The sequence below is a fragment of the Paradesulfitobacterium ferrireducens genome, assembly GCF_017310645.1.
GTDB classification, from domain to species: Bacteria; Bacillota; Desulfitobacteriia; order Desulfitobacteriales; family Desulfitobacteriaceae; genus Paradesulfitobacterium; species Paradesulfitobacterium ferrireducens.
Window position 1 is genome coordinate 115,343 of sequence record NZ_JAFLRH010000002.1, and the last position, 57,671, is coordinate 173,013.

Sequence of the window (57,671 nt, forward strand, 5' to 3'; positions counted from 1 at the left end):
ACCATGACCCTGCAGTATTTGCAAAGCAAAGGGTATCCTGTAGAAAATAAAATGGGCCTTGGGGAGCTGGCGGTAATCCGGCCTGCGCTTGAATCCAAGCAGATTGATTTGTATTGGGAGTACACCGGTACCGGTATCTTGGCACTCATGAAAGCCAACCCGATTTTTGATGAGAAAGAGGCTTATCAGACGATCAAAGATTGGGATGCCAAAAACGGGATTGCCTGGCTTGACTATGCTCCTCTAAATGATACCTATTCCATTGTGACCCCGAAAGAAGTAGCAGACAAATATAACTTAAAAACCACCTCTGACTATGTCAATTTAGTGAAGAGCGGTACTCATCTCAAGTTTGTCAGCTTTGTGGAATGGGATGAAAGAGCAGACGGGCTTCCCGCTTTTGAAAAGACCTATGACTTCAAAATGCCGAAAGAAGACATTGTCGATGTAGCTATGGGCTTAAACTACGATACCCTGAAAAATAAAAAGGGTGACCTGGCGTTAGCTTTTACCACGGAACCACGTATCATCACGGACAACCTGGTCGTTCTCCAAGATGATAAAAAAGCCTTCCCTGTATACAATGCTGCTCCGGTTGTAAGGCAGGAAATCGTTGATGCTTATCCTGATTTGGCCAAAGACCTGAAAGCTTTGAGCTCCGTACTGGATACACCTACGATTACTGACCTCAACAAACAAGTCGATGTGGACAAAAAGTCCATCGAAGAAGTATCCACTGCGTTCTTAAAGAGCAAAGGGCTCATTAAGTAGCCCCCTTAGTCAAGGGTAGGTGGTCTACAGACCCGCATCCTTCGCCGCGAAAGCAACCCTCTGTGGTTTGCGGCTACGGCGTTAGTCTGCACCGCAGACTAACGTACCAGGCGGCGGAACTATTTGCTTGTCGACTCAGCTACCGCGTCAAACCTTCGGGTAATACCTGAAGTGAACCGTGACGCGGCTTAACGCATCGTCGACGGCGCTCACGACGCTCCTCTGCTCTGCGGTTCACTAAGTCTGTAGCCCACCTCCTCTCTAGAAATAAGTTGGGTAAATTTTAATAAAGATATTAGCCGTTGCGCCCGCCTGGACCTTAGTCTGCGGGCGCGGCGGCTCACACACTTGCCTCGTCTCATAAAGAAAGGAAGGCTTTTTTTATGTCCAAAATTGAGCGTTTTATCGAGTTATTTAAGGTGCCGGAATTTGTCGGTCCTTATTTATCTTATTTTGTAACGGAACGTGAGATCGATCTGATCATAGTTATGGATGGTGCGGGACTGAATGCCAAAGAAGCTGCAGCCAAGCTGGGCATTGAGCTTAGTCAGGCTGAGGAGCTGCTCGAAGATAGCTATCACAAGCACGTGCTGAACCGGGAAGAACATAATGGAGAGGTGCGCTACACTGCGGGCGACTTCTATGACAAGCTGGATTACCAGTGCAAATTCGGAGAAAATTATCACGAACTGGACAAAAGCGTGCGGGACGCTTTGGACCGGTGGTGTTATGACGTATATAAAGAAGGGATGAAGCCCTATCTCGCTCAACTAAAGCGCGGGGAAAAGGTGGAGCGGGCACCGGAGACCTACGAGCTGCTCGGGAATTTGGATGAGTTTATAGATTCCGCGCGCGAGATTCGCCTAGTTCCCTGCAACTGCCGCCGTTTAGCTGAAAACTGTGAACGCCCGACCGAAACTTGCCTGGCTTTTGATGATGCGATCACAGACAGAAACAACGGCCGGGAAGTGAGCAAGGAAGAAGCCAAGGAGATCGTGAAGATGGCGCATAAAGCCGGGCTCATGCACCAGGTAAACAGCGATTGGCGGGAAAAGGGTCCCTCCTGGATATGCAACTGCTGTTCCTGTTGCTGCTATCCCCTGCGTTTGGCCCAGGAAGAAGGGAGCAAAGGGGTATTTCCGGTAGTTAATTACGCAGCGGAGCGTGATACGGAGAAGTGCACGCACTGTGGGATTTGCGCGCGCACTTGCCACTTTAGTGCTTTTTACCGCACGGAAGACGAAATCTTGGTTAAGGGCAAAGCCATACTCCGGGTGGGATTTGACCCGGAGAAATGCTACGGGTGCGGTCTGTGTGCGGATAAATGTCCCACTCACGCGATCACGATGCAAATTTTAAGTGCAAAAGATTAATGCAACGCCAAAAAAATATGCGCCAAAGAAATCTTGCGCTGAACTTGGGATAAACTACGGGAAGCATATTTATTTGGCATATTGGCCGGAACAGCAGTTCAGCCGGGCTTTCAGCCTGCAACTTACAGGTGCAAAAATCAGGCTTCTATACTTCTCTAACTATGGCACGAAAATTGCAAATAATATTGCAACACAAGCTCAACTTCCTTCCAAATCTCTTTCATTCGATACGATCCATATATTAAAGCATGAGGAGGTCACAGGAGTAGATGACTAGATTTCGTTCCAATCAGACAGAACAAGCGACACCTTTGCTGCGCTGGGTGACAGACAGCCAATTAGAAGAAATACACTTGGCGACCCTGGAAGTTTTAGAACGGACAGGGGTTCAGGTGGATCACGCGGAAGCGCTCAAGCTCCTAAAAGATGCAGGTTGTATCGTTAACGGCAACCGGGCCCGAATCCCGGGCTGGCTGGTGGAAGAAGCAATCCGGATGGCTCCGCGCAAAATCGTGGTGGCCAACCGTAAGAAAGAGCGCGTGATGCCGTTAGAGAGCAACCGCACCTATTTTGGCACGGGCTCTGACCTGCCTTTTACCATTGATCTTGAGACCGGGGAATACCGCCGTTCCACTAAAAAAGATGTGGAGCTGGCAGCCCGGGTTATGGATTACCTGCCCAACTATGATTTTGTCATGAGTTATGCCATCGCTTCCGATCAAACCGCCAAAGTCAGCGATTTGCATCAGCTGCAGGCGATGGTTGCCAATACCGTGAAGCCGATGATCGTCACGGCCCACGATGAGCGCAATATGCGGGCTCAGCTCGAAATGGCCGCTCTCGTGGCCGGTGGGAGAGAGGAACTGAGAAAGAATCCGTTCCTGATTTTATATTCGGAGCCGATCTCGCCTCTGGTCCACACCAATGACGGTGTCGGCAAGATGTTTGCCTGCTTTGAATACGGAGTGCCGGTGGTTTATACCCCGGGGGTCCTGGCAGGCGCCACCACCCCGGTGACCAAAGCGGGAACGATTGTGCTTATGAATGCGGAAGCCTTGGCCGGGGTCGTCATGGCTCAATTGAAGCAAAAAGGCGCTCCGATTATCATTGGGGGTGGTGCGACTCCGATGGATATGAAAACCACCACCACGTTGTACGGTTCCCCGGAAACCATGATGAACTACGCGATTATGACCCAGCTGTCGCAATACTACGGGATTCCCAACTTCACGGAAGCCGGATGTGTCAATGCCCCGGTTCCGGATGCCCAAGCCGGGATGGAAGCGGGAACCGGGATTTTGATGGCCCAATTAATGGGGGCCAACCTGGTGCACGATGTGGGCTATCTCGAGGGCGGCAAAACCGGATCGTTGACCTTCCTCACCATGTGCAATGATTTTATGGATGCTGCCCGCTATATGGGTGCAGGCACCAAGATCAACCATGACACCCTGGCGGTGGACGTCATAGACGAAGTGGGACCCGGCGGCAACTATGTCACCCATCCTCATACCTTTAATTATTTCCGTTCGGAAATATGGACTCCGGCAACCTTTAACCGCCTCTTCTGGCAAAACTGGGAGGCCCAGGGCTCAAAAACTACGGAAGACAAAGCCAAAGAACTGGCCAAGGAGATCGTGGCCAAGCATACTCCGGAACCCCTTCCGGAAAGTGTGCTCAAAGGGCTGGATCAGATCATCGCCGAGACGGAAAAGAATTAAGGCACTGGGAGAGGGGGGTTACTGATGGCAGTAGGAAGTTTGCACCATAACGGCTTGTTTTTCCGGACGCTGACGGAGGAACAGGTACAGGATATTCACCGGGCCAGCTGCGAGATTTTGGAGCAGACCGGGATGGTCATTCACCATGAAGAAGCGGTAGAACTCTTACGCAGCGCGGGAGCGCATGTGGAAGCAGGCAACCGGGTCTATTTTCCGACCCACCTGGTGGAAAAGGCCGTGGCTTCGGCACCTTCGCGAGTAACGATATACAACCGCCAAGGGAAGCCGGCCATGTATTTAGAGGGCTCCAAAGTCTATTTCGGCACCGGGTCAGATACCCTGAATTATCTTGACCCCGTGACCGGGGAACGGCGGAGCTGGCGTCAGGAAGATGTGGCCCAGGCGGTGCGGGTGGTGGACTACCTGCCGCAGATCGATTTCGTGATGTCCATGGGGCTCTTGTCCGATGTGGACAGACGCATGATTAACCGGGAACAATATGCGCTTATGCTCCAAAACAGCGTCAAACCGCAAGTGGTAATCGCGGAAGACGGGGATACTTTAAAAGACATTATTGAGATGGCCGCAGCAGCCAGGGGCGGAAAAGATAAGCTAAAGCAAAAGCCCTTGTTTATGCTCTATACAGAGCCGACATCCCCCCTGCAGCAGCCGCGGGAATCCACTGACAAGCTCCTGATTGCGGCCGAGCACGGAGTGCCGACCAACTTCGCCTGCGGCGGGGTGGCGGGGGCCTCAGTGCCGACGACCGTTGGGGGAGCTTTGGTGCAGGCCAATGCGGAAGCTTTGAGCGGCCTGGTGATTCACCAGTTGAAAGCTCCGGGAGCCCCGTTTATTTACGGCTATGGCAATTCGCCCATGGACATGCGCACCATGCAGGCGGTCTACGGCACCCCGGAAGCGGTCATGTTCCAAGGCGGGCTGGTTAACCTGGCCCAGTATTATCAGCTTCCTTCCTGGGGCTATGCGGGTTGCAGCAATTCCAAAGTGACGGACGAGCAGGCTGTGATGGAAGCCACCATGTTTACCTTGATGGGTGCGCTTCAGGGCTGCAATATGATGCATGACGTTTATTATATGGAGTTCGGCTTAACCGGCTCGCTTGAATTCTTGCTCATTAATAACGAAGTGATCGGCCGGGCGCGGAGGATGCTGGACGGAATCGCCACCGACCGTGAGTCCCTGGCTGTGGACGCGATTAAACGGGTCGGCCCGGGCGGGAATTTCCTGGGAGATGAGCATACGGCCAAACATTTCAAAGAGAATTGGCTGCCGGAGCTCTCCGACTTTAACAGCTATGAGAACTGGGCCGCTTTGGGCAGCAAGACCATGGCGGAGCGGGCCCGGGAAAAAGTAATAGCGATCATGCAAAGTCATCAGCCGGAGCCTGTTTCAGCGGAAGTCCAAAGCCGGATTGCCGAAATACTGGCCCAGGCGCGGGTACACGTCGGTGCCAAGGAGTAAGTGGGGGGAGCAGCATGTCGGAAGTAAGAAAAACCCTCGTGAACCAAGAAGCGGCAGGAAAAGCGCCCGCTCCGAAGAAAAAAATTGTCTGCCTTGACGGCAGCAGCCTGACCATTGAGGATGTGGTTGCGGTCGCCCGCCATGGAGCGAAGGTCGAGCTGAGCTCCCAGGGTGCGATCAACATGGAAATTTCCTATCAAATGGTCCGGACCCTGCTTGAAGAGAAAAAGGTCGTATACGGAATTACCACCGGCTTCGGCAAGTTCAGCAATGTCGTGATTAATAAAGACCAGACGGAGCAGCTCCAGAAAAACCTGATTATGAGCCATGCGACCGGGGTTGGCAATCCTTTGCCCACGGAAGTCGTGCGCGGGATTATGCTCCTGAGGGCGAATGCGCTCACCAAAGGGTACTCGGGCATCCGCCCGGAAGTGGTAGAAGTCCTGATTTCAATGCTCAATAAAGGAGTGCACCCGATCGTCCCGGAAAAGGGTTCGGTTGGCTCCAGCGGGGACCTGGCCCCCCTCTCGCACGTGGTTCTGGTAATGCTGGGCTTGGGGGAAGCGGAGTACCAAGGTGTGAGAATGCCGGGCAAAGCCGCCCTGGACAAAGCCGGAATTCCGGCCGTTCAGCTTCAAGCCAAAGAAGGGCTGGCCCTCATCAACGGCACCCAGGTCATGACCGCGATTGCCTCACTCGCTACCAATGACGCACTCCGGCTGGCAGAGACCGCCGACATTGTCGGGGCCATGAGTGTGGAAGCCTTGGAAGGAATCGCGGATGCGTTTGACGAGAAGATTCAAAAGGTGCGTCCGCACCGGGGGCAAAGCGAAAGCGCGGCCCATTTGCGCAAGTTGGTCGCCGGGAGTCAAATTTTAGCTGAGGCCAAGCACGGGCGGGTGCAGGACGGGTACTCCCTGAGATGCATTCCGCAAGTGCACGGGGCTTCCCGCGACGCCATCCGCTATGTGCAGGGCGTGGTGGAAGTCGAGATCAACTCCGTCACCGACAACCCGCTCTTGTTTCCGTCGGAAGGGGAAGTTATCTCCGGCGGGAATTTCCACGGCCAGCCCCTGGCTTTGGCCATGGATTTTCTCGGGATTGCTTTGGCCGAGCTGGCCAACATCTCCGAGCGCCGGATTGAGCGCTTGGTCAATCCCCAGTTAAGCTGCGGCTTGCCGGCCTTCTTAACCGAGAAAGGCGGGCTGAATTCCGGGTATATGATTGCCCAGTATACGGCGGCGTCCTTGGTCTCGGAAAACAAAGTCTTAGCCCATCCGGCCAGTGTGGATTCCATTCCTACTTCGGGCAACCAGGAAGATCATGTGAGCATGGGGACGATCGCTGCCCGCAAGGCCCGTACGATTCTGGAGAATGCCCAGTATGTACTGGCAATTGAACTTCTATGTGCCGCCCAGGGAATTGACCTGCGCGGCAGCACGCCGGGCGCAGGCACGCAGGAAGCCTATCAGGCCGTGAGACAGGTGGTACCCAAGCTTAAAGAAGACCGGGTAGCCTATCAGGATATTGAAACGGCAGTCAAGGTCATCCGCGAAAATCTATTGCTGGCTGCGGTAGGAGAAAGTGCCTAAATGCCGAATAATCTTTAAGTTATGTCTAAATATAGCTTTAAAATGTTGAAAACGATTTTGAAGAAGAAATAGGAGGTAAATACAATGGCTGAATTCAACAAAATGTCCGAAATGGTGATAGCCGGAGACTTTGCAGGAGTTAAAGCCCTGACCCAGAAGATGATTGATGATCAAGTGGATCCGATCAGCATTATCAATGACGGCTTAATGCCTGGCATGAACGTAGTGGGCGTACGTTTCAAAGCCGGGGATATGTTCGTGCCCGAGGTTATGATGTCCGCGAAGGCCATGGCTGCAGGGATTGAACTGGTGAAGCCCCTGATTGCCGAGAGCAACATGCCTACTGCCGGTAAAGTCCTGGTTGGAACGGTGAAAGGGGATCTGCATGACATCGGCAAAAAACTGGTGAACATGATGCTGGAAAGCGCCGGCTTCCAAATCATTGACCTCGGAGTTGACATTGCTCCGGCCAAATTCGTAGAAGCGGTGAAAGAGCATAAGCCGGATGTCGTCGGGATGTCCGCATTGCTTACCACCACCATGCTTTCCATGAAAGATACCATTGACGCGCTCAAGGAAGAGGGGCTGCGCGACCGGGTCAAAGTTATCATCGGGGGCGCCCCTGTAACCCAAAGCTTCGCTGAACAAATCGGCGCCGACGGCTATGCGCCGGATGCGGCTGCGGCCACCGACCTGTGCAAACAGCTTACCGCCAACTAAGGTTCAGGCAAGTTCAGATGAAGATGAGATTGGTTTGAACTACACAAGTTATATGAGCTGCATGGGAATACGACATGCAGCTTGTACACTTTGAACTGGAGGTATTTCGAATGCTTATTATCGGAGAACTGATTAATACCAGCCGCAAGGCCATTCGAGAAGCCGTTGAGAATAAAGACGGAGAATACATTAAGCAGATCGCGAAAGCCCAATTTGAAGCCGGAGCGAACTACATTGATGTCAACTGCGGCACCCGGGTCTATGATGAAGTGGAAATTATGGAATGGCTGGTTAACCTGGTGCAGGAAGCGGTGGAAGCTCCGCTTTGCATCGACAGCCCCAACCCTCTGGCCATTGAAAAAGGCTTGTCACTTGCTAAATACGGGCAGCCCATGATCAACTCCATTACGGCGGAAAAAGAGCGCTATGAACAAATCCTTCCGCTCGTGCAAAAATATAAAGCCAAAGTGGTGGCTCTGTGCATGGACGACACCGGCATGCCGGAGACTGCAGATGACCGCATGCGCGTAGTCAGAACCCTGCATCAGAATTTAACGGCGGCCGGAGTGCCGGAAGATGATATTTACTTTGATCCTTTGGTGAAACCGGTCAGTACCGGGGACAATGCCGGTTTGGAAGTCTTGGAGACTGTTGATCTGATCACGAAACAATATCCCAACGTGCACAAGGTGTGCGGTCTGAGCAACATCTCGTACGGCCTGCCTAACCGCAAGGTCTTAAATCAATTGTTCATGGTGCAAACCATGACCATGGGCATGGACAGCTACATTCTCGATCCGCTGGACAAAACCATGATGGGTTTTGTCTATGGATCCCAGGCGCTCTTGGGCAAAGACCCCTACTGCATGAACTATTTGACCGTCCACCGTAACGGGCTGTACGCCTAAGCTAAAAAAGATTAGCTCACAGTAGCCCTGCGCGGCCGCTGTGAGCTTATTTGAAGGGAAATGGGGGATAAAAAATGATCAGCAACATAGACATTGCCCAGGCGATGACCGTTAAGCTTGATCCGGTTTTGCCCGAATACCCTAAATTCGTCCAAGGGATTCGGCGGGCACCGGACCGCGGGTTTAAGCTGACACCGGAACAGACGAAAACAGCCTTAAAGAATGCCCTGCGCTATGTGCCCGAGGAGCTGCATGCTGCCTTGGCACCGGAATTTTTAGAAGAGTTGCGCACTACCGGCCGCATTTACGCATACCGTTTTCGGCCCCAGGGGCGGATCTACGGCAAGCCGGTTGATGAATATAAGGGGAACTGTATTGAGGGCAAAGCTTTTCAGGTGATGATTGACAATAACCTGGATTTTGAAGTGGCCTTGTATCCGTATGAACTTGTCACTTACGGAGAAACGGGCAGTGTCTGCCAAAACTGGCTCCAGTATCGTTTGATCAAAAAGTATCTGGAGATCATGACCAATGAGCAGACGTTGGTGCTGGAATCCGGTCATCCCCTGGGCCTATTCCCGTCTAAGCCGGAAGCCCCGCGCGTGATTATTACCAATGCCATCATGGTCGGGATGTTTGACAATCAGGAAGACTGGGAAACGGCGGAACAGATGGGAGTAGCCAACTACGGCCAGATGACCGCCGGGGGCTGGATGTATATCGGGCCGCAGGGAATAGTGCACGGTACGTTTAACACCCTGCTCAACGCCGGACGCCTGAAGCTTGGAATTCCTCAGGATGGGGATTTGAAAGGACGTCTTTTTATTTCTTCCGGATTGGGCGGCATGAGCGGTGCCCAGCCTAAGGCCATCGAAATCGCCAACGGGGTCGGGATTGTGGCGGAAGTCGATGAATCCCGCATCAAGACCAGGCATGACCAGGGCTGGGTCAAAGCGGTCTCGTCCGATTTAAGCGAGGTTTTCCGGATGGCTAGGGAATATATGGACAGGAAAGAGGCCATGTCCATTGCTTACCATGGTAATGTGGTTGATCTCTTGGAATATGCGGTCAAGAACAAGATCCATATTGATTTGCTCTCCGATCAGACCTCTTGCCATGCGGCTTATGAAGGCGGGTACTGCCCGCAGGGGGTAAGCTTTGAAGAGCGCACCCGGCTTTTGGCCCGGGACCGCCAGAAGTATCGCGAGCTGGTCGATCAAAGCCTGAAGCGCCATTTTGAGCTGATAAAAATTCTGGTTGAGCGCGGCACCTATTTCTTTGACTATGGCAACTCTTTCATGAAGGCGATTTTTGATGCCGGAGTCAAGGAAATATCCAAAAACGGGGTGGATGAAAAAGACGGCTTTATCTTCCCGTCCTATGTCGAAGACATTATGGGACCGGAGCTGTTCGACTACGGATACGGCCCCTTCCGCTGGGTCTGCTTAAGCGGCAAGTATGATGATCTGCTCAAGACGGACCAAGCGGCCATGGCCTGTATCGATCCCAACCGCCGGGGCCAGGACCGGGACAACTATGTCTGGATTCAGGATGCGGATAAAAATAAGCTGGTGGTCGGCACCCAGGCGCGTATTCTGTATCAGGATGCTGAGGGCCGGGTGAAGATTGCCCTTAAATTTAATGAAATGGTGCGCAGCGGTGAAATCGGGCCGGTGATGCTGGGCCGCGACCATCACGATGTGAGTGGTACGGACTCTCCTTTCCGTGAAACCGCCAACATCAAAGACGGAAGCAATGTCATGGCTGACATGGCCATCCAGTCCTTCGCCGGGGATGCGGCCAGGGGTATGAGTTTGGTGGCCTTGCATAACGGCGGCGGGGTCGGTATCGGGAAAGCGATCAACGGCGGTTTCGGTTTGGTGCTCGACGGCAGCGAACGGGTGGACAATATTATAAAATCAGCTTTACTTTGGGATGTGATGGGCGGAGTTGCCCGCCGTTCCTGGGCTCGCAATCAGCATTCGATCGAAACCAGCATGGAATTTAACGAGCGTTACCAAGGTAAAGGGCATATTACCCTGCCTTATATTCCGCAGGAAGAGCTGGTAGAGAGATTGGTTGCGGATATGTTTAAGAAGATGGGATGGTGATTGAATGGCTAAAGTAGTGGAGTGTATTCCTAATATCAGTGAGGGCCGGCGGCTGGATGTGGTGGAGGAGATCGTCGGGGAAGTGCGGAAAGTCCCGGGGGTTACTTTGCTGGATTATTCGAGCAATGCGGATCACAACCGGACGGTGATTACCTTTATCGGGGAGCCGGAGGGGGTCTTGGAAGCGGCCTGGCGCTTGATCGTGAAGGCTGCGGACAAGATTGATCTGGAGCAGCATCAGGGTGAGCACCCGCGCATGGGGGCGACGGATGTCTGCCCCTTTGTCCCGGTGCGGGAAGTGACCATGGAAGAGTGTGCGGAGTTGGCACGCAAGCTGGGTGAACGGGTGGGGGAAGAACTCAAGATCCCGGTTTATCTTTACGAGCGGGCAGCCACCCGGCCGGAACGGCGCAATCTGGCCGAAGTGCGCCGGGGACAGTACGAAGGGATTAAAGAAAGTATTAAGACCCCGGAACGGAAACCGGATTATGGTCCGAGCATCATGGGGAAAGCCGGGGCCATTGCCATTGGAGCCCGCCCGCCTTTGGTGGCGTTTAACGTGAATCTGGGAACAACGAACATGGAGATTGCCAAGGCAATTGCCAAAGGGATTCGCGGCAGTTCCGGCGGTTTCGTCAATATTAAGGCGCTGGGTGTAGAACTGGCTGAGCAGGGCATGGTTCAGATTTCCATGAACATGGTGGATACCCAGGCAACTCCCCTGTACCGGGCGATGGAGTATATTAAGGCTGAAGCGGCCCATTACGGAGTGCCGGTGGTGGGGAGCGAAATCGTCGGGCTGCTCCCGCTCGACAGTATGCTGGATGTGGCTTCATATTACTTGAAGCTCGGGAAAGATTTTTCCTATGATCAGATCCTGGAGAAGAGGGTATTTGGGTTTTAAGCAAATCAGATCGGCGGCCTGCAGAATCGTTCACCATGACGCCGGAGCTACTCGTTTGTCAGCTTCGCTAACGCATCCGAAACCTCTGGGTATTACTGCATGTGAACCGTCGGTGCGTTTAACGCTACGCTGACTTCACTCGCTTAACGCTCCTCTGTCAAAATGTTTCACTATTTCTGCAGTCCGCAGATTATGGGGGTAGATTTATGCCTTATGCGGATTTATTTATACATTCGGCAAGTTATTTGGCGACGGTGAGGGGGCATTCTGGAGCTCCGGCCCGTGGGACTGAGATGGCTGAGGTCGGGATGATCGAAGACGGAGCCCTGGCGATTGTGGGCGATAAGATTGCGGCCGTGGGGACAACCGCTGAGCTGGAACAGGCCGGATGGGTGGGGCCCGGGACGGTTCGTCTGAACGCGTCGGGGAAGCTGGTCGCCCCCGGATTTGTCGACCCCCACACCCATGTGCTCTACGGCGGCTCCCGGGAAAATGAGCTCCCTTTGAAACTGGCGGGAGTGCCTTATTTGGAAATTCTCAAGCAGGGCGGCGGCATCCTTTCCACCGTAAGAGCCACGGCAGCTGCCGATGATGAAGCACTCAAAGAGCAGACGAAAAAACGGCTGCAGACCATGCTTAGCTTAGGTACGACCACCGCCGAAGTCAAGAGCGGATACGGTTTAACTCCGGACCAAGAACTCAGGGCTTTAAGGCTGATTGCGGAACTGAATGAGGAATCAGTCCTTGACTTAGTCCCGACTTTTATGGGGGCGCACGCGGTCCCCTCCGGCATGAGCGAAGAAGATTTTACCGAACTGGTGATCAGGCAAATGCTGCCCCAGGTCGCAGAACAGGGAATCGCTGAGTTTTGTGACGTGTTCTGCGAGCCGGGAGTGTTCAGCTTGGAGACAAGCGAGCGGATTCTGACCCGGGCCAAGGAACTAGGACTTAAGCCCAAAATCCATGCCGATGAGCTGGAAGCGGCCGGAGGGGCCGAACTGGCGGCCAGGCTAAGGGCTGTCAGCGCAGACCACCTGCTGCAGGCTTCCGACAGGGGGATCGAGGAAATGGCTGAAGCCGGAGTGATTGCCGTTCTGCTGCCAGCCACTTCTTTTAACTTGGCCAAAAATACCTATGCCCGAGCTCGGGAGATGGTCGCTGCCGGAGTGCCGGTCGCTTTAGCTACGGATTCAAACCCCGGTTCATCTCCGACGGAATCCATGCCTTTGGTGCTGACCCTGGGCTGCCTCTACTTGAAGCTGTCTCCGGCTGAGGCCTTGACCGCAGCGACCATTAATGCGGCCCATGCCCTGGGGCGGGCTGAGCGGATCGGAAGCCTGGAAGCCGGGAAGCAGGCGGATATCCTCATGCTCGACGCTCCAAATTTGAACTATCTGCCCTACCATTTCGGCAATAATCCTGTGGCCACTGTGGTGAAGAAGGGGAAAGTGGTGTATTCGGCAGAATACAGGAGTCAGTAGTCAGACTCCCATGCCGCTATGCGGCACCACTGATAGATGAAAATAGCCAAGGTGCATTACCCGCATCCTTCGCCGCGAAGAGATTCTCTGGTGTTGTGCGGCTTCGGCGATTATCATCCTCGGGCGGTGAGTATTCTCTGTGGAATCGCCCTCGGCATGAATCTCCACCGGAGATTCATGTCACCGGAGATAATCGTACCACGCGCCGGATGCTCGAACAGCGTGAAGCTGTTCGCCGAAGGATGAGAAAATCTCTTTGGTTTATTCCTTCAGCTTTTTACTTCTAAGAATCTTTGGAGGCCGCTCGCAGTCAAACAAAACATATTCTTCTATTAAAGATGTAGGCGAATAGTTAAGTGAACTATTCGCCGGAAAAGACTGACCCAAAGAATACTCAAAGACTGAGCTGGAAATTCGAAGCGAATAATGGACTTTTCAGGGGATACTAGTTAGGCCGGTTTAAGTTAAAGGTTAAGTTAAGCTCATATAGGCACCTTAAAAGATTTATATTTAAGAAGAAGTAACGAAAGTACGGATTGCCGGAGTGGGGTCCGTGCTTTTTTATTACTTATGATCACCTCTTAATGTGTAAATAAAAGATATAATCGGGCAATCCTCGCCGGAAATTTTGCTTTATTTATGGGACCGACCGCAAAATATTTTGCGATTCTAGTCAAAAGTTGCAGGAACTTACCCCTAAAAACTCGAATTTATATGCATATAGACTTATTCTAGATTTTTAGATTCTAATCTAAACATTTTTCGGGCTTTAATTTTAATTATTGTTTTCACGTTGTTCATTCAACTGAAAGGACCATGAAAAATGAAATTCAGACGCAGTATTGCTCCGAAATATACTCAGAAGCGAGCTGTTCTTACCTTCGACCGTTTTCTCCATTTAAAGGCTGGTTCGGGTGCGGCCAAACGCTACCTTGAAGACATAGATAGTCAGCCCAAAGTGTTGGGAATTCCAGTGTCCACGATCCCGGCCTATACGGACCCGAAAATTATTGCCTGGAAAGGGCAGCTTCTTATTCTCCATGCTCATCCACTTCCGGCTGATCAAGGCGGATACAGGGTAAGTATCCGGCCTGTGAGCGAGGAGGAAACCTTGCGTAAAAAGGTCAAGATTTACGAAACCATTCTCAACTCGATTCACGAAGGAGTACTGGTGACTGATCCAGCCGGATATGTCGCCTTCTATAATCAGGAGCTGGCGAGTTTGGAAGGCCTGGACCCGGAATATGCCGTCGGTAAACACATTACTGAGCTTTACCGGGAATCGCCGGAAACCAGTGAGCATTTACGGGTTTCCCAGACAGCCGAGCCGATTGCGGAAAATTATCAAAGGTATTTTACCAGTACCGGGCAAGAGGTGCACTCCGTAGCGACGACCGTGCCGATTTTGGATGGGGACGAGCTGCTGGGGGTTTATTCCGTGTGCCGGGATTTTACCCATATGAAAGAAATTCTGACGCGCACGCTTAAACTTCAAGACCCTCAGGCAGAAGAGAAAGACTTGAAGCTGCTGGCCCAAGAGCAGGCAGTCACTAAGAAAAGAGCGGGAAGCAGCCGTTCCGGACAAGGAGCCTATTATACCTTTGGTGATATTATCGGGAAAAGCAAAGCGATTCAGAATGTGATTGAAGCGGCCAAGCGGGCAATGGCCAGCTCGGCCAACATTTTGATTTACGGGGAAACAGGAACCGGGAAAGAATTGCTGGTACAGAGCATCCATAACGGCAGCCCCCGCAGTTCACAGCCCTTTGTCGCTTTAAACTGTGCCGCCATTCCGGAAAATTTGCTGGAAACCATGCTTTTTGGAGCGGTAAAAGGTGCGTATACGGGAGCGGTGCCGACCACCGGTCTTTTTGAGTACGTGGGCGAAGGCACACTTTATCTGGATGAGATTAACTCCATGAGCATCGGACTTCAGGCCAAGCTTTTGCGCGCTCTCCAAGAAAGAAGCTTTCGCAAGGTCGGCAGTGTGACGGAAATTCCTCTGCGCTGCCGCATCATCAGCTCGATCAATGTCGACCCGCTTACTTGTTTGCAGGAGCAGATGCTAAGAGAAGATTTGTTTTACCGGTTGTCCGTAATCTCAATTTACTTGCCGCCTTTGCGCGAACGCAAGCAGGATATTTTGATGCTTGCGGAATATTTTCTGAAAAAGCATGCTGAGGATTACGGAGTCAAGAAGCTGGATCCGGAACTGATTCAGGCTTTCCAAGAATACCGGTGGTCCGGCAATATCAGGGAGCTGGAAAACGCGGTCGAAAGTATGGTTTGCATGTCCGGTGATGATAAAGTGCTAACCCGGGAGCATCTTCCAATGTATTTGCGTCAAAATCTGGAGTTAGCTCTGGGCCAGAAGAAGGGTAATGAAGAAGGCAGCCTTCAGCTAAACGACTCTTTAATGGGTACGGAGACCGCTTTGATTACGGAAGCTCTTAAAAAGTATAAAGGCAATGTGAGCAAGGCTGCCAAAGAACTGGGTATTTTGCGTCAAAGTCTTCAGTACCGGATTAAGAAGCTGGGGCTGGAAGCAGAAAAGTTCAGAAGTTCGACGAATTAAAGAAAATTATAATACCGGTGTTAGTTTTTGTGATAGTAGGTTGTTACTTTTCTGTGAATTTGTCTTTCATAGCACTGCAGTTGGGAAAGTGTTATACTAAATGGTGGTCGTAAGTTTAACGTGCGGCCATCATATTTTTTTAGGTCAAAAAGTGATCAGACCGTTTAAAATCTATCAGGAGAGAAATGTAAGATGAAGAGCCAAGAGACACAGATGCAAGCAAAAAAACAGCTGGCTTCCGGAGTGGGGTATGGAATACTGGCTTACGGGTCGTGGGGACTGCTCCCGGTCTACTGGAAGACCTTAAAGGCGGTGCCGTCCCTAGAATTATTGGCCCACAGGATCGTGTGGTCATTCGTATTTGTAAGCGCCGTATTATTGGTTTTAGGGCGCTGGCATATGATAAGGGAGGTTTTGGCGGTTAAACGCAACCGCTGGGGCGTGCTGCTCGCCTCTCTGTTTGTGAGCCTGAATTGGTTTACCTATATTTGGTCCGTAAACAGCGGCCATGTGGTAGAGGCGAGCCTGGGCTATTACATTACCCCCTTTTTTATGGTGCTTTTGGGGTTGGTGGTGCTGAGAGAACGTTTGGATCTTTGGCAAAGCGTCTCCTTGTTGATTGCACTCGCAGGGGTGACGGTGATCACCTTTGAATACGGGCAGGTTCCCTGGGTGGCCTTGGCTTTGGCCGTGACCTTTGCCCTCTACGGCCTGGTCAAAAAGCTGATGAATCTGGATTCTCTCACGGGGCTTGCCCTTGAAACGGTATGCGTTCTGCCTTTGGCCTTGGGATATTTGCTGATTAAAGAAATGGACGGCAGCGCAGTTTTCGGGCATCTTCCCTGGCTGACGACCGTGCTGCTCCTGGCATCGGGCGCCATCACCGCCATGCCTTTGTTCTGGTTTGCCAATGGAACCAAGCGCATTCCGCTGTCAACGATGGGCTTTATCCAGTATCTGTCTCCCAGTCTGCAGCTGATGATGGGGGTACTGGTGTTTGGCGAGCCTTTTTCCCATATCGATCTCATCAGCTTCAGTTTAATTTGGCTGTCGCTCGCGCTGTATTCGGTTACGCGCACGGGCATTTTCCAGCGCTCAGGCGTTGAGAAAAAGTTAAGTCAATCAGCGAGGTAGCTTAACCGGGATTAACCTTGCTGCAAAGCCGTTTTTGCAGAGATGGGTGCAAAGAATTCTGCGGTGCAAAATTCTTTGCACCTCTTTTCTTTTGCATGCTTTTTGCAGAGGTGTTTTCTTATCTATGCGCAAACCTCCGGTTATTCCTTCAAACAGGCATGGTTCTAAGGATTTTTCCAAACCAAGCAGCGAACTTAGCAATCATTGAAAGGATAATTCTTACAAGATCGGAGCAGGATTGTTGGCATAATTTTTGCTTAATTCTTAAGTTAGTGCTCTTGACGTCCGTTTTGTGGAAGGAAGGGAAGGCAGGAGCAGAGCTTGTGCATGCAAAATGCGGCAAAGGTGTCGCCGCAGAATGGAACGATTGGAACGAGATCAGGGACAAAACAGTAAACTGCGCTAAGGAGGAATTGATGTTGAAAGTCAACATGACTGCTCAAACCAGTGTTGGGCTTAACTTGCTCTTGGAGGATCAGCTGGCGGAAATTCATTCCGCGACCCTGCAGGTGCTAAACACCGTTGGGGTGGAAGTCTACGAACAGGAAGCGCTTCAGCTCTTAAAAGATGCAGGTGCTTACGCCGACGGCACCCGGGTGCGCATCCCGGTAAGAATGGTGCAGGAAGCGCTGGCTTCCGCGCCGAAATCCGTAACACTGTACAACCGCCTGGGCGAGCCTGCCTGCATTCTGGAAAAAGGCAGAATCCATTACGGCACCGGGTCTGACACCCCGTATACGATTGACATCGAAACCGGAGAACGCCGGATTGCCACCAACAAAGACGTGGAAAACGCAGCCAAACTGGCGGATGCCCTCGATCATATCGATTTCGTGATGTCGCTCGGCCTGTCTTCAGACGTGCCGAAAGAGGCTTCGGATGTCTACCAATATCAGGCGATGGTGACCAACACGACCAAACCGATTGTGTTCACTGCCCACGATAAAGAAGGTTTGCTCGCGATTCATGAGATCTCTTCCGTCGTTGCCGGCGGAGACAGGGAGCTGGCCCAGAAGCCGTTCTTGGCCTTATACGCCGAGCCGACTTCGCCCTTATTGCACACCCAGGAAGCATTGGAAAAACTTCTGGCTTGCGCGGATAAAGAGATCCCGCTCATTTATGTTCCCGCCACCATGCGCGGTGCCACCGGGCCTGTAACTCCAGCCGGTTCTCTGGTCGTAGCTAATGCCGAGCAGTTGTCCGGCTTGGTGATCCACCAGCTGAAGCGCAAGGGAGCCCCCTTTATTTATGGCGGCGGCACCCCTCCGATGGATCTTAAAACGTCCATTTGCTCGTATGGCTCCTCCGAACGGGATTTGGGCTGCACTTCCCTGGTCAAAATCGGCCAGTACTACAACCTCCCAACCTTCACCACCGCCGGCTGCAGCGACGCCCATGTCTTTGACCAACAAGCCGGGGCGGAGGCCGGGTTTAACCTGTTAATCGAAGGGCTTGCCGGAGGCAACCTGATTCATGATTCCGGCTATATCGGCATCGGGCTCATTTCCTCCATGGAAATGCTGGTGCTGTGCGATGAAACCGCGGCCAATGTCAAATACTATCTTAAAGGGATTGAAGTGAACGCGGAAACCTTGGCCTTGGATGTTATCAAAGCGGTCGGACCGGGAGGCAATTTCCTGGGTGAAGTGCATACGGTCAAGAATTTTCGGCAAAACCGCCTGGAAACACAGGTCATGAACCGCTTGAATCTTGATACCTGGGAAGCGGCCGGGGCCAAGACGTTTGCCCAGCGCGCCAATGAGCGGGTTAAAAAGCTGCTTGCCGAGCATGAGGTACCCCAGCTGCCGGCAGAGGTCCTAGGTAGAATTGATGAAATTGTCGCCAGAGAGAGGAAGCATGGATAATGGGTGAAGTACTGACCTTAAGCGGACGCGACCTGACGCTGGCAGATGTGGTGAAAGTGGCCCGGGGTCAAGGGCAAAAGGAAAAAACTTACCCTGAGGTGCGCCTGGCTCCGGAAGCCCGCGCTCATCTGATTCGGGTGCGGGAATATATCGAAAAAAATTGGCTCAAACCGGATGCGCCCACAATCTACGGTTTTAATTCCGGGGTGGGCAAGCTGAAGGATACTCATATTGCCCCCGAAGAAAATGATACCTTTCAAAAGCTGATGATCGAATCCCATTGTTCCGGGATCGGGGACGCCGCCAGCGAGGAAGTGGTGCGCGCCACCATGCTCATGCGCGCCAATGCTCTGGCCAAAGGGGTCTCAGGTGTGCGCATCCAGGTGGTGGACCGTCTCTTGGAGATGCTGAATCGGGGCGTGCACCCGGTGATGCCGCTCCTCGGCTCTGTGGGAGCGAGCGGGGATTTGGCCCCGATGGCCCACCTGGTCTCGGCTTTGGTCGGGCACCCGGAAGCAGAAGCCTTTTACCAAGGGGAGCGCCTGCCGGCCGCAGAAGCTCTGAAACGGGCCGGACTTGAGCCTTCTTTTGAGATGAAAGCCAAAGACACCTTAGGCATGATTAACGGCTGTACCTTCACCTTGGGCATGGCCGTGCTGGCAGCTCATGACGCCCGCCGCATCGTTAAGCTGGCTGATGTCGCCTGCGCTTTAAGCATGGAGGCGATGCGCGGGGAGATGGGGGCTTTCGATGCCCGCATTCAGGAAGCGCGCAACCACCCCGGCCAGCTCCAGGCTGCGGCCAACATCCGCACCTTGCTCGCCGGGAGTGAATGGACGACAGACAATGCGCGCAGGATTAAGCTCAAGGATGAGATCCGGGAAGGGGAGTGGCAGCCGCGGGTGCAGGATGCTTACTCCATGCGCTGTGTGCCCCAGGTGCACGGAGCGGTCTTAGATGTCCTGGACTTTGTGGAGCAGATTCTGGTGCGGGAAGCGAATGCCGCCACGGACAACCCGCTCATGTTTATGGAAGAGAACGGGGAATATGTCGGAATCAGCGGCGGCAACTTCCACGGGGAATACCTGGCTTTTGCCATGGATTTCCTGACCGTGGCCATTCACGAAATCGGAAATATTTCCGAGCGCCGCAGCGCCCGCCTTTTAGACCCGACCATGAGCTACGGTCTGCCGCGCAATTTGGTCGGCTCCACGGTCGGCTTAAACACAGGCTTTACCCTGGCCCAATGTTCAGCCGCCGCGTTGGTGAGCGAGAATAAGACTCTCTGTTTCCCGGCCAGTGCGGATTCGATTCCGACCAAGAGCAACCAAGAAGACCATGTCAGCATGTCCACCTGGGCCGCCCGTAAATCGCAAATGGTCATCAAGAACATGTTCAAGATTTTGGGCATAGAAATTCTCTGCGCCGCGCAAGGGATTGCCTGTGCCGCGCCCCAGCTTCCGGGATTTAAGCTGGCTCCGGCTACTCAGAAGGTGTATGATAGGGTTAGACAAGATATTCCGGCGACTGGGGATGACCGCTATATGAACAAGCAGATGCGGCTGGCGATCGAGCTGGCGGAATCCGACGAGCTAATTTGATAGTTTAGATTGAGATTATAGTATCAGACATTCCCCGGTTGACGCTGTGATTTTGTCGATAATAAGAGGTGTGCGCTTAAATGAAGCCTTTGGTGGAAATGCTGACTGAGCGGGAAGTTTTAGAAATTCATAGGGCCAGTCTGGACGTGCTGGAAACGACCGGAGTGGAATTCCAAGGGGAAAAGGCTCTGGAGCTGTTTCGATCCAAGGGCGCCCGGGTGGAGGGAAATACCGTATGCTTAAGCCCCAGGCTGGTGGAAGAGAGTCTGGCTCAGGCTCCTGCCCGTTTTTTATTGGAGGCCCGGGACCCGGCCCGTTCGGTCTGGATCGGGGAGGATACGGTGTGCGCCCCGCCGGCCGGAGTGGTCTATATTCAGGATGCCCGAGAAGGCCGGAGGCCGGCTGACTTAGAGGATTACCTTCATTTGGTGCGCATCATCCACCAGAGCACGGTTTACGGAACCAATGGAGGCGGCATTGTTATTCCTGCGGCGCCCTCTTTTTCCGCCCTTGAAAAGTATGCCTGGATGGTCTTGGCCGGTCATTGGTATTCGGACAAGCCCCAGATGGGTTTTGCTTTGGGAGCGGATATTGCGCGAGCCGCGATCGAGATAGCGGATATTGTGTTTGAAGGGAGGCCGGGCTGTCATACCATCGGCACGGTCAACCCCGATTCTCCTTTAATGTTCTCGGAGAAGATGATCGAAGGGCTGTTTGCATTCGCTGAGGCCGGGCAGCCGGTGATTGTAGCGCCCTGCAGCATGGCCATGGCCACCAGTCCGGTGACCCTGGCCGGCACCTTGGTGGTAAATAATGCGGAAGTCTTAGCCGGGTTAGTCCTGGCAGAGCTCATTCGCCCCGGAACCCCTGTGGTCTACGGCAATACCTCGACCATTTCCGATATGCAGACCATGGCCATCGCTTTGGGTGCGCCGGAACTGTCGCTCCTAGTGAATGCCACCGCCCAGCTGGCCCGTATCTACAAGGTGCCCTCGCGCACCGGGGGCTCGCTCACTGACGCCAAGACCCCGGATATCCAGGCCGGAATGGAGTCCATGCTTTCCATGTTCACTTCCCTGGCCAGCCGGGCGAGCATTGTCATGCATGCCGGAGGAATTCTGGATTCTTTCCTTACTCTTTCGTATGAAAAACTGATCCTGGATGAGGATGTCATCGGCATGGCCGCGCGTTTTCTGCGGGGAATCACGGTAGATGAGGAGAGCCTGGCCTTGGATGTGATTAAGGAAAAAGGTCCGGGCAGCCATTATTTGGACACGGATCACACCATGAAACATTTTAAGCAGGAGTTTTGGCGGCCGCAGTTGAGTGACCGCCAGGTGTTCCAGCCGGAGCGCGATTACAGCAGTTATATGGTGGACAAGGCTGCTGCGGTATGGCAGAACCGGATCGCGGCCTACGAACGCCCGGCGCTCAAGCGGGAAGTGGAGGAGCGTTTGCTTCAGTATTACCGGGATAAGTTTGGGCGGGAGGCGCTACTTGTGAATTAAAGGGGGTGCGGCAGTGAAGCTTGAATTCAAGGTAAATGGCAAAACGTATGAGCTGGATGTAGATCCTGAGTCCCGGTTGTTGGACGTGCTCCGGGAGGAATTGGGCCTGACCGGGGCCAAGGAAGGCTGCGGGGAAGGGGAATGCGGGGCCTGCACCGTTATTATGGACGGCCTGGCGGTGAATTCCTGCCTGGTGCTGGCAGCCCAAGCCCGGGGAAAAGAGATCTTAACCGTGGAAGGACTGGCGGAGAACGGGGAACTGGACAGGCTGCAGCAGGCTTTCATTGATAACGGGGCGATTCAGTGCGGGTACTGCACCCCCGGAATGCTGATGTCGGCCAAAGCGCTCTTCCTGCGCAACCCCCACCCTTCGGAAACAGAAATCCGGACGGCGCTTGCGGGAAACCTGTGCCGCTGCACCGGGTATGTCAATATTATCAATGCGGTTAAGGACGCGGCGGAGGGGGCGGTATGATGCCGGAATTTCAAATTGCCTGCCCTCAGAATCTGGCAGATGCCATCACTGAAGCATCCCGCCTGCAAGGGGAGGTTCTGTTTGTAAACGGAGGCACAGACCTGATTCTGGAGCTTCGGTCCGGACAAAAGAAGGCGGATTGGCTGATTGACCTGTCCCAGGTTCCGGAACTGCAAAGCCTGCCCACCCTTGAAAACGGAATGCTTAAGCTGCGAAGCGGGGTTACTTTCACCAGGTTAAGTACGGATCCGCTTGTCCGGAAACATGCCCGCTGCCTGGCGCACGCCGGTGAGCAGATGGGCTCAGCCCAGATCCGCAACCGCGCAACCCTCGGCGGCAATATTGCCTCAGCTTCCCCGGCGGGGGACAGTCTCCCGGCTCTGGCGGCCCTTGAGGCAGAGGTGACAATCGAGGGTTCCGAGGGGGCGCGAACGCTGACTGTGGCCGAGATGTTGGCCGCTAAAGAAAAAACGCTCAAGGCGCGCGAGTTGGTTACGGAAATTCTAATCCCCCTTGCCGAACAAGGCATCGAAAGGCGCAGCACTTTCACTAAAATCGGAAGCCGAACCCAGGTAAGCATCGCCCGTCTCAATCTGGCGGCGGTAATGGAGCTGGAACACGGAGTGATACGGAAGATGCGGCTGGCGGTGGGAGCGATTGGAAAGGCTCCGCTCCGTTTGTATGAATTCGAAAAGGAATGGGAAGGAAAAGCGGTCAAGGCAGAATCGGCCGGGAAAATCGCTGGGGAAATAGCTGGGACCTTGGCTGAGTTTTTGACCAAGACCGTGGATCAAGCGATCCCGGGCAGGCATTCGCAAGCCTATAAAAGGCAGGCGGTGCAAGCCTTAGCGTTTGATGTCGTGGCTGAGCTCTTCCCGGAGCAAGGACTGGGCCAAGGGGGTGGCGGTAATGGCGGAAGATAAAGGAGTAAAACAGCTGGCAACACCGGAGCGCCAAGCAGCGGCAGCGGAGCAAACGCTCAAATATGTCGGGCGCAACCTTCCTCTGCATGATGCCGTCGCTAAAGCCACCGGTAAAATCCAATATACCGGGGACATGAACTTTCCAGGCATGCTTCAGGCCAAGATTTTGTTTAGCCCTTTGGCGCATGCCCGCATTAAAAAGATCGATGCTTCCGCGGCCTTAGCCCTGCCGGGGGTTGCAGCAGTTTTTTCCCATGAAAACACCCCTCAAACCCTTTATAACAGCCAGGTATGGTTTGCCGGACAGGAAGCGCGCGCTGATGAACGTCTCTTTCACGATACGGTCAGGTTTGTCGGGGACAGGGTGGCGGCGGTGGTGGCGACGGATAAAAAAATTGCTGCCAAAGCTTTGGGCTTGATCAAGGTAGAATATGAAGAATTGCCTGCGCTTTTCGACCCGGAGGAAGCCCTGACCGAAAATGCGGTCGAAATTCACCCGGGAGGTTCTCCGTTTTTTGAAAAAGAGTTCGGTTGTGGCAATCCGAGTGAGACTTTTAAGCAAGCGGAGCTCATCGTGGAAGACAGGGTGGAAACGCCCAAGATTCACCACGCGGCGATGGAAACACACGTGTGTATTGCCGTCCCTGATCATAGCGGCAAAATTACGGTCTATACCCCTTGCCAAATCCTTTATTCGGTGCGCTTGGTGGTCGCTGAAGTTTTAGGGCTGCCCTATAACAAGGTGCGCATTCTTAAAACCCCTATGGGAGGCTCATTCGGCGGCAAACAGGAAGTGACGATTGAGCCCCTGGCAGCATTTTTTGCCCAGGCAACCGGGAAACCGGTAAAAATTGAGTATAATCGCCAGGAAAGCATCATTTCAACCCGCACACGGACCCGGACGATCGGGTATGTGCGCACAGCCGTGGATCAGAACGGAAAAATACTGGCCCGCGAAGTGAAAACAATCGTCGATACGGGAGCTTACACTTCGAACGGAGCAATTGTCAGCATGGCGATGGGGAAAAAGCTTTTCCGCCTCTACCGCATTGAAAATCAAGTTTACCGGGTGCAGGCGGTGCATACCAACACCCCAGTGGCAGGGGCCGCCCGCGGCTATGGTTCTCCTCAAATCCATGCAATAACAGAGATTAATCTGGACCATGTCGCTAATCGTTTGGGCCTTGACCCGGTGGAATTCAGGTTAAGGAATTTGGTACACCCCTATGATGAAGATTTAAGCGGAGGTCCGTCTTTGGGCAATGCCCGCATTATCGACTGTGTCGAAGAGGGGGCTAAGCTTTTCCGTTGGCATGAGCGCCGGACCCAAGCTGAGGCAGGTCGGAGCACAAACGGACGCTTTCGCCGCGGGGTGGGGATGGCTTGCGCCACCCATAGCAACGGCTATTTTGGAGCGTTCCAGGATTTTACCACTATGACTTTGCGCATGCTGGAGGACGGCAGCATGATCCTCAACTCCGGGATTCATGAATTGGGATGCGGCACAGTCACCACCATGAAGCAGATTATCGCGGAGGTACTTGACATCAACCCGGACCGGATCGAGGCTCCGGAAGGGGATACGGAAACCAGTCCCTATGATGTCGGCTCTCAGGCCAGCCGTGTTACGCACATCTGCGGGGCTGGGGCGCTAAAAGCCGCGCGCAAGGTCAAAGAAATCTTTCGGAGGGAAGCTTCCAAGATTCTCGGCTGTGAGCCGGAAGATGTAGTGATGCGCTCTGAGATAGTCTGGTCGAAGCACAAGCCGGAGGAAAAGATGACTTACGGAGAAATGGTCAGGCTTATTCAACAGAAAAACCGGACGGAGATCATCGCTACTGAAACCTACCAGGCCGCGGACAACCCTGGTTCCTATGGAGCTAACTTTGTGGAAGTGGAAGTGGATACCCTTACGGGACTGGTGCGGGTGATAGATTTGCTGGCGGTGCATGATGTGGGCAAAGCGATCAATCCCGGGTTTGTTAAAGGACAAATCTATGGCGGAGTGCAAATGGGAATTGGACTCGCGTTAAGCGAAGACCTGCAGATTGATCCCAAAAGCGGTAAAGCCAAAGGAGACAGTTTTGCCAGGTATCACCTGATAAATGCCCCGGACATGCCGTCGGTCGAGGTATTGCTGATCGAAAAAGGAGGGGATCTTGGCCCCTTCGGGGCTAAGAGCATCGGGGAAATCGCCACCTGCCCGACTGCCCCGGCCGTCGTGAATGCGGTAAATCATGCGTTGGGTACGAACCTAACAACGCTGCCGTTGACACCGGAAAGAATTTTGGCGGCATTAAACGAATAAACTTTAAGCCTGGCGTTGAAGCCAGGCTTAAAGTTTATTCGCTCATTCAGTGAAAATTATTCTTTTGATCATCAATTCTGAACGAATGAGTGGAGTAGAGTCTCCGCCTGAAGCTTCTATGTTTTACTTTAGCAAAACGAGTTTATTAAAGAATCCCAAAAAAGCAGTATAGTTAAGCAATTGGAAAAAATAGCATGAGAATTTGAGATAATATATGCAAAACAGTCAAAATTATCTGAAATTATAGTTGAGTTGACCGTTCAACTGAAGTATACTATTTTTAGAACGGACGCTCACTAATCTTAGCAACTTAAAGAAAAGGAAAGGAGTATGAGTGAATGGCTGATCGGGATTTGCGGCAATGGCTTGACACATTAGAACAAGAGGGGGAATTAGCTAAGGTAAAAACCGAAGTCGACTGGAACCTGGAAATCGGCGGCATATTACAGGAGGTGTTTGACCGGGGGAATGGCCCTGCCTTACTTTTTGAAAATATTAAAGACCATAAAGATACCTCTTGTACCCGGCTCTTTACGGCCTCAATGTCCAGCTACCGGAGGATTGCTCTGATGCTGGGAGTACCCAAAGAGACCCCCTATCCGGAACTGATCAAGATCTGGAGGGAGAGGAGCAGAAAGCCGCTGAAGCCGGTGGTTGTTAAGGACGGGCCGGTAAAGGAAAACATAGTTAAGGGGAAAGACGTCGATTTACTGCAGTTTCCTGCCCCTTACTGGCATAAGCTGGATGGAGGGCGCTACATCGGCACTTTCCACGGGGTGGTGACGAAGGATCCTGATACCGGCTGGACCAACGTGGGCATGTACCGGATGATGGTGCAGGACCGCTATACCACGGGGCTGGCCATACCTACGGGGCAGCACATTTGGGAGCATTGGCGCAAGTGGAAGAAACGCGGGCAGAACATGCCTGTGGCGGTGGTCATCGGCTGGGATCCGGTGTTGCCGGCTACGGCCTGCGCACCGATAGGCCGTGGTGTGGACGAGTATGAGATCATGGGGGCGCTGCGGCAGACTCCGGTGGAACTGGTTAAATGTGAAACTAATGACCTTTATGTACCGGCTTCGGCGGAGATCGTCATCGAAGGCGAGGTTCCTATCGACTTTGCCAAGTTCCGGGAAGAAGGGCCTTTCGGGGAGTATACCGGCTATTACACCTCTGAGGCGTTCAAGCGACCGATCTTTGAAGTGAAGTGCATCACCTACCGGAACAACCCCGTTTTTCAGGGCACAATGGAAGGGATGCCGATCAATGAGGATCATTTTTTAAGCTCAGTGAACCACAGCGCTGCGGTGTGGGATATTTTGGATGAACGTATGACTGGAGTGACTGGGGTAAACTGTGACCCCAGCACGGCCTGGGCCAACCTGATCGTGCAGATTGACAACAGTTACTATGGGCAGGTGCACCAGGTCGGGGCGAATGTTTGGAGTTCCCACCTTTCCCTGATGATTGGCAAGAACATCATCGTCTGCGATCCCGACGTGGACATCTACGACCTGCGCAAGGTGTTCTGGGCCATTGCCTACCGGGTTCACCCGCCGCGTGATATCATCCAGTACCCGGGCTGGATCGGCATGCTGGACCCGATTGTGCATCCTGACGACAGGAAGTTTGCTGCTGTCAATCAAGGGGTTAGGATGCTCATCGATGCCACAAAGCCCATTGAAAACCCCAGATCTGATAAATGGTGGGGTGAGAAGTTTGCTCCGCTGGCCTATTCCGATGAGGAAACTATGGCTAAGGTTAGGGAAAAATGGGATAGCTACGGAATACTCATTAACAAGTAAGAAGCTTCCTAGGGTTACTGGGCCAAAGAACCTGCCTACAAGCAGAACAGGTTTAACACTCTCGGTTCAGGGTGTCGTTCCGTCTCATTTAGCCACCCATCTTGATACCCTTCTCAAATCTTACATTTCTTTATTAATACTTAGTTGTGGTACACAAAGCGTAACCGGGCTTTATAGCGTGTGACAGAAAGAAGAGGGGAACGTGGATATGAAACGGATCATCGTGGGGATTACCGGGTGCCACAGCAACAGCACAAGTGATGTCGAGATGATCCAAAAGGATCTACCTGAACTTAAAGCAACGACCCAGGTGAAGGATGTTTATCTTGACGGAGGCTTTTATAGTAGCGACGTCGTTAAGCAAGCAGAAGACCTTGGTGTTAAAGTTCATTACACCGACATGACCGTCGCAGCGTCACTTCACATAAATTGCCTTACAACTCCTTCAGCATTCAAAACTTCGAAAAAATCTTAGATTGTCCGGAGGGACAGGAACCTGTACGAAGTGATTTTAATCCAAAGAGTGAAATCTTTAGTGCACATTTTGATCTGAAAATCTGCAGTCAATGTCTCCTGAAGGAGCAATGCCCTGTCAAGTTTCAAAAGAAGGATACTGTCTTGCGTGTCAGCCAGAAGAGCCTCATCGCCAAAAATACTCGTTTAACTATTCAAAATGAAGAGGAGCGCAGGGAAAGCGGCAGTAAACGGGCCGCAGTTGAAGGAACAAACTCTGTTCTTAAACGGGCGCGGGGAACAGGGAAACTTAAAGTTCGCGGTTTAGTTCGCAAACAGCCTGGTTATGGGCTTAAAAACGATCGCTCATAACTTCCACCAGATCGTACATTTCATCCAGGGGGATACCCGTCAGAAACGTAAAAAGTCTTACAGAGACGACATGGGGTAGCTGTAGCTATTTAGATGAAATAACTGGTAATAGATGAGGAGGCCTGCTCAAAATGACGTCTTTGTAGTCGCTATTTTAACGAGACAAGAAAGATAACATCCATAAGATGGTAATGATCTGTTAGAAAAAGATTCAATGGAGAAAAGGACTATTGTTTTCTAGACTTTCTTCAGTGCAATCATGAGTTAAGTAAAGTATTCTGGGCAATTGCTTACCGGGTAAATCCTCGAAAAGACATTATCCAGTACCACGGTTGGCTGGGAATGTTCGATCCAATGGTACATCCGAATGATCGGAGATTTCCCGCAGTAAATCAAGGCGTTAGATTGTTAATAGATGCAACTAAACCGCTAGAGAATCGAAGAACAGATAATGCTAGGGCGAAAAAGTTGCGCCCCTAGCCTACCCCGATGAGGAGACCATGCAGAAAGTACGCAGCAATTGGGATAAATACGGAATTTCTTTATGAGAGGGGGGAAGGAAATGAATTTTGAGCTACCGGAAGAGGTTGAGGCCATTCGAAATGTTGCTCAAAGCTTTGCAGAGAAAGAAATTGCTTCAACCGTAATGGATGATGATAACAATCACTATTTTCGGTATGAACTCGTAGAAAAGATGGGGAAGCTTGGTCTTTTTGGTAGTATTATTCCTGAGGAATATGGAGGCAACGAAGCAGGTTATTTGGCGTGTGTTGCAATAGTTGAAGAAATCAGTAAGGTGAGCGCCAGCATGTCAACACTTTTTAACACTCAATCCTTAGGTCCACCCTATGCGTTGCTTCGTTGGGGCAATGAGGAACAAAAGAGAAAATATATTCCACCATTAGTTAGGGGTGAGAAAATCTGTTCTTTTGCCATCACTGAACCTAACACGGGATCGGATGTCGCCGGAATGAAAAGTACAGCAAAGAGAGATGGCAATTACTACGTCCTCAATGGCTCGAAGATGTGGATTACCTACGCACCAATCGCCGATTTTGCTTTGGTATATGTCTATACGGATTTGTCTTTACACCACAGGGGTATGTCTTGTTTCATTGTTGAAAAGGACACTCCGGGTTTTACCACTCGAACTATTACGAGCAAATTCGGTTTGCGCTCCATCCCAACCGGGGAGGTGACTTTTGAGGAGTGTCGGGTTCCTAAAGAAAATCTCTTGGGGCAAGAAGGGGAGGGATTCAAAATCTGCATGGCTCAATTGGAAGGTACCAGACTTGGAGCGGCAGCCCGTGGAGTTGGAATTGCGGCAGCATGCTTGAAAACAGCCACTGAATATGCCCGCCAACGTATGGCTTTTAATCAGCCTATTTCCAGCTTCCAAATGATTCAAGAACAAATCGCCCTAATGGCGGTCAACGAAGAAGCTGCCCGTTTATTAGTTTATAAAGCCGCTTGGGCCAAAGATAAGTTTCCGAAACAACGTCATACCCACGCTGTTGCTATGGCTAAGTATTTCGCGGCTGAAGCAGCGGTTGAAGCGGCAAACGAGGCGATGAAGATATTGGGTGCTTACGGTTATTCCGAAGAATATCCCGTGGCGAGATATTTAAGGGATGCTAAATCCCTGCAAATTGTCGAAGGCACTTCCAACATTCAGAAAACATTAATTGCGCGCGGAGTACTTGAAATATAAAAAAATATTGTAGTTTTGCAGGCTGCTCATCTCAGATCGCTATGAGTTTGGAGACGAACAATGAGCACACCGCGGAGATAGTATGGCATCGACTGTTAAGTAAAGCGTTTGCGGGATCTTGTTAACGGAAAATGGGCAGGGGCGTCTGGCGGCAGAATACATGGATGGGAGGAAACGAAGTGAATTTTGAGGATATTTTGTACGAAAAGAAAGAGGGGGTCGCAAGGATCATCATTAACCGTCCTGATGTCCTGAACGCTTTCCGCACGGCTACATTGAAAGAGCTGGCTAGCGCCTTTGAAGACGCTAGCCTGGACGGAACTATAGGGGTCGTAGTTCTAAGAGGCGCGGGAGAGAAGGCATTTTGCGTGGGTGGCGATGCTAAGGAGTCGGCGGGGGGCAGCGGATACCCAAGGGAGATGGACTATTGGCATACAAGAGTGCATCAGGCCATTCGAGGGACCGAAAAGCCAGTGATTGCTGCAGTAAATGGTTATTGTATAGGTGGAGGCAATATTCTACAAATACTTTGTGACTTAACCATTGCCGCGGAAACGGCCAAGTTTGGGCAAGCTGGCCCAAGGGTAGGCAGTTTCGACGCAGGTTACGGAGCAGCCTACCTTGCTAGAATCGTGGGCGAGAAGAAAGCCAGGGAAATATGGTTTTTGTGTAGGCAGTATACCGCACAGGAAGCTCTGGATATGGGCATGGTGAATAAAGTGGTACCTCAGGAGAAATTTGATGAGGAGGTGGCAAGCTGGTGCAGGGAAATACTTAATCTTAGCCCCACTGCTTTAAAATTCCTGAAGATTGCCTTTAACGCTGATAGTGATGCGATTTTCGGTACTGAGGCCATGGCTATGGCAGGCGTACGGCTATATTGGGAAACAGACGAGGCCAATGAATGGAAAAAAGCCTTTTGGGAAAAGCGAGAGCCCGAGTGGAAAAGATTTAGGAAATGAGACCAGGTCAACGAGACTGCAATGTGGTAAGGAGTCCTCGGGAGGCAGTAATTAGTTTATAGTAAAGGATGGTGGGTGCAGTATAGGCATATAATTCAAATTATTCAAACTATTATTAACAATGGAAATTAAAAAGGAGGTAAAGTGTTTATGATTGAGCAGGAAGAATCTAAAAAAGAATATTATATTTACGTTGACACAGGAGGTACTTTTACCGATTGCGTAGTGGTGAGATCCGACGGACACTTTATCAGTGGCAAGTCGGCCACCACTCCTGAAGACCTGGAAAAAGGATTCTTGAATAGCATTTCAGCCACCCTGGTGAAGGAAGGCCTCTCTCTAGAAGAAGTAATCCCTAACACCAAGGCAATTGGTTACGGTACAACTCAAGGCACCAACATCATCGTGAGCGGAGCCGGGGGACCGAAGTTGGGTTTAATTACCACCAAGGGGCATGAGGACAGGACGATCATTATGAGGCTCCGGGCAGCGGGGTTAAATTCAATTGACGGGATGCACATGGTGAAGGCTGATAAACCAAACCCTATTATCCCCCGAACAAGGATCAGGGGGGTTGCTGAAAGAGTGGATTGTATGGGGAAAGTTATAACCAGCCTTGACGAAGAAGAACTGCGGTCTGTAATAACGGAACTTGTGGAGGAGGAGAAAGTCAAGGGTATTGCAGTGGGGTTTATTTGGTCCTTTTTAAATAATGCACATGAGCAAAGAGCTAAGGAAATAATAAATGAAATGTACCCCGGGTTGGCGGTTGCTATTTCTTCCGAGGTTGAACCTATTATCAGGGAATATCCCAGGTTTATGTCTACGGAAATCGATTTGTATATTGGCCAGGCTCTCAAGAAGTTACTGGATAATATCCATCACTCATTGGAGGAACACGGATATAAAAGTCCCTTGCTGGTGTTACAGGCTGCGGGGGGCGTTGCCAGGTCCGAGGTAGTCAAACCTGCTACAACCTTACATTCCGGCCCGGTGGGCGGGCTTGCCGGAGTGGAGTTTTATAAGGGTATGTATGGTATAAGAAAAGGAATTGGAACGGATATGGGCGGTACAAGTTTTGATATAACCATATCCACTGAAAGAGGGTCGGAATATTTACGGGAACCAATCGTGGGACGTTTTCAAATTTCCAATCCGATGTTGGAGATAATTACAGCAGGCGCAGGAGGAGGAACCATTGCTTTTGTTGATAAAATTACCCGTACCCTGCACGTTGGTCCCCAAAGTGCCGGTGCAGTACCCGGTCCGGTATGTTATGACCAGGGAGGGTTAGAGCCCACCGTTACTGATGCAGATGTTGTATTAAACAGGATTGATGCCGATTATTTTCTGGGTGGTAAGCTAAAATTAAATCGAAAAAAGGCCTTAGAAGCTATTGAGGAAAAAATTGCCAAACCGTTAAATTTAGACGTTTATAAAGCTGCCAGTGGTATATGTAAAATTATCGATTCGGCAATGGCGGGAGCCTTGAACGCTGCTCTGGCGGCCAGAGGGATTGATCCCACGAGCTATACTTTGCTTTCCTTTGGCGGAGCGGGCCCGGCTCATTGTGCAGGATACACGAACAATATGCCTTTCGCCCGCATAATAATTCCACGGAGCGCGCCGGTTTTCTCTGCTTTTGGGGCATCCACTGCAGATATCCGGCACAGGTACGAAGGTTCCCCCTTCTTATTTGTGCAAGACCTTCCCTTTAACCCTACAACTTTACAATTTGACTTGGATAAGATTACCCTTGCTGCCATTCCTACTTGGGCTTTGGATAGGTACAACTCCATAGTTAGCAAAATAAAACAGTATGCTGAGGATGATATGGTACGAGAGGGATATGCATCGTTTGAAACCCATTATGAAATACTGGCTCGTTATGGTGGCCAGCTTTGGGAAATTAGGCTGGATGTCCCAGTAGCAACCATCAATACCGATGCCGATTTTAAATTAATCCTGGACAGGTTCGAGCAGGAATACATGAAGGTTTATACCCGACAGGCGATGGTACCCCGCGGTGGCATAGAAATAGTCAATGTGGCGGTGGAAGCCGTTGGTAAAACACCCAAAGTACAAATTGCCAAGTACGATTTTGCCGGAAAAGATCCATCTGGCGCGCTAAAAGGGCAAAGAGAGGTCTACTTTGATAATTGGCTGGTAACATCAGTTTATGAATGGAATAAATTAGGAAATGGAAACGAAATTTTGGGCCCGGCAATTATTGAGGCCGAGGAAGCAACAGTAGTCCTTACACCGGGGAGAAAAATTGTGGTAGATGAATTTCATAACCTGAATATGTCAAGTTTAAGTTAGTTTAAGAATTATGTTAAAGAAAGGATGATGATCTAATGCCTATGCAGAAGCTTGATCCAGTTAAATATGAAATTTTCTATAATCGATTGTCCCATATATTAAATGAAGGAAAGGAAGTATTGCGTTATCTTTCGGGGTCCACTATCGCCAGAGAAGGCGGAGAAGTAGCACAAGCTTTTTACCTGCCCACCGGTGAAGCGGTGCATATTGCCTGTGGTATCCTAATGCATATACTTAACGTTACCCGTGTGATAAGGTATATGCGTGCAAATAATTACGAGGCTGAAGACATCGGTATTTACGACGGGGATCAATTTATAAATAATGATGCCTATATCGGGGGCATGCATGCTCCTGATATGGCAAACGTTGCACCCATCTTTTATAATGGGGAGTTAATTGGATATACTGCATCAATTTCCCATACTACCGAAACGGGAGGTATCGAGCCTGGCGGAATGTGTCCCAGCGCTTTGGAGGCCGTGCATGACGGGATCCATTTACCTGCGCTCAAGTTAATTGAAAGAGGAAGAATGAAGCAAGATGTTTTTAATATGATATTGAGATCTGTGCGTGACCCCCGGGCAATGGAACTAGACATCCGGGCCCGCATTGCCGCCAATGAAAGGGTGCGCCAGAGAATCTTGGAACTAATTGAGGAAGTTGGCCCAGAGTTTTTTATAACGGCTTGCAAGCAACTGGTCCATGATGCGGCCGAACAACTGCGGGCCAAGGTAAAGATGCTGAAGCCAGGCGTATATAAGGCGCGGATTTATAATGATACAGTGGGTGTGCTAGGTGATAAACTGGCCATCATCCAGGTGGAATTGGGAGTCACCAAGGAGGGGGAACTACATGTCAAAGTACCTGTAGTATCACCGCAGGTAAGAGGGTTTAATAATTCCTACTTACCGGCTGTCGAGGCAAGTGTTTTTTATACCCTTTTAGTGGAAATGGCTTATGATTTGCGGTGGAACTCTGGAATATCAGATATTGTTCATATTGAAGTCCCTGAAAAGTCACGGCTAAATGCTGATGAAAAGCAGAGTGTGGGGTATGCAACAGTAGGGATCGCCCAGGCTTTTACCAATGCCCTTACGGAAGCAATTGGGCGAGCGTACTTTGCTTCAGGGCAGAAAGAAGAGGTTATGGCTAGCGGTGCTGTTGTCTGTTGCGGGATTTGGGGTGGCATTGATCAGTATGGGCGGCCCTGCGGTAATATTTTGTCCCAGGTCTGGCCTGCCTCGGGGAGTGGAGGTCGTCATGGAAGAGATGGGATTGATAGCTCGTTCCAGTTGTTTAACCCTTGGTCATATTCGGCAGATACTGAAGGCGAGGAAGTACTGATGCCTGTATTGCACTGGTCCGCCTATCAGCGGCCTGATTCCGGGGGATATGGAGCTTTTCGTGGTGGGTGTGGAATTTCAGCCATAGATATTGTACATGGTTCTGAAAGGATTGAAACTTATGTGATCGGAACAGGTGGGAAGATTCCCATCAATCAGGGAATTTTCGGGGGATACCCAGGTGGATCTGTTTATTCCGACAGGATAAATAATAGCAACTTTTTTGAGTTGATGAACACCAAACAATTACCTTATACTTTTAAAGAACTGAGAAAAAAAGTTAAGGGTGAATATGTTCCCGGGCCGCCAAGTATACCATCTCGATTATCCAGGCCTGGCGATATCATCATGTATTCCAGCATAGGTGGCGGAGGTCTAGGGGATCCGCTGGAGAGAAATCCGCAATCAATTGTGGATGACATAAAGAATGGCGTGGCTACTCTGGAAATATCCCAAAAAGTATATTGTGTAGCACTTAATCCGCAAACGCTGGAAATAAATCAAGAGGAAACAAAGGCTTTACGGGAGGCAAAAAAGCGGGAGCGGCTGCGTCAGGGGGTGCCTGCAATTACGTTACTCCGCAGTTTAGTTCAGAAAAGGAAAGAGCGGCAAATTTCGGAGGTGGCACAAAGCTATTTGGACGAGTTAACGGAATTTTCAACGGCATTTAAGCAGGAGCTTGAGCATGAAGAAAAAATCAGTGCGCTAAATTGGGAACCCATTGGTAGAGTTGGTGATGTAGAAAAGCTATTTGAACTTACTCCTTATGTAAATGTTGGAAAGACAGTTGATGGAAAATTGGTAACTTACTGCGGAAAATGTGGTTTTATTTATGGTGGGGTTAAGGATAACTTTAAATTATTTACGTTAGTTTACGAGCGAGATCCGCAAGAAGTATATCCGGGGGACGAATCGGGCGACCGGATGGCCCCTGACAAAGATTGGTGTATTTTACGGGAATTCTATTGCCCTGGTTGCGGGACTCAGATTGAAGTCGAGGCAACACCTCCGGGCACACCTTTTATTTCAAACTATTCTATCAATTTTGAAAGCTAAGTTATTTTTTGTTTTTCTCCGGCTGGTAGCTTGCTGCCAGCCGGAGAAAGTACTACGCAAAAGGAGGTTTTCCCCTTTGAAACTGGAAATATCTTCGGCCTGGGAAGAACTGAGTAAAACCAAAACGTGGCCGGAAATTTTAGCTGAAGTTGCTCAGGCATTTCCCGACCGGGAAGCGCTGGTATTTAGGATGAATGGGACTAGGATAAGTTTTACGTATAGAGAGTATGCCAACAAAGTAGATGAACTTGCCAGAGGTCTTTATGCTATTGGTGTAAGAAAGGGCGATCATGTGGCGCTTTGGATGACTAACCGACCGGAGTGGTGTTTTGCCCGGCTGGCTATTTATAAATTGGGTGCTATTATGATACCGTTACACACCCGATACCGCCTGGAAGAATTGCAATTTGTTTTAAAACAAAGCGATACCCAATATCTTTTGCTTGAGGATCAATTTTTCGACAGAATTGAATCTTTGAATATGCTCAATCAGTTAATACCCGAAATTAAATGCAGCGCTACAGGTAAAGTAGATGCCGGGGAATTCCCCGTTTTAACAACAGTTGTTTGTCTCAGCAATAAAGGGGAGAAATATCCGGGAACTTATTCATATGATGAGGTTCTTCAATTGGGGTCTAAGATTTCAAATGAAAAAATAGAAATTAAGCATTACCCGGCGGACACCATTCATATTATTTATACCTCTGGTACGACCGGCTTTCCCAAAGGAGTGGAAACGCCAAGCAGCTGCAATGTGGCATATTGTGCTGTTTCTAAGGAACTTTATCACCTTACCGGCAAAAGCAAGTACCTGAATGTAATGCCTTTCTTTGGTAATATTGGCTTATGGAATCATACCCTTTCTTTACTGGCGGGGTGCACCCTTATAACCGACGCACCAGTTTATGATCCCGTAGATGTACTTGCTACCATTGAAGCGGAGGGGATCACTCACGCTATTTTTGTGCCTACAATTTTACTGGATATATTAAATCACCCCGATTACGATAAATATAATTTAAAATCTTTACAGCGCATTACCTGTTCGGGAGCACCTGTTCCGCAGAACCTGATCAGGATGATTAAAGAAAAGTTGGGGTTATACTTAATGAATATTTATGGTTTATCGGAAGCTTCTGGGCTAAGTACCTGGGTACCATATGGAGATACCCCGGAGCACGTGGAGAAAACCGTTGGCCTGGCGATGCCTCATTGTATGGTGGGGATTTTGAACCAAAATACAGGGAAAGAATTGCCGCCGGGAGTAGAGGGCGAAATATGCACGCGGGAGGTTTTCCCCGGCAGCCAGCACATGAAGGGTTATTATAAGCGGCCTGAACTGACCCGGGAAGTAATCAGGGACGGTTGGCTGCATAGTGGCGATCTAGGTAAGATGGACGCGGAAGGTTATATTTATTTAACTGGTCGGTTAAAGGAAATGTTTACAGTGGGTGGGTTTAACGTTTCTCCCGCCGAGGTTGAAAATTTTTTATTAAAACATCCCAAAGTTGCCAATGTGGCAGTTGTGGGGGTGCCAGAACCGCGTTTGGGGGAAGTTGGTGCTGCGTTTATCAAACTTAAGACGGGTCAAAATTGTTCCGAGGAAGAAATTACCACTTATTGTAAAGATAAAGTTGCTAATATCAAAGTGCCGAGGTACGTGTTTTTTGTAAACGAATTTCCGTTAAATCCTCAAGGAAAGGTGCAAAAATTCAAACTGAGGGAAATGGCTTGTGAAAAACTTGGCTATACCGGTTAGAAAAGGTAGGGGTTCGCTAACATCCTGTCTATGAATTATGGAAGTCAATGACATAAAATTATGGGCAAAAAATTTGGTACGCTGATATGCTCAGTCGGTTTACCATACAGGGGGTCGCACTATTTGCCACGCGCATTTATAACGCGGCTGCATATTAGTCATTACTGACGGTTTAAACCCCATGAAACCATGTAGCTGGCACAGAAGGAATAAATAATCATTCTGCAGGTTATTCCAACAACGATAGCAGACATTCTGAACCTGTCCAATCTTAATGCTTATAATACCAGCTTGCGCATGATTTTTTACGTCGCCTCCTCCATGCCAGTGAGTTTGCTGAGGCGGGCTATTCAATGGTGGGGGGCTAATTTTTTGTATATTTTCTTTTGTTTGGTATTCAGACAGAGATTAGGGTTAGGACATCTCATGGCTGCACATCCCCCCAGGGCAGGTCGATTGCGTGCATACCGGCCACATTGTTGGGCGATCCACACGGACAAACGGTATTCCTGGCGATTCAAATTGCATACTGCAATTTGTGCCAATACATTGTGCAAATTGGACAAGAACATAGTCCTCGGTAAAATAATACGAGTGGAGTAGACAATATCGGGGGGTCTATAATGGGTGAAACGCGGAATGTTGAAGGCTATAAGTTCGCATTTAAGCAAAGGGTTAGGTATCAACACGTTGATGTTCAAGGAATCGTGTATCACGCAAGATATATCGACTTTCTTGAGGGGGGTAGAATGGAGTATTTCCGTAATATTGGTATCACGTCGAAAAATATGATAGAAAAAGGATATGATTTTGTAAACGTTGAAATCCATTGTTATTATAAAAAACCTGCACATTTAGATGAAGTCATTTTAATTAATACAAAACTTAGCTGGATTCGAAATTCCAGTTTCTGTTTTGAGTATGTTCTACAAGAACAAGAAAGTGGAAATATCCTTGTCACTGCTAACTCGCTCCATGTTATGGTTGACTCACACACGTACAGAGCACGCCGTATTCCAGACCAATATCGTGAACTCTTTCGACAGTTTGAAGGCGATACACTTACGGAGTACGGACTCGAGGCATTATAATAGGAATTACCGGAGCCACGGGGTCAATCTACGGGGTACAAATCTTAGAAGTACTTCAGCCGAAGGTGACTGTGAGATTCACTTGGAGAATATGTTGAAGCCCACCAGGGCTGGAGCCATTATGTTCCCACCCCTGCCAGTGGGGGCGCTTTCATTGCTGACAATGACCGGCAAGAGGTAATCTGATAATACGCGCTGGAGCTTTTGCAGTTCTCCGGTATACCCTGCGATTCCGGGGTAGTCAGCTGTGCTGAGGAACAAGTCAAATGCTGTTTGTGAGATGTCTTATGGGGTGTGGGTAGTTGCCGCCGATTGCTTAATGGTTTAAAATGAAGTCATTTATGAAGTTATTTGATAAAGACAATTGAGAAGGGATAGGGTATGGAAAAAGACACAACCAGACGTGATAGTTTTTCGAACCGGCGGGAGGACATCATTCAAGCGGCGGCCAAACTCTTTCACCGTAAAGGTTTTCACGGCACGTCCATTGGGGACATCGCCAAAGAGGTGGGGTTGCCCAAAGGAGGCTTGTACTATTATATCGGGAGCAAAGAGGAACTCCTCTTTGAGATAACGACCAGGGGTATCCGCAACGTTTTGCCAGTTTTAAAGCAGATTAAGGAGTCTGACCTGGAACCGGGAGAAAAGTTGGTGCAGGCGGTAAAGACCAATGCCGACTTTCTGGCCGCCTATCAGGAATATGTTTCGGTTTTTCTCCAAGAGAGGAACTCCCTCCTGCCAGAGCATTATCAGCAGTACATCAAGGATCGCGATGAGGTGGAATGGATTTTCCGTGATATTATTCAACAGGGAGTAGATAAGGGAATATTCCGCCAGACCAATGTAAAAGTAATTACCTTTGCCGTCTTGGGCATGTGCAACTGGATTACGCAGTGGTACAGGCCAGACGGGAATGTTTCAGCCGCTGAGATCGCCGAGCTTTTTGCTGATGTGACGTACCGGATGCTAAAAAATTGACGTGCTGGCTGACAAGTCCGAGAGCTATCTTTACAATGTACAATAAAACCCAAAAGGGGAACGATGGATATGAAACGCATCATTGTGGGAATTACCGGTGCCACGGGAGCCATCTATGGGGTGCAAATTCTGGAAGCACTGCGGGCCGCAGGTGATTGCGAGACTCATCTCGTAATAAGCCCGTGGGCAGAAAAAACGATCGTTTTGGAAACTGAATATAGCCCACAGCAGGTGAAACGAATGGCAACATTCTGCCACGACTACCGCAACCAAGCGGCACCCATAGCTAGCGGTTCCTTCGGTGCCGATGGGATGGTCATTGCTCCCTGCAGCATGAAAACTCTCTCGGGCATTGCTCACGGCTATGCTGACAACCTAATTGGCCGGGCTGCCGATGTTATGCTCAAAGAGCGGCGTCGTTTAATCATGGCTCCCCGGGAGACTCCCCTAAACGAGATTCACTTGGAGAATATGTTGAAACTCACGCGCGCCGGTGCCGTGATGGTGCCACCCATGCCGGCTTTCTATAACCACCCGGTCAGTTTGGAGGATATCATTAAACATCACACATCCAGGATACTAGATTTGTTAGGGATTGATAACTCCTTGACTCGCCGGTGGGGGGACAGCTTTTGTTACTGAGATTGATCACATCAAGAAGTACCCGGCTAATACCAATCTCAAAAGGGGTTGGTGCTTTTATTTTGCCGCTCAAACCTGACTCAAAAGCCAAAAACAGGTTGCAAAATTTCCCCATATAGTGCATGCTATATTTGAGAGAATCTTAGGAATATTACAAAAGGGGTCGAATAATCATGGCACCTGAGGACATAGCGGTTCAAACGGCTGGGGATCAGGAAGTGATTGCACAGCTTGAGCAGCGGATTAAAGAGCTTGAGGAACTGAACCGGGATTATTTAGGCCTGTTTCAGAATTCCTATGACGGAATGCTGATTGCTGACGGAAATAGCACGATCCTACATATTAACCCCTCCATTGAGCGGGTGATGGGGCTTAAATATCCGGATTCCATCGGCAAGACGACCCGGTATTTTCTTGAGGACGGTCTGGCCGATGCCAGTGCGACGCTTAAGGTCATCGAATCGGGTAAGGAAGAAACGGTAATTGTGAACGCGCGCAACGGCAAAGTGATCCTGAGCACCGGGGTGCCGGCCTATGACCGCGAGGGAAAAGTCCACCGGGTCTACTGCAATGTCCGCGATATTACCGATCTTAATAATCTAAGGCAAAAATATGTGCAGACCCAGACCTTGGCCTCAAAATATTTAGCCGAGCTGAATCAGCTGAAGAAATCCAATCCCCAGGATTTTGTGGCCCACAGCAAATCGATGCGCATGGTGATTGACATGGCCTACCGCATTGCGCAAGTGGACAGCACAGTCTTGATCTTAGGGGAGTCCGGAGTGGGTAAAGACCTGATTGCCCGCATGATCCACAAAGCCAGCCCGCGCAATGAAGCAGGGCCGTTCTTAAAGATAAACTGCGGGGCCATTCCTGAGAATTTGCTCGAGTCAGAACTGTTCGGCTATGAAACCGGCGCTTTTACCGGCGCCAATAAGGAAGGAAAGGCCGGGTATTTTGAACTCGCCCATAAGGGAACCCTCTTTCTGGATGAAATCGGGGACTTGCCGGTCGCGCTTCAGGTGAAGCTTCTCAATGTCCTGCAGGATCAGAAGATTATCCGGGTGGGTGGAGTTAAGGCGAAAGAGATCGATGTGCGCATTTTGGCGGCGACCAACAAGAACTTGGATGAGATGGTCAGGCAAGGGTTATTCCGGGAAGACCTCTACTACCGGCTGAATGTGGTTCCGGTCACGATCCCGCCGCTGCGGGAGCGCAGGGATGACATCCCTTTTATGATCCACTATTATGTTGACTTTTTTAATCACAAATACAACTTGAATCTGAAGTTCAGCCAGGAAGCGATTGAAGCATTAAGCAGGTATGCTTGGCCGGGAAATGTGAGGGAGCTGGCCAATTTAGTAGAGCGCTTAATGGTAATGGTTCAGGATACGCTGATTACAGCGGAACACCTGCCCCCGAAGTATCGGGCGCCTGTCCTGCCGGACCCTTCCTATGACTATTCCCTGAAGAACTTAAAGGAAGCCGTGGCCGAATTCGAGGATAAATTCATCGCCCAAACGCTGGCGCGCACCAAGAGCAGGGAAGAAGCAGCCATGCAATTGGGAATCAGCCTTTCGAGCCTAACCCGGAGAATAAGAAGAATGAAAAGGTCAAAACTGACGCGCATAACTGATTAAGGTGAATTCTCTCCGAAGCGGCGTTTGAATCATGGGTAGACCAAGAGAAAAGGTCAAATTTGACACATTAATAGTTTTCTAAAAAGTTGGAACCTTTGATATATAAAGAAAAGACTGAATGGCATATTTTTTGCAATTACTAGAGGACTAACTCGAGGTGTAAATATACGGAGGAGGTTTAGGTAGTGAATTTAGCTCGGATGATCGAACAAAATGCGATGCGTATTCCCAAAAACCCAGCTGTCATTAATGAAACGGTTCATTGGTCGTGGCGGGAATTCAATCTCAAAGTCAATCAGTTTGCCAATGCCCTGTCTCGGCTGGGCGTGGGCAAAAATGACCGGGTTGCCATGTATTTGCCCAATTCACCGGAGTATCTGGTCGTTTATTTCGCGATTGCCAAGCTTGGGGCCACAGCAGTACCTTTTAACATCATGTTTAAGAGCAGCGAAATCACCTATATCATCAACAATTCCCGGGCCAAGGTGCTGGTTGCGGCTGCCGCTGAAGCAGCGCTCAATGTCGAGCCCATTCGGTCGCAGCTTTCCACTTTGGAGCACGTGATTTTAGTTGGGGAATATGAACTTGAGGATACCCTGACTTATACCGGGCTTTTGGCCGGCGGAAGCGAAGAATTCACGGCTTTGGAGTGCGCCGAAGATGATGTTGTCACCATTTTATACACCTCCGGTACCACCGGTCAGCCCAAAGGGGCGATGCTCACGCATGCTAACTTTTACCGCAATGCGGAATTGAATGGAAGCTACACGCTGCACATCAATGATCAGGACATTTTTTTAACGGGGACACCTTTTTGCCATATCTTTTTTGTCTTAGCGGTGTTGGGGCCGATGTTCAAAGGGGCTGCTACTGTTACGATGCCGCGCTTCTTTCCGGATAAAGCGCTGGAGTTGATTTCAAAGTACAAGGTCACACACTTTGCCGGAGTCCCGACCATGTACATTTATATGCTCCAAACCTATAAAGCTGATCCGGAAAAATATGACTTGAGTTCCTGGCGCTTTGCCCAGGCGGCCGGGGCCGCAATGCCTGCGGAATACATCGGGCAAATCGAGCGGGCTTTCCAAATCGGGTACTGCGAATGCTACGGCTCGACCGAGACCAGCTCCACCTGTACTTACGGCCGTCTGGGGCATGGCAAAGCGGGCTCCATCGGGCTCCCGGCGGAGATGTGGGAAATAAAGATTGTGGATGAGGACAACCAAGAGGTGCCGGTGGGGGAAATCGGAGAAATCACGGTCAAGGGGCCCGGAGTGTTCAAAGGGTACTGGGATATGCCGGAAGCCACGGCGGCCGCCTTCAGCGGGGAATGGTTCCATACGGGTGATTTGGGACGCGAGGATGAGGACGGCTATTTGTACATTGTTGATCGCAAAAAGGACATGCTGATTTGCGGCGGGTATAACATTTATCCGCGCGAAATTGAAGAGGTGCTTTACGCCCATCCGGCCGTGTTGGAGGCGGCCGTTGTGGGGATTCAGGATGCGGCCAAAGGGGAAATTCCCAAGGCTTACATTACCTTGAAACCAAATGCAGGTGAGGTAAGCCCCGAGGATATTATAGCGTACTGCAAGGAGCGCATGGCGGCCTATAAAGTACCGCGAGTGGTCGAGTTCTTAAATGAGTTTCCGAAAAATGCGAGCGGAAAAATCCTGAAACGCTCTTTACGGGAGCTGGAAGCGGAAATCAGACCGACCGCATAACATACTTGCATATCCCATAAAATACCTTAAGGGAAAATTAAAAATATTAGGAGTATTGAGAGGAATTACTCATGGATTTGTAGAAGTATTATATTATGTAATATTATTGAGTGTTCTTAATAGATAAGGAGGAGGTTTTTCAGATGTATTCCAAAGCTTATATTCCATACGGAGGGTATTACAGCTCGCCCTTTGCCCGCTGGCAAGGAAGTCTCCAAAATGAGAATTCCATTGAGTTGGCGGCGGCCACGGCCAAACGCTGGCTGGCATCGAGAGAAATTGATGCCAAAACTTTTGAGTACCTTATTTTAGGCAAAACAATCGGACAGCTTCATACTTTCTATGCCGCTCCCTGGGCGGCTGCCCTCATGGGAGCCCCTGATATCCCCGGCATGCATATTCCCCAGGCCTGTTCTACGTCCACCACGGTACTGAGCCAAGCGGCTATGGGAATCGATAGCGGGATGTATGAAACGACATTCTGCCTGATGACCGACCGCTGCTCCAATGGGCCTTTTACTGTCTGGCCTAATCCCATGGGCCCCGGCGGAGAGTTGATTTCAGAAAGCTGGCTCATGGACAATTTCGGAAAAGACCCCTATGGCGGGGTGGCCATGATCCAAACGGCTGAAAATGTAGTCAAAAAAGCCGGCGGAATTACGAAGGAAGACGTTGACCGGGTTACCGTCAGACGCTACGAACAGTACCAGGAAGCCCTCGCCAATGACCGGGCCTTCCAAAAACGCTACATGTTCCCGGCTGAATATAAAATCAGTAAGAAGAAAACCGGTTTGCTGGAAGCGGATGAAGGAGTCACCCCGACCACGGCTGAAGGTCTGGCCAAATTACAGCCGGTAATTCCCGGCGGTGTTCACTCCTTTGGCGCTCAAACCTACCCGGCGGACGGCAACTGCGGCTTTATTGTCACAACCCAAGATAAAGCCCGCGAACTCAGTACCGATAAAAATGTGGAAATCCAGATCTTATCCTACGGCTATGCCCGTGCTGAAAAGGCGCACATGGCCATGGCCGTAGTGCCTGCGGCTAAAATGGCCTTGGACAAAGCGGGAATCGGGATCAAGGATGTTAAAGCGATAAAGACCCACAACCCGTTCACCGCCAATGATCTCTACCTGGCCAATGTGATGGGGATCGATGTCATGACCATGAATAATTACGGCTGTTCCCTGATCTACGGCCATCCCCAAGGCCCCACCGCCGGCCGGGGAATCATTGAACTCATTGAAGAGCTGGTATTGCGAGGAGGCGGGTACGGACTGTTTACCGGCTGCGCGGCTGGAGACACCGGAGCGGCTCTGGTGGTTAAGGTCTCAGGCTAAGCTATCTTGGTGGTGAATTAAACACGACTTCAAGACATTCAATATTGAAAGGGGATGTTGGCGTTGAGCATTAAAACAATTGGTGTCGTCGGTGCGGGAGCTATGGGCACCGGTATTGCCCATGTGGCCGCCATGGCAGGGTATGAAGTGGTGCTAAGGGATATTGACATGGCTTTTGTGGACCGGTCCGTTGCCAGTATGGACAAAGTCATGGCTAAGTCGGTGGAAAAAGGGAAGATGACCGAGGAGGAGCGCCAGGCGGTCTTAACCAGAATCAAAAAGACCACCGTGCTTGAAGACATGGCCTCGGTAGACTTTATTATTGAAGCTGTAATTGAAAGAATGGATCTCAAGAAGGAAGTCTTCCAGACCCTGAACAAGGTGTGCCGGCCGGAAGTTATCTTCGGCACCAATACTTCCTCGATGTCGATCACGGAAATTGCCGCCGCTTCCGGGCGTCCGGACAAAGTCTGCGGCATCCACTTCTTCAACCCCGCTCAAGTTATGCGCTTGGTGGAAATCATCCGGGGCGTCCAAAGCTCGGATGAAACCATTGCCGCCGCCACGGACTTGGCCCGGGCTTTCGGCAAAACCCCGATCGAGGTGAAGAAAGATTCCCCCGGATTTGTAGTCAACCGCCTCATGGTGCCGCAGATGGTTGAGGCTGCCCGTTTACTGCAAGAGGGCGTAGCTTCTATTGAAGCTATTGACACCGCTGTGAAATTAGGGTTGAATCACCCGATGGGTCCGTTTGAACTCATGGATTTCACCGGCATCGATATTCACTATTATGTCATGGAATATTTTGCGGATGAATTCCGGGATAATCAATATGCGGCTCCCCAAATCATCAAGCAAATGGTCAGGGCCAATAAGCTCGGACGCAAAAACGGGGAAGGATTCTATAAGTATTAGATCGAACTGATTCAGTACAAGAACGACTCCTAATAATAGGAGTCGTTCTTTTTTGTAAAATTTCTTTGCAGAAATATCTTAATTTTCCCTCTTATCTGTGGTATTATAGTTTATAATAGTATAGTCCATAGAGAACATATTCTTATTTGTAGTAAATCATGGCCAGGGGGGAGATGGGATGAACGAAATCATTGACTTTTTACACGCTAATCCGCTGGGATATTTAGGGACGGTGGATGAAGAAGGAAGACCCCATGTCAGGCCATGGGAATTTATGTTTGCACAAGACGGCAAACTGTGGTTCTGGACAGACAATACCAAGGACGTCTTTAACGAGTTGCAATGCAATCCGGCGGTAGAGTTTTGCTCAACTTCTATGGAAAGCGTTTCTTTACGGCTAAAAGGTGACGTCATTTTCGGGATTGACATGAATATCAAAAAGAAGATGTTCGAAAGGAGCAGGGAATTACAAGCTAGGTATAAAGTTCCTAAGAATCCCGAGTTCGAGATTTTCTGCCTAAAGCACGGCCAGGCCATGATGGTTAATAGCAGCGGCGACTTGATCAAAGAGATAATTTTTTAGAGGGAGGCGGCCTAGAGGATGGTCATGAATCATTTTGAGTATTTTGCTCCCCGGACCCCTGCGGAAACGCTTGAATTACTTGGGCGTTTCGGTAGTAAGGCCAAAATACTGGCCGGGGGCACCGATTTAATGATCTTAATGAAAAACAGAGCAATCCAGCCGGAATGTGTCATCGATATAAATCAGGTACAGGATTTTAGAACAATCATGTGTGAGCCTGGCCAAGGGGCTGTCATTGGAACGAACGTCAAGCTGGCGGAAATTCAGTTTTCAGAAGCGCTTCAAGCCAAGTACCCGGCGCTAAGCTATGCGGCCGGAGAGGTGGGCTCTGCGCAGGTTAGACACATGGCCAGTCTTGGGGGCAACACCTGCAACGCTTCCCCGGCGGCTGAGACCCCGACCCCGCTGGCGGCACTCGGGACCAAGGTTGTACTGAGCAGTCAATCCGGGGACCGGGAGCTGCCCCTCGAACAATTCATTACCGGGGTGAGGCAGCTTGGGCTGAACGAAGGGGAAATGCTCACCCGGTTCATCCTGCCGGAACCGGCGCCGCGCTCGGCCTGCCGCTATGCCTATATGGGGCGCAGAGACGCCATGGAAATCGATTCTGTCAATATGGCGGTTAATCTTGAATTACAGCCTGACGGCGAGACGATTCGGAACATAAAGCTGGTTATGGGCTCAGTTTACCCCCGGCCGCTGGTATCTCAGGAGGTTCCCGCCCTCCTCAACGGGCAAAGGCTGATTGACGAACTCATTGAAACGGCAGCCGCGGCAGCCCAGGGGGAAGCCAAACCGATTGACGACATCCGGGCAACAGCTGAGTACCGCCGGGAAATCGTCAAAGTGCTGGCGCGCAGGCTGATCCAAGAAACCTATGCCGCAGCCAAGGGGGTGTGATTTAATGAAACAGCTGATAGAACTTAATATCAACGGCCGCAATTATGAAGTGGCGGTTAACCCCAGGGATCTGCTCATTGATGTGATCCGTAAAAAAATCGGACTGACCGGTACCAAAAAAGGGTGCGGGGAAGGGGACTGCGGCGCCTGCACGGTTCTGATCGACGGCAAGCCGGAACTTTCCTGCATCAAGCTGGCGATCGCCTGCCAGGGTCAAAAAATTACCACCATTGAAGGCCTGGCCCAGGAAGACGGAAGCCTGCATCCCCTGCAGCAGTCATTTGTGGACCACGGGGCCGTCCAGTGCGGATTTTGCACCCCTGGCATGATTATGTCTTCTAAAGCTTTACTTGACCGCAACCCTAACCCCAGCCCACAAGAAATCAAGCACGAACTAAGCGGCAATATTTGCCGTTGTACGGGCTATAAAAAAATAATCGAGGCCGTGGAAGCAGCTGCCAAAGTGTGGTCCCAAGAGGGGGTGAAATAATGAGCCAAAAAGATACAGGATCTAAGTGGAACCTTACTCCTCAAGGTTGGAATCTCGAAGGGGTGCCCGCCTACCAGGACCAAACAAGATATACCCAGGTGGGACGAAGTGTCCCCCGGGTAGATGCCCCGGCCAAGGTGAAAGGGGAAGCCGTCTATACCGGAGACATGACCCTCCCCGGAATGGCTTATGGTAAAATTAAGCGCAGTCCGTATGCCCATGCCATCCTTAAGAAAATAGATATCAGCAAGGCCCAAGAATTACCCGGTGTTCTGGCAGTGCTCACCGGGGCTGAAGCCCCGAACAGATGGGGAATTGTGCCCCAAACAGCCAACGAAACAGTTTTGGCCCTTGACAAAGTCCGCTTCTACGGTGAAGGGGTAGCAGCCGTTGCTGCCATTGATGAGGAAACCGCCGAAGAAGCCCTGGATTTAATTGAAGTGGAATATGAGCCGCTGCCGGTGTTGCTTGATCCTTTCGAATCCATGGAACGCGCCCATGAAGTGCTCATCCATGAAGACAGTCCGGGAAATATCATGCACCAAGGGGAGCAAGTGTATGGGGATGTGGACAAGGCTTTTTCTGAGTGTGCCTATGTTTTGGAAAGGGAATTCCATACCAATTACCCCCAGCATGGTTTCTTAGAACCCCATACGGCCCTTGCCAGTTATGACCCTCAGAGCGGTCAGATGCACGTATGGTCCAGCACCCAGGTTCCCCATTACCTGCACCGGCAGCTCTCGATTGTCTTGGAAATTCCCATGAACAAAATCCGGGTGACCCTCCCGACTATCGGCGGCGGTTTTGGCGGCAAAGGGGAAGCTTCCTCGGCCGAGTTTGCAGCCTGTCTTCTCTCCCGCAAAATCGGGCGTCCGGTCAGAGTCACCTACGAGCGCAGCGAAGTTTTCTATACCAACAAAGGCCGCCACCCGGCCCACATGAAACTAAAAATGGGTCTTGATCAAGACGGGTATATCAAAGCCGTGGATTTTGACAACACTATGGATAAAGGGGCCTACTCCGGCTGGGGCGTCGTGGTCTTATTCTACACCGCTTCCATGATGCACCTGCCGTATAAGGTACCCAATGTCCGTTTCCGGGGAAGAAGCGTCTATACCAATAAACCAAGCACCGGAGCCATGCGCGGTCTGGGCGGAGTGCAGCCCCGGTTTGCGATGGAGTGCCTGCTGGATGAATTGGCTGAAATGATGGGTGTAAGTCCGTATGAGCTTAAAATGAAAAATGCCATTGAATCCGGCCATACAGCGGTTAATAATATGTTTGTACCGCACAGTGAGTATAAAAAATGTCTCCAGACAGCGGTCGAGAAATCAGGGTATCTGGAGAAGCGCGGCCGGCTCCCCTTTGGGAAAGGGATTGGCATGGCCGGCGGCTATTACATTTCCGGCACAGCTTATACCCTCTATCAGAATTATAAGCCGCACACGAGCGTCATGATCAGGGTCGATACCGAAGCCGGGGTCACACTTTTCTGTGCCGCGGCTGATATCGGGCAGGGCAGCAATACTGTCATGGCTCAAATGGCCGCCGAGGAACTGGGCGTATTTTATGAGGATGTGCACGTCCAAGCCGGAGATACGGAAATCGGAGCCTTTGATCTGGGCAGCTTTGCCAGCCGCCTCACCTATGCTTCCGGGGCCGCTATTAAGATGGCCTGCGTCGAGATTAACCAAAAGCTCAAAGAAACTGCGGCCGGAATGCTAGGCGTACGGGCTGACCAATTAGTGATTAAAAAGCGGGAAATTTATTCGATGTATGAAACGAAAAAACGGCTTCCCTGGGAAAAGGCAGTTGAAGCCTATACCAGCATCAACGGCTCCCTGGTCGGGCTCGGCAATTTTTCTCCGCCGCGCCGCAAAGGGATTGATATGATTAGCGGCAACAGGGTTCAAGGGGCCAATATTGGCCACTCCCCCACATATGGCTTTAGTTGCCAGGTTCATGAAGTAGAGGTGGATGTGGAAACCGGCCGCATCTACGTCAAAAAGGTCACGGAAGCCGGCGATTGCGGGACTCCGGTTAACCCCATGAGCGTGGAAGGCCAGGTCGAGGGGTCAATTCTATTTAATATCGGGGGCTGCCTTTACGAAGACCAGAAGCTGGACGCCAGCGGCAAGCACTTGAATCCAAACTTCCACGATTATAAAATGCCGACCATGATGGAAATGCCGGAAATGGATACCAATATCGTCGAGAGTTATGATCCGACCGCCCCCTTTGGGGTGAAAGAGACTGGAGAAGGGGCTGTCCAGCCGACTTTCCCGGCACTTGTCAACGCTATCTATGATGCGATCGGGGTGAGATTCTACAGCTTACCCATAACCCCGGAAATGATCCTGAAAGCGCTGAAGGAGAAGAAAGAAAAAGAGGGATAAGAAAGTAAAAGATTTAAATAAAAAAGTATTACATTCGTAGTAGCAGCAACGGCAACGGAAATACAAAACCGTTGAACTAATGGATTTCACCGGAATCGATATTCACTATTATGTCATGGAATACTTTGCTGATGAATTCCGGGATAATCAGTATGCTGCTCCGCAGATCATTAAGCAGATGGTCAGGGCCAATAAGCTCGGACGCAAAAACGGGGAAGGATTTTATCAGTATTGATTAAATCACATAAATCGAATCCGGTTGACCGTCCGATTGCTACCCAGATCAACGCAAGACCCGGTTGAATGAGTGAAGAGGGGTTTAGGTGCCCAAGCCTAAATCCCTCTTTCATATTGTGCGCCCGGCATGGAAGATGCAGAATCGAATAACAAAGGCGTAAAAACAGCAGGTAACCGCTTGAATTAAACCAATAAAGCCAAAATCGTTGTAATTATTGAAGTGATCTGTATAGTAGATAAGCAAAGGGATAGGGGATGGCTTTCAAAATTATTTTCACCAAGGAATTTCGTCAGGTCTAGATTCGAGGGGGTTCCGGTTAAAATGAATGAAGTTAATCCACGTTTAACGGTCAACTATACTCAGGTTGCGTTTGATACACTGCTTGAGATCAGTAACATTATTAATATGGCGGGCTCGTTCGAGAAAGTCCTTGAGTATGTAATCGATGTGATGAAGAACATGGTGGGAGCGACGGGAGCGGGACTACTGCTGTATGACCAGGAGAAGAAGAGCCTGGTGTTGCAGAAACCGGCTTTTGGAGTGTCGGATCGGAATCTGATTAGTCTGTATCAAGTATCGATGGACGATGGGGGTAACGCGGTTAACGTTTTTAAAACGAAAACCCCATACTGGTCAAATGACGTGCAGGAGGATCCTATTATCATCCAAAGGCTGGCTAAAGCTTTTAAGCTGTGCAATATTGTGACAGTTCCGGTTTCAACGATTAACGAGAGCTATGGAGTTTTTCACGTAATTAATAAGCCCGCAGGGTTTACGGAAGAAGACGTAAGTTTAATTAAGCTCCTGGTTTCTCAAATTGCGGCAACCTTGCGCAACGCTTGGCAGTTAAATGAGATAAAAAATCAGGAGATGGAGTCGAGGGTTCTCTTTCAGCTTACAACCAACTGGACCTTGGGCGATGTTGCAGAATTGCTGAATAATGCGGTTATCCAAATGTGCAAGGTGGTTCAGGAAGCCGATGCTGTCGCTATCGGGGTTGAAGGAAGGGCTCGGTTAGTGATAGGGAAGGTTCAACCCGAAATAAGCGAGCCAATTATTAAAGACCAAAAATTTTGGTCAAAACTCGCTGGCACGGGTTATGCGACTCATCCCAAGATAGTAAAACTTTCCCCAAAATCAAATTTGAATACCGTAGAAGAATGGGCTCGCCGTCATGGGTATTCCTATAGTGTTAGCACTCCTATCATATCTGAAGGCAAATTGTGGGGTATGATTTGGATTTGGCGCAAGCAGGAAGTAAATTTAGATGCGCGCCAGTTTCGCTTTCTAAGCCTGGTTGCTGGGCACTTAGCGATGGCGTTGCATAACCGTAGTTTGTTTGAGAAGGAAAAATCCACAGCCAAAGAACTAAAAAGAATTTTTGCCTTGCATGAGCGTTTGAGCAAAGTACTTACAGATGAGAGTGGCATCGAAGGCATTACCCAACATCTGGCCGGATATCTCGGACTGCCGGTGATTTTCAGCACCAAAAGCGGCAACCGGCGGGTTGTTGTACCCTTTGATGATTCCTATGCCAATCACTTTGACCTGCTCGGCGAAGTACAAAGGTATCATAAATCTAATAGGCAGGCCGTCAACCCAAAAGGGCCGGTGCGGGTAAGCGCTCACATCGGCGGCATGTCTCTTTCGGCAATTCTGGCTCCAATCAAGTCTGGCCGCGAAATTCTTGGTTTTGTGGGGATCTTGGAAAAAGGCCGGGTTTTAGACAAACTGGATTTGCTGGCAGTTGAAAAAGCGGTAACCTACTATGCCTTAGAGCTCATGAAATCCAATATTTCTTTTGAAGTGGAACAAAATCTCAAGGTGGAATTCATTAGTTCTTTGCTAAAAGGAGAGATAAGAACCCCAAACGAAGCGGGACAAAGGGCAGCGTCTTTCGGGTTAGACCCTTCCATGCCCTATATAATAGTTATTTTTGATATCAATTTTTTATCAGGCGCTGAGCGCGATGATCCCAAGGATGAACATAAAACCTTTCGTTTCAAGAGACGGCTCTTAAGGGAAATCACGAATTATCTGGATGTCTATCGCCAGGGCACTGCCGCTATGAATATGGGCAACCGCATGATCGTGATTATCCCGGGTAGCTGTGGTAAATCTTCTGAAGAATATATGGATCGGAAACTTGTCGCGGATTTAGCTGGACTGTTAAAATCAAAATACCGGTTGCTGGTTTCGGTTGGTGTAAGTACTCCTGCGCAAAACATAATGGAGTTTGCCAAGGCTTTTCAGGAAGCGGATATGTGTATCAGCTACTTAAATAAGAGCGCAAAACAAGGGCAAATAATGTTCTACCGCGATCTGGGTATTTACAAATTATTGGTTAATCTTGATCCAGGAATTACCCAAGAATATGTCAAGGATTTACTGGGGGGTCTACTAACGTTAGAAGAAGACAAGAAATCCGAACTTCTAAAAACCCTTGAGGCTTACTTGGATAATGAGTGCAACTTAAAAAACAGTGCTGCCATCCTGCATATTCATCCCAATACTTTGCGCTATCGAATTGGCCAAATAGAGGAGCTTACAGGTTTAAACTTGGTTAGCCCTAATGATCGGGCTAATGTGCACTTGGCAATACGGTTGATGAATTTAACAACATAGGTAAAAGGAAGAATAACAGGCAATCTCGCCCTTTGCAACTCCTGGGGGATTTTCCATCAGGAGTTGTTTTTTGTTTCCCAATCACAAAAAAAGAAAATGAGATTTGATATCAAGACACAATGATTTTACTTAGAGAGCTGATTAAAATTATTACCAATAATCAGTATTTTCAGAATTAAATGAAAGGAGGTTCTATATGCATCAGTATTTTGATCCTGAAATTGAGACAATGTCCCCAGCTAAGCTTAAAGAATGGGAAAGTGAGTTGATCCAGAAGCAATTAGTCTATGTCATGCAAAACTCCCCCTTCTACCAACGTAAGTTTGCCGAAGCCGGCGTAAACCCGGAAAAAGTAAAAAGAATTGAAGATCTGGCCCAGCTTCCGTTTACGACCAAAGAAGAATTGCGTCGCAGCCAGGAGGAAGCCCCCCCCTTGGGTTTGCACGCGGCAGTGCCCATGGAAAAGGTAATCCGGATTCATTCTTCATCCGGAACTACCGGCCGGCCGAGTTATGTGGGTATTACTAACAATGATCACCGCAACTGGACACACACGGTAGCCAGAGTGTACTACACTGAAGGGGTGCGCCCGGAAAGCAAGGTAATTCACGGTTTCGGACTTGGTTTTTTTGTCGGGGGTCTTCCCTTAAAGGATGCGATCGAGTCGATTGGTGCAACCTTTATCCCGATTGGAACTGGGGCTTCTGACCGGCTGTACAGCTCGATTCGTGATATTAAAGCAGATGTTCTAACCTGTACACCGTCTTATGCTCTTTATCTCGCCGAATACATCAGAGAAAAATTTGACACTGACCCGGCAACCTTGGGTATTAAGAAAGTAATGTGCGGGGCTGAGCCGGGGGGCGGGATACCGAGCATTCGCAAACGTATTGCCGAGGATTGGGGTGCGACTGTGACCGAAGGATTAGGAAATGCTGACATGGCTCCGGTAATCTTCGGCGAATGCGGAGAATCAGAGGGTATGCATTTCTGTGGACAAGGATTCGTGCACTGCGAAATTATCGATCCGGATACGGGCGAGGTTCTGCCGATTGAAAACGGAGTAAAAGGTGAATTGGTTTATACTTCGCTCAACCGGGAATGTGTGCCCTTAATCCGCTTCCGTACCCGCGATCATGTAGAAGTTTGGAATGACCGTTGCTCATGTGGGCGTACCAGCTTTAGAATGCGTTGCATCGGGCGCACGGATGATATGTTGATTGTGCTCGGTGTAAATGTCTTCCCTTCTGCTATCAAAGATGTAATTAGCAGTCTGCGACCGTTAACCACCGGGGAAATCCAGGTTTTGCTGCCTGAGCCCGGTCCTAAAGTAGAGCCACCGCTGCGAATTAAGGTGGAATATGGTCCGGATAATGAGGTCGAATTGCCACAGTTAAAGAAGCAAGTTGAAGGGTTACTACGGGACAAACTTATCTTCAGCTCTAACGTAGAACTTGTCCCGCCGGGGACATTGCCACGGTATGAGATGAAAGCCCAGCTAATCAAGAAGCTGTGGCTGGAAAACGTCTAAACTGGGAAGGGGGATTTTACCGGATGTATACTGTGGATATTGATATCGGAGGAACTTTAACGGACGGCTTAATCTATGATGGCAGTAATGCGTTGGCGGTCAAGGTTGATACAACTCCTCACGACTTTACGGTCTGTTTTATGGATTGCCTGCACAAGGGTGCGGAAAAAGCAGGGTTTGAAAACCTGTCTGATTTCCTGGCTGAGGTTGAGGTCTTGCGCTGGTCCTCAACCATTACCACCAATGTTTTGGCGGAAAAAAAGGGGCCTAAACTTGGTCTGCTTGTAGCTAAAGGACAGGAAGCAAACTTTTATGGACGGGAGCAAAGTGCTACCCTAGGGGAGATCATCGATCCGGAAAATGTGATCGGACTGGAAAACGACTCTACAGACGAAGAACTCCTTGGCGTTGTGAAAAAGCTCTTGGAGAACGGGGTGCGGCGGATTTGTATCAGCCTCAATGGAGCCTTGTTTGATGATTCCAGAGAAAGACGGATCAAGAAAATAATTCAAGATCAATATCTTGACCATTATGTCGGGGCTGTGCCAGTGTTGACCGGGTCAGAACTGATAAAACACCCTGATGATCAGACGCGCACGCATATGGCCTTAATCAATGCCTATATCCATGGTCCCCTGGCCGTAACCTTATTTAAAGCTGAAGATGAGGTCAAAGATAAGTATGCTTATGAACGCCCGCTGTTAATCGGGAATGTAGCGGGTGGGGTGGCCCGGATTTCCAAGACCCGGGCGGCTGATACCTTGGAATCAGGACCGATTTTCGGAATTCATGGCAGCGCTTATTATGCACGGAAGTATGGCCTGGAAAATGTCGTTTCTCTTGATGTCGGGGGCACAACCAGCAAGGTGGGAGTCATTAAAAGCGGACGGCCATTATTATCTGAAAATACTGATATTTTCGGCATCCCGGTTAAGACCCCTGCCATTCTGCTGCGCTCGAACTCAATTGGCGGAGGGAGCATAGCCCGGGTGGGAAAAGGAAGAAAGCTAACTTTAGGCCCGGAAAGCATGGGAGCATATCCCGGACCGGCCTGTTATGACATGGGCGGTGAGGAACCCACACTGACAGATGCTTTTGTGGTCTTAGGTTTAGTTAACCCTGAGTTTTTTCTACAGGGACAAAGAAACCTTGATGTTGGTAAAGCGATCCGAGTAATCACTGATAAAATCGCCTCCCCCTTAGGAATTTCTGTTAAGGATGCTGCTGAGGCCATTGTTGATGTGGCTGCGCGAGAGATCGCAGCTAAAGTCTCGGAGACCTTAGGGGAAGCCGGTGTTGACGGAGTCAAGCAGTTTGGCATGTTTGCGTTTGGCGGCAACGGGGCGTTGTTGGCAAACCCGGTGGCGGCAAAGCTGGGGATAAAAAATGTTTGGTTATTTAACCTGGGTCCTGTTTTCAGCACCTTAGGCTCTTCTGTTTCAGATATAACCCATCGTTATGAACACGCCTTCTTTATCCCGATTCAAAAAGGCCTTGAGCCTAATGTGTTATCCGCGGTCAAGGGTATGCTGGAAGAGGGGAAGCGCGATTTGCGCGGTGAGGGATTCGACTCTAACGAGGGTACTTTTGTATTAGAAGTTGAGCTTGAACAAGCCGGCAGCAAGAATAACTTTGAGATTGCGTTAGAAACTGCCGATACGACTAAGCAACTCGAAGAATTAATAGCCTGGTGGCAGAGCAATCTTGCAGATTCCGTGGGACTGCTCAGGTTTATGCGGCTGACAACACAATACGCGATGGCGAAATACGAGCCGCAAATGGCAGAGGAGGCAGGAACCGCCGCCCATGAAGGTGTGAAGGACCAGCGCATGCTGTTCTGGGACCAACAAGAAATTACGGCCACTATCTATGACTGGGAAAAGCTCACCTATGGCAATGAGGTTGAAGGGCCGGCCGTAATTGAGGGCAGCCTTACAACTTATTTTGTGCAGCCAGGATGGATTTTAAAGGTCGATCAATTTCACAACGGACTGTTGTACCAGAAGGAGGGATAACTTTGAAACTACGGGTGACAGAGTATTTAGATTTGGACTTAGATCAAGATAAGTGGTGCTGCAACAAGTGCGGAGCGGTTTTGAACGATGCGGACAAAAACTATAAAGAAGCGTGTCTGATTTACGAACGAAATCCTAACGAAGTGCATCGACCGCTTGTTGAAGCAGAATACAACTTCTCTCCGGACCCCAATTGGGTTCGCATCATCGAATTTTACTGTCCCAGTTGCGGCGCTCAAATGGAAACAGAGTATCTGCCGCCGGGTCATCCCCTAACCCACGATATTGAAATTGATGTGGCTGCTTTGAAAGCCCGGGTGCAGAGCAAAGAGTTGGGGATTAAAGAAGGGAGGTTGTATAAAAGCATATGAAAAGCATTGATATTGATGTCGGAGGAACCTTTACTGATTTGGTATTAAGAAACGGTAAAGAGACAATTATTGCCAAGGCTCCCACTACCCATTATGATTTGTCTGTTTGTTTTATCAATGTAATCGAAGAAGCGGCCAAAAGGTTAAGTGTATCGCTCGATGAGCTGCTGGCTGAAACTAAAGTGATCCGCTATTCGACCACGGTTGCGATGAACCGCCTTATCCAGCGCAACGGACCGAAACTGGGCCTAGTAACGACCGAGGGCCACGAAGATATGGTGTTAATCGGTCGGGGTGCCCAGTGGGTCGATGGGACCAGGGTCGCGGAACGGCGCAACTTGGCCCGCCAGGAGAAGCCACACCCGCTCATTGCCCGCGACTTGATTGTCGGAATTAAAGAGCGGGTGGATTCCACTGGCAAAGTGATCCGCCCTCTGGATGAAGAAGATTTGCGTGCCAAGATCCACTATTTAGTGGATAAAGGAGTGCGGGGATTTGTTGTCTCCTTGCTTTGGTCATTTGTGAACCCGGAACACGAAAAGCGCGTCCGAGAGATTATCAGAGAAGAGTATAAGGAATACCATGTGGGCTATTTGCCGGTCATTTTGGCCAGTGATGTCTTAGGGAAGTTAGGAGAATACCAGCGCACGATGACCGCAATCTTAGATGCCTATCTCCAGCGGTCATTGCAGGTCGAGTTATCTTCAACTTGGGATAAGATCCGGGCTAAAGGGTATAAAGGCACTTTCTTGCTCATTCATAATTCCGGCGGATGTGCCGAAGTGTTTAAGACCACAGCCAGCCGCACCTATAACGGCGGGCCGGTGGCCGGTCTGATCGGCTCGCACTATCTAGCCAAGCAATTGGGGTATAAAAATGTCGTGGCCAGTGACGTTGGCGGAACCAGCTTTGACATCGGCTTGGTGGTGGAAGACAGCGTCCGCAGTTATG

The 57,671-nt window shown here is 50.1% G+C and carries 43 protein-coding genes and 1 pseudogene (2 of these 44 running past the window's edge); all 44 read left to right on the forward strand.

Annotated elements, in window-relative coordinates; all coding sequences use genetic code 11:
• Positions 1-771: the 3' portion of a glycine betaine ABC transporter substrate-binding protein gene (locus J0X21_RS00695; RefSeq protein ID WP_206808662.1), read on the forward strand. The gene continues 177 nt to the left of window position 1, outside the view; 771 of the gene's 948 nt are visible here — the last part of the coding sequence; the start codon falls outside the window, past its left edge; the stop codon is at positions 769-771.
• Between the two features lie 383 nt (positions 772-1,154).
• Positions 1,155-2,144 (forward strand): ATP-binding protein, encoded by a 990-nt coding sequence (locus J0X21_RS00700; protein WP_206808664.1) that lies wholly within the window; start codon positions 1,155-1,157, stop codon positions 2,142-2,144.
• The gene (locus J0X21_RS00705; protein WP_206808666.1) at positions 2,131-2,421 is read left to right on the forward strand and encodes a hypothetical protein; all 291 of its coding nucleotides are present in this window, start codon (positions 2,131-2,133) and stop codon (positions 2,419-2,421) included. Before J0X21_RS00700 ends, J0X21_RS00705 begins: the two co-directional genes overlap by 14 nt.
• On the forward strand, positions 2,414-3,865 hold the full coding sequence (locus J0X21_RS00710; protein WP_206808676.1) for a trimethylamine methyltransferase family protein: 1,452 nt from the start codon (positions 2,414-2,416) through the stop codon (positions 3,863-3,865). The genes J0X21_RS00705 and J0X21_RS00710 overlap by 8 nt, the downstream gene beginning before the upstream one ends.
• Positions 3,866-3,889: 24 nt before the next feature.
• Positions 3,890-5,347: a trimethylamine methyltransferase family protein gene (locus J0X21_RS00715; protein ID WP_206808684.1), complete on the forward strand. Its 1,458-nt coding sequence runs from the start codon at positions 3,890-3,892 to the stop codon at positions 5,345-5,347.
• 14 nt (positions 5,348-5,361) lie between these two features.
• The gene (hutH, locus tag J0X21_RS00720; RefSeq protein ID WP_206808686.1) at positions 5,362-6,939 is read left to right on the forward strand and encodes a histidine ammonia-lyase; all 1,578 of its coding nucleotides are present in this window, start codon (positions 5,362-5,364) and stop codon (positions 6,937-6,939) included.
• A gap of 84 nt (positions 6,940-7,023) precedes the next feature.
• A complete protein-coding gene (locus J0X21_RS00725; RefSeq protein ID WP_206808695.1) occupies positions 7,024-7,659 on the forward strand; it encodes a cobalamin B12-binding domain-containing protein in 636 nt (211 codons plus the stop codon).
• Between the two features lie 74 nt (positions 7,660-7,733).
• Positions 7,734-8,567 (forward strand): methyltetrahydrofolate cobalamin methyltransferase, encoded by an 834-nt coding sequence (locus tag J0X21_RS00730; RefSeq protein ID WP_206808697.1) that lies wholly within the window; start codon positions 7,734-7,736, stop codon positions 8,565-8,567.
• Between the two features lie 74 nt (positions 8,568-8,641).
• A complete protein-coding gene (locus J0X21_RS00735; protein WP_206808699.1) occupies positions 8,642-10,678 on the forward strand; it encodes a urocanate hydratase in 2,037 nt (678 codons plus the stop codon).
• A gap of 4 nt (positions 10,679-10,682) precedes the next feature.
• Entirely contained in the window at positions 10,683-11,582 is a 900-nt protein-coding gene (gene ftcD / locus J0X21_RS00740) for a glutamate formimidoyltransferase (protein ID WP_206808700.1), read from the forward strand.
• Positions 11,583-11,788: 206 nt separating this feature from the next.
• Positions 11,789-13,063, forward strand: coding sequence for an imidazolonepropionase (hutI, locus tag J0X21_RS00745; protein ID WP_206808701.1), 1,275 nt, complete (start codon positions 11,789-11,791; stop codon positions 13,061-13,063).
• An 823-nt stretch (positions 13,064-13,886) separates the two neighbouring features.
• Complete coding sequence (locus J0X21_RS00750; RefSeq protein ID WP_206808702.1) at positions 13,887-15,638, forward strand: sigma-54 interaction domain-containing protein; 1,752 nt, start codon at positions 13,887-13,889, stop codon at positions 15,636-15,638.
• Positions 15,639-15,830: 192 nt separating this feature from the next.
• Entirely contained in the window at positions 15,831-16,772 is a 942-nt protein-coding gene (rarD, locus tag J0X21_RS00755) for an EamA family transporter RarD (protein WP_206808703.1), read from the forward strand.
• A 323-nt stretch (positions 16,773-17,095) separates the two neighbouring features.
• Positions 17,096-18,637, forward strand: coding sequence for a trimethylamine methyltransferase family protein (locus J0X21_RS00760; protein WP_206808709.1), 1,542 nt, complete (start codon positions 17,096-17,098; stop codon positions 18,635-18,637).
• Positions 18,637-20,238, forward strand: coding sequence for a histidine ammonia-lyase (gene hutH, locus J0X21_RS00765; RefSeq protein WP_206808718.1), 1,602 nt, complete (start codon positions 18,637-18,639; stop codon positions 20,236-20,238). Before J0X21_RS00760 ends, hutH (J0X21_RS00765) begins: the two co-directional genes overlap by 1 nt.
• Before the next feature lie 80 nt (positions 20,239-20,318).
• Positions 20,319-21,746, forward strand: a complete 1,428-nt coding sequence (locus J0X21_RS00770) for a trimethylamine methyltransferase family protein (protein WP_206808726.1) — start codon at positions 20,319-20,321, stop codon at positions 21,744-21,746.
• Positions 21,747-21,759: 13 nt separating this feature from the next.
• Positions 21,760-22,221 (forward strand): (2Fe-2S)-binding protein, encoded by a 462-nt coding sequence (locus J0X21_RS00775; protein ID WP_206808728.1) that lies wholly within the window; start codon positions 21,760-21,762, stop codon positions 22,219-22,221.
• The gene (locus J0X21_RS00780) at positions 22,221-23,144 is read left to right on the forward strand and encodes an FAD binding domain-containing protein (RefSeq protein WP_206808730.1); all 924 of its coding nucleotides are present in this window, start codon (positions 22,221-22,223) and stop codon (positions 23,142-23,144) included. Before J0X21_RS00775 ends, J0X21_RS00780 begins: the two co-directional genes overlap by 1 nt.
• Positions 23,131-25,452, forward strand: coding sequence for a xanthine dehydrogenase family protein molybdopterin-binding subunit (locus J0X21_RS00785; protein WP_206808739.1), 2,322 nt, complete (start codon positions 23,131-23,133; stop codon positions 25,450-25,452). Before J0X21_RS00780 ends, J0X21_RS00785 begins: the two co-directional genes overlap by 14 nt.
• A 338-nt stretch (positions 25,453-25,790) precedes the next feature.
• On the forward strand, positions 25,791-27,260 hold the full coding sequence (locus tag J0X21_RS00790) for a UbiD family decarboxylase (RefSeq protein ID WP_206808740.1): 1,470 nt from the start codon (positions 25,791-25,793) through the stop codon (positions 27,258-27,260).
• A 208-nt stretch (positions 27,261-27,468) separates the two neighbouring features.
• On the forward strand, positions 27,469-27,735 hold the full coding sequence (locus J0X21_RS00795; protein ID WP_206808742.1) for a hypothetical protein: 267 nt from the start codon (positions 27,469-27,471) through the stop codon (positions 27,733-27,735).
• Complete coding sequence (locus tag J0X21_RS00800; RefSeq protein ID WP_206808744.1) at positions 27,690-28,085, forward strand: transposase; 396 nt, start codon at positions 27,690-27,692, stop codon at positions 28,083-28,085. Before J0X21_RS00795 ends, J0X21_RS00800 begins: the two co-directional genes overlap by 46 nt.
• Positions 28,086-28,647: 562 nt before the next feature.
• Positions 28,648-29,796, forward strand: a complete 1,149-nt coding sequence (locus tag J0X21_RS00805) for an acyl-CoA dehydrogenase family protein (protein ID WP_206808753.1) — start codon at positions 28,648-28,650, stop codon at positions 29,794-29,796.
• A 164-nt stretch (positions 29,797-29,960) separates the two neighbouring features.
• Positions 29,961-30,758 carry an enoyl-CoA hydratase-related protein gene (locus J0X21_RS00810; RefSeq protein ID WP_206808755.1) on the forward strand — a complete coding sequence of 266 codons (798 nt, stop codon included), beginning with the start codon at positions 29,961-29,963 and terminating at the stop codon, positions 30,756-30,758.
• Positions 30,759-30,908: 150 nt separating this feature from the next.
• Complete coding sequence (locus J0X21_RS00815) at positions 30,909-33,080, forward strand: hydantoinase/oxoprolinase family protein (protein WP_206808757.1); 2,172 nt, start codon at positions 30,909-30,911, stop codon at positions 33,078-33,080.
• 35 nt (positions 33,081-33,115) lie between these two features.
• Positions 33,116-35,482, forward strand: coding sequence for a hydantoinase B/oxoprolinase family protein (locus tag J0X21_RS00820; RefSeq protein ID WP_206808768.1), 2,367 nt, complete (start codon positions 33,116-33,118; stop codon positions 35,480-35,482).
• Positions 35,483-35,558: 76 nt separating this feature from the next.
• A complete protein-coding gene (locus J0X21_RS00825) occupies positions 35,559-37,241 on the forward strand; it encodes an AMP-binding protein (RefSeq protein ID WP_206808770.1) in 1,683 nt (560 codons plus the stop codon).
• A 623-nt stretch (positions 37,242-37,864) separates the two neighbouring features.
• Complete coding sequence (locus tag J0X21_RS00830) at positions 37,865-38,332, forward strand: acyl-CoA thioesterase (protein WP_206808772.1); 468 nt, start codon at positions 37,865-37,867, stop codon at positions 38,330-38,332.
• Between the two features lie 381 nt (positions 38,333-38,713).
• On the forward strand, positions 38,714-39,310 hold the full coding sequence (locus J0X21_RS00835) for a TetR/AcrR family transcriptional regulator (protein WP_206808774.1): 597 nt from the start codon (positions 38,714-38,716) through the stop codon (positions 39,308-39,310).
• A 69-nt stretch (positions 39,311-39,379) separates the two neighbouring features.
• On the forward strand, positions 39,380-39,952 hold the full coding sequence (locus J0X21_RS00840; protein ID WP_206808776.1) for a UbiX family flavin prenyltransferase: 573 nt from the start codon (positions 39,380-39,382) through the stop codon (positions 39,950-39,952).
• A gap of 281 nt (positions 39,953-40,233) precedes the next feature.
• A complete protein-coding gene (locus tag J0X21_RS00845) occupies positions 40,234-41,592 on the forward strand; it encodes a sigma-54 interaction domain-containing protein (protein ID WP_407947618.1) in 1,359 nt (452 codons plus the stop codon).
• Positions 41,593-41,777: 185 nt separating this feature from the next.
• The gene (locus J0X21_RS00850) at positions 41,778-43,316 is read left to right on the forward strand and encodes a class I adenylate-forming enzyme family protein (protein WP_206808787.1); all 1,539 of its coding nucleotides are present in this window, start codon (positions 41,778-41,780) and stop codon (positions 43,314-43,316) included.
• A gap of 143 nt (positions 43,317-43,459) precedes the next feature.
• Positions 43,460-44,656 carry a thiolase family protein gene (locus J0X21_RS00855; RefSeq protein WP_206808789.1) on the forward strand — a complete coding sequence of 399 codons (1,197 nt, stop codon included), beginning with the start codon at positions 43,460-43,462 and terminating at the stop codon, positions 44,654-44,656.
• Positions 44,657-44,719: 63 nt separating this feature from the next.
• Positions 44,720-45,571, forward strand: coding sequence for a 3-hydroxyacyl-CoA dehydrogenase family protein (locus J0X21_RS00860; protein ID WP_206808791.1), 852 nt, complete (start codon positions 44,720-44,722; stop codon positions 45,569-45,571).
• 178 nt (positions 45,572-45,749) lie between these two features.
• Positions 45,750-46,154, forward strand: coding sequence for a pyridoxamine 5'-phosphate oxidase family protein (locus tag J0X21_RS00865; RefSeq protein WP_206808805.1), 405 nt, complete (start codon positions 45,750-45,752; stop codon positions 46,152-46,154).
• Between the two features lie 18 nt (positions 46,155-46,172).
• A complete protein-coding gene (locus J0X21_RS00870; RefSeq protein WP_206808806.1) occupies positions 46,173-47,054 on the forward strand; it encodes an FAD binding domain-containing protein in 882 nt (293 codons plus the stop codon).
• A gap of 4 nt (positions 47,055-47,058) precedes the next feature.
• Complete coding sequence (locus J0X21_RS00875) at positions 47,059-47,544, forward strand: (2Fe-2S)-binding protein (RefSeq protein WP_206808808.1); 486 nt, start codon at positions 47,059-47,061, stop codon at positions 47,542-47,544.
• Complete coding sequence (locus J0X21_RS00880) at positions 47,544-49,940, forward strand: xanthine dehydrogenase family protein molybdopterin-binding subunit (RefSeq protein ID WP_206808817.1); 2,397 nt, start codon at positions 47,544-47,546, stop codon at positions 49,938-49,940. Before J0X21_RS00875 ends, J0X21_RS00880 begins: the two co-directional genes overlap by 1 nt.
• Before the next feature lie 73 nt (positions 49,941-50,013).
• Positions 50,014-50,175 (forward strand): annotated as a pseudogene (locus J0X21_RS00885) (3-hydroxyacyl-CoA dehydrogenase family protein); the annotation flags it as partial.
• 324 nt (positions 50,176-50,499) lie between these two features.
• Entirely contained in the window at positions 50,500-52,803 is a 2,304-nt protein-coding gene (locus J0X21_RS00890) for a GAF domain-containing protein (RefSeq protein ID WP_206808822.1), read from the forward strand.
• Positions 52,804-52,999: 196 nt separating this feature from the next.
• Positions 53,000-54,334, forward strand: coding sequence for a phenylacetate--CoA ligase family protein (locus tag J0X21_RS00895; protein WP_206808823.1), 1,335 nt, complete (start codon positions 53,000-53,002; stop codon positions 54,332-54,334).
• A 23-nt stretch (positions 54,335-54,357) separates the two neighbouring features.
• Positions 54,358-56,349, forward strand: a complete 1,992-nt coding sequence (locus J0X21_RS00900) for a hydantoinase/oxoprolinase family protein (RefSeq protein ID WP_206808826.1) — start codon at positions 54,358-54,360, stop codon at positions 56,347-56,349.
• Between the two features lie 2 nt (positions 56,350-56,351).
• Positions 56,352-56,720 carry an acetone carboxylase subunit gamma gene (locus tag J0X21_RS00905; RefSeq protein WP_206808828.1) on the forward strand — a complete coding sequence of 123 codons (369 nt, stop codon included), beginning with the start codon at positions 56,352-56,354 and terminating at the stop codon, positions 56,718-56,720.
• Positions 56,717-57,671, forward strand: partial view of a hydantoinase/oxoprolinase family protein gene (locus J0X21_RS00910; RefSeq protein ID WP_206808830.1) — the 5' end (the start) only. It continues 1,169 nt past the right edge of the window; 955 of the gene's 2,124 nt are visible here — the first part of the coding sequence; the start codon lies at positions 56,717-56,719; its stop codon lies off the right edge, out of view. Before J0X21_RS00905 ends, J0X21_RS00910 begins: the two co-directional genes overlap by 4 nt.

Coding starts and splice junctions, on each gene's coding strand:
- J0X21_RS00700 (WP_206808664.1), top strand. CDS start 1,155: ATGTCCAAAATTGAGCGTTTTATCGAGTTATTTAAGGTGCCGGAATTT.
- J0X21_RS00710 (WP_206808676.1), top strand. CDS start 2,414: ATGACTAGATTTCGTTCCAATCAGACAGAACAAGCGACACCTTTGCTG.
- J0X21_RS00715 (WP_206808684.1), top strand. CDS start 3,890: ATGGCAGTAGGAAGTTTGCACCATAACGGCTTGTTTTTCCGGACGCTG.
- hutH (WP_206808686.1), top strand. CDS start 5,362: ATGTCGGAAGTAAGAAAAACCCTCGTGAACCAAGAAGCGGCAGGAAAA.
- J0X21_RS00725 (WP_206808695.1), top strand. CDS start 7,024: ATGGCTGAATTCAACAAAATGTCCGAAATGGTGATAGCCGGAGACTTT.
- J0X21_RS00730 (WP_206808697.1), top strand. CDS start 7,734: ATGCAGCTTGTACACTTTGAACTGGAGGTATTTCGAATGCTTATTATC.
- J0X21_RS00735 (WP_206808699.1), top strand. CDS start 8,642: ATGATCAGCAACATAGACATTGCCCAGGCGATGACCGTTAAGCTTGAT.
- ftcD (WP_206808700.1), top strand. CDS start 10,683: ATGGCTAAAGTAGTGGAGTGTATTCCTAATATCAGTGAGGGCCGGCGG.
- hutI (WP_206808701.1), top strand. CDS start 11,789: ATGCCTTATGCGGATTTATTTATACATTCGGCAAGTTATTTGGCGACG.
- J0X21_RS00750 (WP_206808702.1), top strand. CDS start 13,887: ATGAAATTCAGACGCAGTATTGCTCCGAAATATACTCAGAAGCGAGCT.
- rarD (WP_206808703.1), top strand. CDS start 15,831: ATGAAGAGCCAAGAGACACAGATGCAAGCAAAAAAACAGCTGGCTTCC.
- hutH (WP_206808718.1), top strand. CDS start 18,637: ATGGGTGAAGTACTGACCTTAAGCGGACGCGACCTGACGCTGGCAGAT.
- J0X21_RS00770 (WP_206808726.1), top strand. CDS start 20,319: ATGAAGCCTTTGGTGGAAATGCTGACTGAGCGGGAAGTTTTAGAAATT.
- J0X21_RS00780 (WP_206808730.1), top strand. CDS start 22,221: ATGCCGGAATTTCAAATTGCCTGCCCTCAGAATCTGGCAGATGCCATC.
- J0X21_RS00785 (WP_206808739.1), top strand. CDS start 23,131: ATGGCGGAAGATAAAGGAGTAAAACAGCTGGCAACACCGGAGCGCCAA.
- J0X21_RS00790 (WP_206808740.1), top strand. CDS start 25,791: ATGGCTGATCGGGATTTGCGGCAATGGCTTGACACATTAGAACAAGAG.
- J0X21_RS00795 (WP_206808742.1), top strand. CDS start 27,469: ATGAAACGGATCATCGTGGGGATTACCGGGTGCCACAGCAACAGCACA.
- J0X21_RS00805 (WP_206808753.1), top strand. CDS start 28,648: ATGAATTTTGAGCTACCGGAAGAGGTTGAGGCCATTCGAAATGTTGCT.
- J0X21_RS00810 (WP_206808755.1), top strand. CDS start 29,961: ATGGGAGGAAACGAAGTGAATTTTGAGGATATTTTGTACGAAAAGAAA.
- J0X21_RS00815 (WP_206808757.1), top strand. CDS start 30,909: ATGATTGAGCAGGAAGAATCTAAAAAAGAATATTATATTTACGTTGAC.
- J0X21_RS00820 (WP_206808768.1), top strand. CDS start 33,116: ATGCCTATGCAGAAGCTTGATCCAGTTAAATATGAAATTTTCTATAAT.
- J0X21_RS00830 (WP_206808772.1), top strand. CDS start 37,865: ATGGGTGAAACGCGGAATGTTGAAGGCTATAAGTTCGCATTTAAGCAA.
- J0X21_RS00835 (WP_206808774.1), top strand. CDS start 38,714: ATGGAAAAAGACACAACCAGACGTGATAGTTTTTCGAACCGGCGGGAG.
- J0X21_RS00840 (WP_206808776.1), top strand. CDS start 39,380: ATGAAACGCATCATTGTGGGAATTACCGGTGCCACGGGAGCCATCTAT.
- J0X21_RS00855 (WP_206808789.1), top strand. CDS start 43,460: ATGTATTCCAAAGCTTATATTCCATACGGAGGGTATTACAGCTCGCCC.
- J0X21_RS00865 (WP_206808805.1), top strand. CDS start 45,750: ATGAACGAAATCATTGACTTTTTACACGCTAATCCGCTGGGATATTTA.
- J0X21_RS00870 (WP_206808806.1), top strand. CDS start 46,173: ATGGTCATGAATCATTTTGAGTATTTTGCTCCCCGGACCCCTGCGGAA.
- J0X21_RS00875 (WP_206808808.1), top strand. CDS start 47,059: ATGAAACAGCTGATAGAACTTAATATCAACGGCCGCAATTATGAAGTG.
- J0X21_RS00880 (WP_206808817.1), top strand. CDS start 47,544: ATGAGCCAAAAAGATACAGGATCTAAGTGGAACCTTACTCCTCAAGGT.
- J0X21_RS00890 (WP_206808822.1), top strand. CDS start 50,500: ATGAATGAAGTTAATCCACGTTTAACGGTCAACTATACTCAGGTTGCG.
- J0X21_RS00895 (WP_206808823.1), top strand. CDS start 53,000: ATGCATCAGTATTTTGATCCTGAAATTGAGACAATGTCCCCAGCTAAG.
- J0X21_RS00900 (WP_206808826.1), top strand. CDS start 54,358: ATGTATACTGTGGATATTGATATCGGAGGAACTTTAACGGACGGCTTA.